The organism is Mobilicoccus massiliensis (genome assembly GCF_000826525.2).
GTDB classification, from domain to species: domain Bacteria; phylum Actinomycetota; class Actinomycetes; order Actinomycetales; family Dermatophilaceae; genus Mobilicoccus; species Mobilicoccus massiliensis.
Map to the genome: position 1 here is coordinate 281,532 of NZ_LN651326.1, position 57,161 is coordinate 338,692.

Consider the following 57,161-nt stretch of genomic DNA (forward strand, 5'->3'; position numbering starts at 1 on the left):
ATCCCACTGAATCCGCAGCCGCGGCGGCGGCTACGGTGGGCGACGACACCCGAGTTCGAGGAGGCCCGATGACCCGCCGGCGCACGTTCTGGGAAGAACGCATCGAGGAGAACCCGGGACACTCCGCCTGGTACATCCAGCGGTGGCGCACCATGCGGGAGAACGGCGACGACATCGTGGGTGAGGGCCGCACGATCGACGCGATGGTGCCGCGAGGCGCGCGCATCCTCGACGCCGGGTGCGGCCAGGGTCGCCTCGGCGGGTACCTCGCCGCGTGCGGGCACACGGTCGTCGGCGTCGACGTCGACCCGGCCCTAGTCGCCGAGGCCGAGCGTCAGTTCCCCGCCGCGACGTGGCGGCAGGGTGACCTGGCCGAGCTCGACCTGCCGGCCGCGGGTATCGACGCCGGGTTCGATGCGATCGTCTGCGCCGGCAACGTCGTGACGTTCGCGGCGCCGGGCACCCAGCGTGACATCCTGCGGCGGTTCGGCGACCACCTCGCCCCCGGAGGCCGCGCGGTCGTCGGGTTCGGCGCCGGCCGCGGCTACGCGTTCGACACGTTCTTCGACGACGTCGAGGGCGCCGGTCTCCTCGCCGACCTGCGGTTGTCGAGCTGGGATCTGCGGCCCTTCACCGACGGGTCGGACTTCCTCGTCGCGGTCCTGCGCCGCACGGCCTGAGCTCACCGTCGCTCCGGCCGGCGGCGGTAGAAGCCGGCGAGCAGCGGCGCCGCCGCGAGTACGAGGACGAGCCGGACGACCTGCACCGCGAGCACGAACGTCACGTCCCCACCCGCCATCGAGGCGGTGAGCAGCACCGCGTACAGCCCGCCCGGGGTCGTCGCCAGGTATCCGTCGAGCGGGGTGAGGCCCATCGCGTCGGCGAGCACCATGCCGATCCCGGCCGAGACGGCGATGAGCAGGAGGATGACGAAGATCGCGAGCGGCAACAGCCGCGCCACCTGCCGCAGGCTCGCTCGGGTGAACCGCAGCCCCACCTGCAGGCCGATGATCGCGAACGCCGCGGCCTCGAGCGGCCCCGGCAGGTGGACGGCGTCGGGCCCGAGCCACGGGGTCGCCCACCCCGTCACCGCGAGGATCGCGGCCACCGCGAGCGGTGCGAGCAGGCTGCCGGCCGGGATCCGCACGACGTGCGCGAGCGGCAGACCCACGACGAGGCAGATCGCGGTGAAGACGAGTTGCGGCCAGGGGAGGTCGGCCGACCCGACGAGCGAGCCGGTCAGGGAGGTCCGCGTGGCGCCGCCGATCTCGGCTCCGAAGACGAGCGCGGCGACGACCGGCATCCCGACGAGGATGACGAGGACGCGCAGGTACTGCACGACGGCGACGACGCGATCGTCGGCGCCGAGCTCACCGGCCACCGACGTCACACCCGACGCGCCGCCGGCGATGAACGAGAACGTGGCGGTGGCCGGGCTCACCCCCCGGAGCCGGAGGATCTGACCCAGCACGATGCTCACGACGATCGTCGAGACGACGCTGACGACGACCGGCCCGGCGTGTGCGGTGAACCCCGCGAGGGTCTGCGGATCGATCGCTGCACCGGTCGAGACTCCGAGCAGCCCCTGACCCAGCCTCGACGCCCACATCGGGAACACCGGCGGCTCGAGCGGGGAGATCGCCACGAGCAACGACCCGAGCAGAGCTCCGAACAGCACCGGCGACGGCGCTCCCACCAGAGCAAGCAGCACCGAGGCGGCGACGGCAGACGCAAGCACGATCACCCACCGGAGCAGCCCGGCCCCACGTGACGGCCCCTGCGGGGCATCGGGGTCGGGCGCGGAATCACTCACCGGCCCAGCGTGCCTCACCCACCGACCACGCGCCGATGTCCCCTGCTTCGCCGCGCACGTCCTCGCCGCCGAGCTCGCACGCGGCCTACGGGGGTCGCTCCTGCTCAGAGCAGATCGATGAGCGCCCGGGTGACCTCCGCCGTCGTCGCCGTTCCGCCCAGGTCGGGGGTCTTGGGCCCGTCGCCGGCGAGCAGCGACGCCATGGCCTGCATGATCTGGTCGGCGGCCTCGTCGTGGTCGAGGTGCTCGAGCATGAGCGCGGCCGTCCAGATCGCGCCGAGCGGGTTCGCGATGCCCTGGCCCGCGATGTCGGGCGCCGACCCGTGCACCGGCTCGAACATCGAGGGGTGCTCGCGCTCGGGGTTGATGTTGCCGCATGGCGCGATGCCGATCGAACCCGCGACGCCCGCGGCGAGGTCGGAGAGGATGTCGCCGAAGAGGTTGCTCGCGACGATGACGTCGTAGCGCCGCGGGTCGAGCACGATCTTGGCGGCGAGGGCGTCGATGTGCTCGGAGTCCCACGTCACCGACGGGCGCTCGGCACACCGCTCCTCGACGATCTGATCCCAGAACGGCATCGTGTGGATGATCCCGTTGCTCTTGGTCGCCGCCGTGAGGTTGCGTCCACGCTCCTCGGCGAGGTCGAGGGCGTAGTCGACGATCCGCGTGACGCCGCGGCGCGTGAACACCGACTCCTGGAGGGCGAACTCGTTCGGCGTACCGCGAAAGAAGCGGCCGCCGGCCTCGCTGTACTCGCCCTCGGAGTTCTCGCGGACGATGACGAGGTCGGTGCCGCTCGCATCACGCAGCGGCCCCCCGACGCCGTCGAACACGCGGATCGGGCGCAGGTTGACGTACTGGTCGAATTCCCGCCGGATCGGGATGAGCAGCCCCCACAGCGAGACGTGATCGGGCACCCCGGGGTAGCCGACCGCTCCGAGGAAGATTGCGTCGTGCGGCCGCAGTTGCTCGATGCCGTCGGCCGGCATCATCGCGCCCTCGCGGGCGTAGCGCTCGCACGACCAGTCGAACTCGGTGTAGGCGAAGTCGAGGCCGTTCGCGGCCCCGACGACGTCGAGCACCTCGCAGGCGGCCGGGATCACCTCCGTGCCGATGCCGTCTCCCGGGATGAGCGCGATGCGAAAGGTCGTCATGGCTCCATGGTGGCGTCTCGTCGCCCGGATCGTCGCCGAGCGGCTCACAGAGCGGTCGTCAGGCCACGGAATCCTGTGGACCGGCGGACGTGGGGAACGTGGGGCCGGTGAGGCGCGCCGCCTGCTCCTCGGTCGGCATGAGCAGCCATCCCACGGGGTAGAGCAGCACCTGGCTGCCGGGGAGGAGCACGAGCGTGAGAACGAGGATCGCGCGCACGGCCCACGCGTCGACGCCGTACTTGCGGGCCAGGCCGGCGCAGACGCCGCCGATGACGCGCCCCTGGGTCGCCCGGACGAAGCCGGCGCGAGCGAGGCTGGTGTGGATCGAGTTCATGGTGTCCTCCGGTTCGAGTGGGTGCGGGTGCATCGGACGGGGGTTCCCGCCGGTACATCTCGAGCATCCCTTCGGAGCACCCTCGCGGGCCATCGGGTGCGGCCCTGAGACACCCCTGAGGCGTCCCTGACCTGCGGTGGCGTACCGACGGCCGACGCGCCCGCCCGCCTCGGTCGCGCATCGCCGTCGGTGGCCTCTGGCAGAGTGGGGCCATGCCCGGAACAACGGTCGACCTGCCCCGTACCGGACGCCCCGTCGTGGTCGCTCCGATGGCGGGCGGGCCCTCGAGCGTGGATCTGGTCGTGGCAGCCGGGGAGGCCGGAGCACTCGGGATGCTCGCCGCCGGGTATCGGTCACCGCAGGACCTGGTCGGTCAGATCGCCGAGGTGCGCAGCCGCTCGGAGGCTCCCTTCGGGGTCAACCTCTTCGTTCCCGCCCCCGCCTCCTGCGCCCCCGAACGGGTCGATTCCGACACGGCCGCGACGGGGGTCTCCGACGCGCAGGGCCGGGATCGTGCCGACCGGGTCGCGGTCGCGGCGTTCCGCGAGATGCTCACGCAGGAGGCCGCAGCGCTCGGAATCGCGCTGCCGGTGCCCGACTGGCACGACACCGACCATTACGAGAGCAAGCTCGACGTGGTCGAGGCGGCGCGGGTTCCCGTCGTGTCGTTCACGTTCGGATGCCCCCAGCCCGACGTCGTCGACCGCCTGCATCTCGCGGGCATCAGCGTCGTCGTCACGGTGACCACCCGTGAGGAGGCCGTCGGCTCGGTCGACGCGGGCGCGGACGCGCTCGTCGTCCAGGGCTGCGAGGCCGGGGGCCATCGCGGCACCCACCGCGTGGCCGACACGCCGAACCAGCTCGACCACCTCGCGCTGCTTCCGCTGCTCACCGACCTGCCCGTGCCGCTCATCGCCGCCGGTGGCATCACCACCGCGGGTGACACGCGCCGCGCCCTGGCCTCCGGAGCCACCGCCGTGCAGGCCGGCACGGCGTTCCTGCTCGCCGACGAGGCCGGCACGAGCGCGGCGCACCGCATGGGGCTCTCCGACCCGCGACTGAGCTCGTGCGTCACCCGCGCCTTCTCCGGCCGGCCGGCGCGTGGGCTGCGCAACGGGTTCGTCGAGCGGTACGACGCGTACGCACCCGCGGTCTACCCTGTCGTCGACCAGCTCACGAAACCCCTGCGAGCCCACTCGGCCCGCGAGGGCGACCTCGACGGGGTCTCCCTGTGGGCCGGGGCCGGCTGGCGCGCCGCCCGTGAGGCGCCCGCGGCCCACATCATCGAGGCCCTCACGCCGTGAGCGACCTTCGCGTCGGCGACGGCCACGTGGACCGTCACCGACGCGATCGACGTCACCAGAGCCTGCGGTACTCCGCGCCGGCCCTCGGGTTCTGCGGTCGCACGTTCCACAGCGAGTTCTTCATGTGCTTGTCGGGCACGTTGAAGTAGTTCTCGAGCACGAGCACATCGCTGTTGGCGCGGAAGAATGCGTGCATCTTGCGCACGTAGAACGGGTTGTCGCCGTTGCCGTCGTAGGCATGCGTGAGGCCCCATTCGGGGAACGACAGGCCCTTGCGGCGTTTGCGCGCGAAGTCGGCCACGTCCTGAATGCCCACGGAATTGCTCGGCCGCAGGGCACGACGCCACTGGGATTCGGTACGCGCCTTGAGCACGTCCCAGTCGTAGGTGTCGCAGCCGATGAGGTCGACGACGTCGTCACCGGGGTAGAGCCGGGTGAGCGAGTCGAGGCGGTTGCGCTGGCCGGGCAGCGCCGTGCCGCAGTTGATGTCGAAATCGATGATCGCCTTGGGGTGTTCCTTCTTGATCACCTTGGCGATGCGGCGGAACGCGGCGCGATACTCCGGCGACTTGGCGTACGTGGTGCGGAACGGCATCCACGAGCCATTGGCCTCCCACCCGATGCGCACGACCACGCGGCCGCTCTTGTACTTCGTGCGCAGCTGACGCGCGACCGTGCGGTAGGTCGAGTCGTAGCGGCCCTTCGCGACGTCCTTGAGCTGGGCGGGCTTGGCGTTCCGGGGCAGCATCGGCAGGCCGTAGACGAGCGTGCCCTTGAACCCGTTGAACGTGCTCACGTGCCAGTCGGAACGCTGCAACTCCTTCCACGTCTTCCATTCGGGAAAGGTGAGCGTCGCATCGGAGGTCCGGCCTCGCCACGTGCCCCACTTCGTGGCGTTGCGGGCGTTCATGTACTCCCCCGTCCAGGCGCCGCTGTGCCACGGCAGGCCGGACCTGGGGGTGCCCAGGTACTTGCGGGCCATCGTTCCGGGCCGGCCCTTGAAGGCCGCGGCCGGGGCCGCGGTGGGCTGTGTGGCCGGCATGGCCGCGGCCTGCGCCGAGACCGATTCGACGGGTGCGAATCCGGCCGGCAGAGCGAGCGCCACCCCCAGCGCTGCGACGAGGATCGATCGATTCTTCACGCGGACGTCCTTTCGTACTTCGAAGCACGGCGCCTCGTCGACGTGATCCGCGTCAACCCGCGATCCCCGGCGACCCCCCACGGCACCTTGAAGGGGACGGTAGCGGGCGGCGGTGCGTGGCGGACACCCGTATTGCCGACCGTTCAGAACGGCCGTTCAGGACGTGTGTTCCGAAAGGGCTCCGGAGCACCGGGACTGGGTTCGGAAGGCACCAGGGGCCCGTTCACGGAATGTCCGTTTCGTGAGCCGTCGGTCGCTCACATGCCGAGATCGGCGGCGGATGGCCGCCCAGGGCTCGTCATCCGTGACCGTGACTTCGCGCGATTTTTAGGGGGCTCCGCTGGGGAACGCCGGAGGAGTCGCGCCGACCACCCGGGGTCGACGAACCCGAGGCGAGGCGTTCGACCACTGAGGTCGATCCCGACCGGGCCGGGCGCCGCTGGAAACCCGCTGGAAACCCCTGGCCGTCACCGGACCGGATCACCTGACGAACCGAAGACGAGGTCGACGGCGAGCCGACGTACGGTCGGACGAACAGGTCCTTCTCACCCGGAGGCGTCGTGACCACCCTGCCCGATCTGCGCACCGATGCGACGACCCGCGCCGCGTACGTCAGCGACGCGTCCATCTACCGGCGGGTGCCGGCAGGAGTGGTCGAGCCGCGTGACGCCGCCGCCGTGCGCGAAGCCGTGCGGTGGGCGCGGCAGGAGGGCATGGCCGTCACCTCGCGCGGCGGAGGAACGTCGGTGGCGGGCAACTCGATCGGCACCGGCCTCGTCATCGACACGAGCCGCCACCTCACCGCGATCGACGTCGACGCCGAGAACCGCACGGCCACCGTTCAGCCCGGGGTCGTGTGCGACTCCCTGCGCGAGGCCGCTCGCGCCCACGGGCTCACGTACGGCCCCGACCCGTCGACGCACTCCAGGTGCACGATCGGCGGAATGGTCGGCAACAACGCGTGCGGATCCCACTCGGTCGCCTGGGGCACGTCGGCGCAGAACCTCCACGCGGTGCGCATGGTGCTGGCCGACGGTTCGGAGTTCGAGGCCCACCGGGGCGGTTGCAGCGACCCTCGCATCGAGGCCGACCTGCGCGCCCTCGTCACCGAGAACGAGGACCTCATCCGCCGTGAGCTCGGCCGGTTCCCGCGACAGGTCTCCGGCTACGGGCTGCACTACCTGCTGCCCGAACACGGCTTCGACGTCGCCAAGGCCCTCGCCGGCAGCGAGGGCACGTGCGGCGTGTTCACCGAGCTCACGGTCGCACTCGTCGAACCGCCCGCGGCGACGGTGCTCGTCGTCCTCGGCTACGACGACGTCTTCGCCGCCGCGACCGACGCGGCCCGGCTGCGGCTACCCGGCGTGACGACGATCGAGGGCATGGGCGCCGACCTCATCGCGGCCCTGCGCACCCGCCCCGGCCGCGAGGACGCCGGCTCGACGCTGCCCTCGGGGCAGGCCTGGCTGTACTGCGAGGTCGGAGGCACCGACGACGCCGACGCCCGACGCGCGGCCGAGGAGCTCGTCGCCACCGCGCGTACGTCCGCCGCACGCGATCGCGGCGACGCGTTCCGCCTCGTCACCGACCCCGCCGAGACGCGCGCGCTCTGGGGCATCCGCGAGGCGGCGGCCGGCATCGCCACCCGCCGCGCCGACGGCGGCGAGGCGTGGCCGGGGTGGGAGGACTCCGCGGTCCCGGCCGAGCACCTCGCCGACTACCTGCGTGACCTCTACGCGCTCATGGATCGCATGGGCCTGTCGGGCATCCCCTTCGGCCACTTCGGCGAGGGCTGCATCCACGTGCGCATCGACTTCGACCTCGGCAGCGAGCAGGGCGTGGCCTCCTACCGGGAGTTCATCGAGAACGCCGCCGACATCGTCGCGGGCCACGGCGGCTCGGTGGCCGGTGAGCACGGTGACGGGCGCGCGCGTTCCGAACTGCTCTCCCGCATGTACTCCCCCGAGATGCTCGCCCTGTTCGCGCGATTCAAGGGCATCTTCGATCCCGACGACGCCCTCAACCCGGGGGTGCTCGTCGAGCCCGAGCCGATCGACGAGGGCATCCGCCCCGGGCCGGGGTTGCGCACCCACGTCACCATCCCGGTCCACGCGCTCGGCCGAGACGGGGGCGACTTCGCCTCCGCGGTCAACCGCTGCGTCGGCGTCGGAGCCTGCCGCTCCGACGCGGGCGCGATGTGCCCGAGCTACCAGGCCACCCGTGACGAGGTGCACACCACGCGCGGCCGTGCCCGGGTGCTCGCCGAGATGCTGCGGGGTGAGTTCCTCACCGACGGTTGGCGCAACGACGACGCCCTCGAGGCGCTCGACCTGTGCCTCTCGTGCAAGGCGTGCGCCACTGAGTGCCCGGTCAACGTCGACATGGCCACGTACAAGGCCGAGTTCCTCCACCACCACTACGCGCGGCGGGTGCGCCCGCTCTCGCACTATTCGATGGGGTGGCTGCCGGTCGCGGCGGCCGCGGTCACCTCCCTGCGGCTCGGTGGGGCCGTCAACCGGCTCATGCGCATCCGCCCGATCGAACGCGCGGTCATGGCCGCCGCGGGCGTCGAGACCCGGCGCCGCATGATCGCGTTCGCCGAGCACCTGCCCTTCCAGGGCTGGTTCCGCGAGCGCGCTCGACGCGGCGACGGCCCGCAGGTCGACGACTCGCCCGCGCGCGAGACCCTCGTCGTCTGGCCCGACACCTTCACCAACCACCTCACGCCGCAGGTCGGGGTGGCCGCGGTCGAGGTGCTCGAAGCGCTGGGCCACGAGGTCGTCATCCCGACGGGGCCCGTGTGCTGCGGACTCACGTGGCACTCGACCGGCCAGCTCGAGGTGACCAAGGCCGCGTTGTGCCGCACCCTCGACGCGCTCGAGCCGCATCTGGACGCAGGTCACCGCATCGTCGGACTCGAGCCGTCCTGCACGGTCATGCTCACCGAGGCACCCGAGCTGCTGCCCGACGATCCACGAGCGGAGCGTCTCGCCGAGCTCGTCACGACCCTCGCCGAGGTCGTCGCCCCGCATGCGAACGACCCGGAGTCGCCCTGGCCCTTCGACGAGGTCGACGCCGCGGCGGTCGCGCAGGTCCACTGCCACCAGAAGGCCAAGGGCACCTACGACCCCGACACCGCGGTGCTGCAGCGCCTCGGGGTCGATCTCGACGTCGTCGGCGGCGGCTGCTGTGGCCTCGCCGGCAACTTCGGCTTCGAGCCCGGGCACTACGAGGTCTCCCAGGCGTGCGCCGAGCGCGAGCTGTTCCCCAAGGTCGAATGCTGTGGCGAGAGTGACCTCGTGCTCGCCGACGGGTTCTCCTGCCGCACCCAGATCGCTCAGGGCACCGACCGCACCGCCACACACCTCGCCGAGGTTCTCCGCCGGGCCCTCCGCGTGAGGTCGTGAGGCGCGGGCGTTACGACCGACGACGCTGCGACGGCGGTGGGACGACGGCGCGGTGAGAGCGATCGGGACGGCGACGTCAGGGTCGACGGTCAGGTCGAACGCTCGGGGCCGAACACGGAAGTGCCGGGGTGACGATCCCCATCGTCACCCCGGCCATCGCTTCCATGCGATGAGGGTCTTCGTGTCGATCCCCCATTCCATCCCCGACCCGCGCCGATCCCACCGGCACGGGGTACTGCCATGACGTATGCCGACCCCCGTCGACAGCCGTCGTCGTCCGTCCCCACGGACGCTGCCATCAGCGAAGAAGGTCCCCACCCTCTTCCGACGGCCTGAACGCCGTCGACAGCCGTCGTCGTCCGTCCCCACGGACGCTGCCATCAGCGAAGAAGGTCCCCACCCTCTTCCGACGGCCTGAACGCCCCCGCGCCCCCGCAGATCGAGCGTTCCCCACGCCCTCCCTGCCGTCCGGATGAACCGGACGCCCGTCCTGATGCCTCATTTCTACCCATCGAGACGATGCCGTTTCCAGCACGTCCCCCGGGATTGGGATACATGACCCGTCACGTCGGACGCGGTGCGCCCCGCCGAATCTCCCCGCGAGCCCCGAGAGGGGTCGGATCCCGCCGGACCAGGTCACGACTCAGTTGTACAACCGTCCAGGACGCCCGATCAACGCGTGCGCCGCCGGCAGGGATGATCCGTCGAGCACCGATGGGGCGGCGGCGGACTCACCCCCGAGTCTTTCACCTTGGTGGAGGGCCGGGTCCTCACTGCGTGGTGGGCGACCAGGTGAGGACACCACCGCTGCCGGTACCCACGACGCTGCCGCGGTACCCGCGGCCGCTGAACGCGAGCACGCCCGCGGTGTCGCTGACGATGCGGTAGCCCGCCCCCGGCAGCGCAGAACGGTAGTAGGAGAAGAGCTGTGCCTCGCCCGGGGCGGACATGACGACCGATCCGCCACCGTTGGCGAACCCGCTCGTCGCCTCGATGCGCGTGCGTTCGGGAAAGGCGACGCCGACCGGCATGTTCTGGATCGTGCGCCCGTCGACCTGCACCACCCCACCCTGGGGCGAGCTCTGACCCGTCGAGGCGCTCGGGGAGCCGGTCGACGTTCCGGATGTGCCCGCACCCGTCGACGGGCCCGTGGTGCCCGGCGCCGGTGACGCCGTGTCGGTGCTGCTCGTCGCGGACGGCCCGGTGGAGGGTGATTCGGAGGAGCCGGGTGACATCGAGTCCGTGTCGGAAGAGGGCGTGGGGCTCTCGGAGCCGACCGGCATCCCGCTCATGCTCGACGACTCGGTGGCGGTCGCGGTGTTCGACGGCGTCTCCGCGCTGCCGCTGCCGCTCACGAACCGGCCGAAGGGGTTGTCGCCGCACCCGGCGAGGGTCCCGAGGAGTCCGGCGGTGAGCGTCAGCGCGGCCAGGCGGCGGGTCGGGGTCATGGCTCCTCCTCGGTGAGTGTGTGTGCACACTCTGCCGCCTGGGGCGGTCGGCGACCACTGGTGCGGCCTGCCCGGGTAGTTTTCGCGACGGAGGTGGGAGGGGCCCGCCGAGGGGGTGCGTCGTGCGAGGTGAGCCCGCGCCGTGGAGCGCCGCCGCGCAGACCCGGCTGCTGGGCGGCCTGCGGGCCGGCGAATCCCCGGCCCGCCTGTGCCGTGACCTGGGTCGAGACCCCGCCGACGTGCGACGCCGCCTCGGCGTCCTCCTCGGTGACGCCGTGGATCCCCGGGCCGGGGACGACGCGACGACCGACCTCGACCTCTTGTGGCTGCGAGTGCGCACGGGCGATGTCCTCCCGGTACCGCTGTCGCCGGAGGCCGTCGCCGACCTGTGGCAGACGGGCACCGGTCTCGAGCTCTCCGACCGCGAGCGCGGCGAGCTCGCCGCCGATCCGCTCGTCCCCCGACTCGCGGAGACCGGTCGCCACGCCCTGCGCACCACCACACCCGAGGTCGTCGAGGCGTCGGGCATGCTCGACCTCGCCGACTGGCTCGAGGCCGCGAACGACCACGACGCCTCGGCTCACCTGGGCGCCCCACGCGCGGCCCTCGCCGCGACCGTCGACGACATCGCGCCGGCCGGGTCTCGAGGAGCGCTCGCCCGACACCTCGGGCTCGACCCGCCGGATGCCGGGCCACGGGCGGAGGTCGATCGACGTGAACGCGCCCTCGGCGTGCTCGATGCCGTTCGCGCCGCGTCGGTTCCCGGGCGTCCGGCGGCCGTGCTGCGGGATCTGCTCGCGAACCCCGAGTCCGTCCGCGACCTCACCCGCGATCTCTCCGGCGGATTCGCCGTCGCGACCACCCTCGCGATCCTCGGCGGGCGCCACGAGAGCGACGCCCTGCGCCTCGCGGGCCGGATCCACACCCGTTGGAGCACCCCGCCCAACCTCGGGCGGGGCGCGATCGTCCGCGTCGGGCTCTGATCACCTCGTCGATCACCCGCGTCGGGCGCACGGTGCCCGCCGAGGGTCGCCCGGACAGGTGTGCGGGCATCCGTGCACCCCGCACACGGGCGGCATCGAGAGCCGAAGGCGTGCACCGTCACGACGCCCATCCCGTCCACGCGGGGGTTTCCGCCGGGCGACTCGCGGCCGAAGTCCGGCCTCGACCGCCGTCGCCCACCGCAGCTTTCCCGTGTCCTGTACTGCTCTTGACCTTTTTCGGACTCAAGTCCGGCGCCGCATGGCCGACGATGGAGCAGAGCGGTGCATCGGGCCCGCGCGTCGGAGGTAGGACATGGCGATCGATCGCCCGCAGCGGGCGGGGGTGCAGCGCGCCGCCCGTCAGGTCGGTCCTGCCGGGTTCGATCTGCGAGAGCAGCAGCTCGCCGACGCCATCCACCACCACGTCATGTTGCGCGACGCGTGCCTGTCACCGTCGGCGCAGATCGCCGACAAGCTCGATCGCCTCCGCGAGCCCTCGCCGATCGGCGCGGACGATGTGGGCGGCCTCGCCGGGCGGGTGAGCATCGTCGCGCAGATGTCCGGCATCCGACGGCACATGGCCGACACCGGCGCGCTGCTCGCGTGCGAACGGCGCCGCCTCGTGCTCCTCGACGTGCTCGCCGCCCTTCCCCACGCGCCCGAGGACGGGATGCCGTGGGCGCGCAATCCCGTCGACCTCGTCGGCGAGGCAGCGGCCGGCATCGGTTACTCGGTGGCCGACGTGCGCCGACTCGCCCGCACGCTCGACGTCTCGCGGGCCGGGTTGCCCCCGGTCGAGATCGGCCCCTCGACCACCCGCACGTTCGCCGAGTCCCTGCGCGGAGTCCTCCAGTTGACGCCGGGCGCGGCCGTGGCCAACGCCATCCTGCTCCTGCTCGACCGGGTGCCGGAGGCGTGGACGCCCTCCGCCTGCGGGGCCGTGCTCCTCGATCCCGGCCCGCGCGTCCTCTGCCGCTTCATGGGCACGCTCGTCGCTCGCCACGACCTCGCGGCGTTCGGCGACGACCTCGCCACGTTGCGGGTCGCGGCCGACCTCAGCCCGACCGTGCGGCGCTACGCCTCCGTCCTGCTGCCGCAGCTCGCCGAGGACCTCAGCACGGTCGCCGCTCCCGCGGCCGAGCACGAGGTACTCACCCTCGCCGCAGACCTCGCCGGTCGCACCGCCGAACTGCTCCCCCGGGGCTTCCGTCGATTCGACCGCGCGCCCCGCACCACCCGGTTCGTCATCGCCGACTGACCACGCGAGCCCCCGCGCCGAACGGATTCACCCCGGCACCTGCGTGCCATGCTCCGCCCACGCGGGCGGCGCACGACGACCGGCCCTGGTGGCGTCTCGACCTCTGATCTGCTCGGCCTCTGGTCACCTCGGCCTCGGATCTGCTCGACGTCGGGTCGCCTCCGCGCCTCGGCGTCTTACGACATTCACGCCGAGTTCATCGCGGGGACTTCGTTCCACGGTCGCACGGTCGATTGGAGCACCTGCACTGCTACGACACCTCGAAAGGATCCGCCTTGCCCATGCCCTCCCTCGTCGCTCCCGACCTCGCCCGTCCGCGAGGCCGCGGCCTGCGACCCACGCCCGAGCGCGCGACGGCGGCCGGCATGCTGCAGCGATTCTCCGAGAGGGTCGGGGTCACGCTGCGCCCCGGCTCCGTCGTGCTCGACAGCGGGGCGCGCATCCTCGTCGACGGCGCCACCGCCGACGAGTCGCTGTACGTCGAGGCCCACGGGCCGCAGAGTCCGGTGCCCGACATCGACCTCGCGCTCATCGTGCAGGACGTCTTCAAGCTCGCGCTGCTGCGCAGCGTGCGGCCGGATGCCCGGGCCGTCGTACTCGTCGCCGATGCCGGTGCGCGCGAGACCGTCGCCGCGTGCATCGCCCGCACCCCGGCCGCCGACCTCGTCGAACTCGTCGTCTGCTCCTGAGGCAGAACAGCGAGATCCCGCGCTCGACCGTCGCTCCCCGGAGTGGACCCGCACGGCGAGCACGCACCTCGCGGGCTCGTTGTCGGTGGGCAACCCGCCGGTCTTCCGGCCGGGAACGGCGTCTCCGGTCGCGTCCCGTCGAACAGGCTTGCCGCGCACCGGGGTCCGGACACGAATCGGCCCGGCGCCCTCCGAGGACGCCGGGCCGCTCGCGCTTCTGCGCGCTCCTCGCAACGACGGCGGCCGGTGTGATCCGACCGCCGGTGCGACTCTCCACCCCGGGTGTGTCATTCATGTCATCGCTCGTCGAGGCGACGGCGTTACGCCTGTCGCTGGAGTTTGCCTGTTCGATGCCGGACGGTTATCCAAGCGGTGACCTGCACCGCACGGCCGGGCGACTTGCCCGCTTTGTCGCCCGCCTCGTGGAGCGGCGGTCCACGAACGTGGCCCCGCGCACCACCGCGCGTCTCCTATCGTTGGCGTCGTGGGAGCCACCCGTCGACGCCGCGTGCCGATGCGCCGCGGCCTGAACCGGCTGCGTCGGACGCCGGGGGCCGCGGTTCGCGCGGTGCGCCGGCGCATCCCCCGGGCTCCCTCGGGACCGCTCGTGCCACCGGCCCCGCCCGAGGTGCCGCAACTGCCGCCGGAGCCGAACACCGAGCCCGTCGTCCGCACGCGCTGGCCGCACTTCCTCACGGTGACCGTCGGGGTCGCCTGCTTCGTCGTCGCGATGGCCGGGCTTCGGGCCTCCGCCGAGATCGTCGCGCCGGTGTTCCTCGCACTCAACCTCGTCATCGCGAGCTACCCGCTGCACGGGTGGCTGCGGGCGCGGGGGCTCCCGAGCATCCTCGCGGCCACGATCACCGGACTGCTCGTCATCGTCGTGCTCGTCGCGTTCTTCGTGCTGCTCGGATGGTCGATCGCCTCGCTCGTGCTCGAGATGCCGCGGTACGTGCCCAAGATGGAGCAGCTCTACCTCGATCTGCTCTCCCAGCTGGAGGCCCAGGGCATCACCGAGCAGCAGATCGTCGAGTCCGTCCAGACCGGCGTCACGGACCAGTGGCAGAACTTCGCCCAGCAGGGCATCGCGCTGTTGCAGGGCGTGCTCGCGAACCTCACGGGGGTGCTGTCACTGCTGCTCGTGCTCGTCACCGTGCTGTTCTTCCTCACGATGGACACCATCGGCATCTCGCGCCGGTTCGACCTCATTCGTGAGAGCAGCCCGCACACCGCGGCCGTGTTCCGCGACTTCGCCCGTGGCGTGCGGCGTTACTGGATCGTCACGACGGTCTTCGGTCTCATCGTGGCGCTGCTCGACGTCTGGGTCCTCGTGACGATGGGCATCCCACTGGCGCTCGTCTGGGGCGTGTTCTCGTTCCTCACCAACTACATCCCCAACATCGGGTTCGTCATCGGCCTCGTCCCTCCCGCGCTGCTCGCGCTGCTCGACAAGGGGCCGACCGACATGCTCCTCGTCGTCGTCGCGTACTCCGTGCTCAACTTCGTCATCCAGTCGCTGATCCAGCCCAAGGTCGCGGGCGACGCGGTCGGGGTGACGCCGACGGTCTCGATCATCTCGCTGCTCTTCTGGACCTGGATCCTCGGTCCGCTCGGCGCCCTGCTCGCGCTCCCGGCGACCCTGCTCGTCAAGGCCGTGCTCATCGACGGGGATCGTCAGGCGGGCTGGGTGTCGTACCTCATCGCGAGCAACCCCTCCGCTCAGCCGCGCCCGGGTACGACCCTGGTCGCGTCGCGGACCTCGCCCACGAGCGCCTCGAGCACGTCCTCCAACGCGACGACGCCGCCACCGGAGGCGCCCTCGACCTGAGCCAGGTGCAGGCCGGCCTCCTTCATCTCGTCCATGACGGTGCGCAGGCGGGCGTCGGCCTCGACGCGGCCGAGACGGTGGATGCGCTCGGGCGGTAGGGGCACGTCCCGCATCGCCGGGTCGGTCGAGAGCACGTCCTTGAGGTGGACGTAGCCGGTGAGCCGGCCCTCCTCCCGGATGGGAAAGCGGGAGAACCCCGTGCGGGCGGCCAGCGCCTCGAGTTCGGCGACGGTGATCCGGGGGTCGGCGGTGACGAGCTCGGCGGCCGGGATCATGACGTCACGCGCCGTCATCGTCTCGAACTGAAGCGCCCCTTGCAGCAGCGAGAGCTCGTCCTCGTCGAGGTGCCCCTCTCGCCCCGACTCGACGACGAAGTGGCGAACCTCCTCGTTGGTGAACGCCGAGGTCACCTCGTCCTTGGGCTCGACTCCCCCGGCACGCAGCACGAGGTTGGCCGTCGCGTTCATGAGCCGGATGACCGGTCGAAGCGGAATGCCGACGAGGAACAGCGGCGGGCCGAGGAGCAGGGCAGCGCGGTCGGGACCGGCCAGGGTGATGTTCTTGGGCACCATCTCACCGAGCACCATGTGCAGGTAGACGACCAGGACGAGCGCGACGACGAGGGCCGTGGGATGGACGAGCGAGGCGGGCAACCCCGCGGCCTCGAACGGCACCTCGAGCAGGTGCGCGACGGCGGGCTCACCCACGGCGCCGATGCCGAGGGAGGCCATGGTGATGCCGAGCTGGCAGCAGGCCAGCGACAGCGAGACGTGCTCCATCGCGCGCAGGGTGGCCCGGGCCGCCCACGATCCCCGCGCCGCCACGGGTTCGATCTGCCCGCGACGGGCCGAGACGAGAGCGAACTCCGCGCCCACGAAGAAGGCGTTGACGAGCAGCAGGACGACGAGGGCGACGAGCGCGCCGGCGGTGCTCATGCCTGCCTCCCCACGGCGGTGGCGACCGAGGCCCGCGGGCGACGCACCCGCACGTGCAACGAGGCGACCCGATGCCCCTCCATCCGCATGACCGTGACGTCGACGTACGCGGGGGTGGGCAGGTCGACCTCGTCGCGGTTGACCTCGTCGACGGCGTCGAGCACGACCCGGTCGCCGGGCTCCGGCATGCGGTCGAGCATCTCGGTGACGAGACCGCCCAGGGTGTCGGACTCGCGGCCCTCCGGCAGCTCGAGCTCGAGGAGGTCGCCGAGCTCGTCGGGCCGAAGCAGGCCCGAGACGACCCAGGCGCGACCGCTGCGGCGGGAGAGGATCGGATCGCGGTCGTGTTCGTCGCCGATCTCACCGACGATCTCCTCGACGAGATCCTCGAGCGAGACGATGCCCGCCGTGCCGCCGTACTCGTCGACGACGATGGCGAGCTGCAGGCCGGGTTCGCGCAGTCGCCGCAGGAGAGGGTCGAGCGTCATCGACTCGGGCACGACCTGGGCGTCGACGACGACCTCGGTCACCGGTGTCGTCGCCCGCTGTTCGAACGGCACCCCGACGGCCTGTTTGACGTGGACGAGCCCGACGATGTCGTCGACGTCGTCCCCGGTGACCGGGAACCGGGAGTGGCCGGTGCGTCGCGCCGCCTCGACGACGTCCTGCACCGACTGCGTCGAGGTGAGGAAGTCGACGCGTGGGCGCGGTTTCATCACCTCGCCGGCGGTCCGACGCCCGAACTCGATCGAGCGCGCGACGAGCTCGGCGGTGCTGTCGTCGAGCGTGCCCTCGCGTCCCGAGCGCCGCACGACCGAGCGCAACTCCTCGGGCGTGCGAGCCTGCGCGAGCTCGTCGGTCGGCTCGAATCCCAGGAGGCGCACGACGGCGTTCGCTCCGGCGTCGAACAGGCGCACGACCCAACCGAAGAGGGTCATGAACACGGTCTGCGGCCACACGACGAGCCACGCCACCCGCGTCGGCTGCGCGATGCCCCAGTTCTTGGGCACGAGCTCACCGAAGACCATCTGGGAGAACGTCGCGATGACGAACGCCGCCGCCAACGCCACCGCCGTCGCCGCCGGGCCCGCGAAGTCGAAGGCGCCGAACGCGCCGACGAGCAGAGTGGCGATCGACGGCTCGGCGATGAAGCCGACGACCAGACTCGTCACGGTGATGCCGAGCTGCGCCCCCGAGAGCTGCGAGGAGAGCGTGCGCAGGTGTCCGTCGAGGCGCCGCGCCCGGTCGTCGCCCTCGGCCGCACGGCGTTCGACCGTGCCTCGATCGACCGTGAGATAGGAGAACTCGACGGCGACGAAGAGGGCGTTGAGCGCGACGAGGAGGACGACGCAGCCGGTGAGGATCCAGGCCGTGGTCATGGTGTTCAGGATAGGGATCGTCGCCGGCCTCGCCGTAGGGCACGGGCGAGCGAGGGGGCGGGACCGAGCGCGACGCGCTGACGAACGCCCCGGGGCGGGCCGCGGGCGGGCCGTCGGCGTGCGCGGGTGGCCATCGGCGCGAGGGAGTGGGGCGTGCTCGTCCCCTACGATGACGTCACGTCACTGTTCCACGGGGGAGGAATCGACATGAGGTTGCGCGTCCGGCGGGGGGCCGTCGCGGCCGTCTCGGCCTGCACGTTGTTACTGGCGGCCTGCGTCGGTCCACAGAACGGGCCTCCCGAGCCGTCACCCACCTCGAGCACGAGCAGCCGCACCCCCCGCCCCAAGCCCGCCGAGCCCAAGCTCGGCGTGCAGAGCGGCATGAAGTGGGACAGCGGCGTCGTGCACAACAAGGCCGAGCTGTCCACGGAGTTCGAGCAGCTGCGCGGCCGACCGCTCGACGTCATCGGCGTCGCTCCCACCCGCGACACCTGGAAGAGTCTGCTCGACGCCTGGTGGCTGAGCGACAACTCGATTCCGCCGGGGTTCGAGGGCACCCTCAACGTGGCGTTGCCGCTCTTCCCGAACAACGGGTCGATGGCCGACGCGGCGAGCGGCCGTGACAACGCCCGCTGGGAGCGGATGGGCCGGCTCATCGCCTCGAAGTACCCCACGGCCTACGTGCGCCCCGGCTGGGAGATGAACATCGTCAACTGGCCGTGGCGCGTGACCGAGAGCAACACGGAGGAGTACAAGGCTGCGTTCCGCAACGCCTCGACGTCGCTCAAGAAGGGCGGCCCCAAGCTCCGGGTCGTGTTCAACCCCAACGAGGGCAAGGGCAACTCCCTCCCCGACGCGACGCTGGCCTACCCCGGTGACGACGTCGTCGACATCATCGCCATCGACGCCTACGACTGGAGCCCGCCGTACATCGACGAGGGCTCGTGGCAGAAGCACCTCACCCAGCCCGGCGGCTGGGACTTCTGGGGCGAGTTCGCACGTTCGCACGGCAAGCTGTTCGCCGTTCCGGAGTGGGGGGTCATCACGGGCTCGCCGAACTCCGGTGGCGACAACGCGCAGTACATCGAGCGGGTCATGAGCTGGATGGATTCGAACTCCGACATCATGGCCTTCGACACCTACTTCGACGAGCGCGAGGAGTACTGCCGCTGCTCGCTCACCCAGAACCCCCAGGCCAGGCGGGCTTACCTCGAGCAGATGAAGAAGTGGATCGTGCAGCCGCCCAAGGGCGCGAAGAGCTGAGGCGCCCGGGGGGCAACCCCGAGGGCCATGGCCTGACCGGGGGCGGCGAGGCCCGGCCGTTCAGCTCGCGGCCCGCGCCTGTACGGCTCGCACCGCGCGGGCCACGGCCTCGGCGCCCGCGGCGCCGAGCACGATCGTGTAGTGGTTGACGCCCTCGACGTCCTCGAACACGACCGTGGGGAACCGAGCCCGCAGCCCTTCGACGGTCTCGGGCGCATAGAGGCCGGGCGGGTCGTCGACGAACCCGCGCGGTGCCCGCAGGAACACGACCGGCACGTCGATCTCGCCGTCGGCGAGCGCGCGCAGCGCCTCGGCGTGCTCGGTCGAGCCCATGACGTCGTGCTGGTCGGCGACGACGGCGTCGACGACGGCGCTCGCGTGGCACTCCGGCGGCGTGCCGGTGACGTCGTACCGCGCGTATCCGGCGGCGACGTCCGACCAGTCGTTCGCGAACGCGGGGTGGGCGCGGAACAACTCGACGTACTCCTCCGGCGAGGCGAACCGAGCCTCGAGACGCGCCCGGATGAGGTCGAGCCCGGCCAGCGTCGTCTCCTTCTCGGCCTCGGCGAAGGGGAAGCCGCCGTCGACGAGGACGAGGCCCGCGACGAGCTCGGGGTGCCGGTGGGCGAAGACGAGAGCGACGAACCCGCCCATCGAGTGACCGACGACGACGACCGGCCGGTCGCGGGCGGCCTCCCGGATCACCGCCGCGACGTCGTCGGCGTGTGCGGCCAGGCCGACGTCCGGAGGCAGATCGCGAGAGCGCCCTCGTCCCCGCAGGTCGGGCGCGAGAATCTCGGTGTCGGCCAACTCGTCCACGACGTGCGGCCAGGACATGTGGTGCGCCGTGATGCCGTGGATCGCCACGACGGGCGCCGGGGCCGAGGCAGCGTGCTCGGTGCTCGCGGCGGCTGAACTCGTCTCGGCCGCGTCCGGGGACCACCTGCCGACGCGCAGGGTTCCGCCCGCCACGGGGACGTCGATCGTCGAGTACGTCATGCCTCGTTCGTACCCCACCACCGGAGCCGGGACAAGGGTTGCGCGTGGCCGCGATCGGCGGCACAACTCGCCCGTCGGCGTCCTGATAAGGGCCGTGGGATGGTCCGATTCGTGGAGAGTGTGTGGGCACCACGCGCCGATGGAGTCGAGATTGGCGTGGTCGCCTTCGGTGAGCATCATCCGGCGGCGGGGCTGCGGGGTCGCTGGCATGTGCAGGTGCGGGGTGGCCTGGGTCGTGAGGCGATTGTGCTGACGGGTCCGATGTCGGAGGAAGAGGCGCGGACGGAGGCTCGGCGGCTGTGGGAGTCATATCGGCCGGGGCAGTGAGCGGGGGTGTCGTCCATGGCCGCCGGGACCAAGGCGCGGCCTCGGGTGCGGGAGTGGCGGTCGAGAGGGGTCACCTCGGCGATGCTGAGCACTATGGGGCGGCCGCGCTGGTTACCGACCCCGCCTGAGGGCTGCGGCGCAGACCCCGAAGAGCAGCGGCACGGCCAGCAGGGGCAGAATCTTGGCGCCCGAGATGGCATCGGCGCAGGCGGTGGCAGCCAGGAGTGCGCCGGCGGGGGCTTTGGCGGAGAGGGGCGAGCGGCGGGTGATTGCCCACGCGCAGGTGAGGGTGAGGGCCAGGGCGCCGAGCAGGGGGGAGATAGCGTGCAGCCCCAGACGGGTGACACGGCTGACGATCAAGCTCTGTGGCCACCGCAACGTCCGGAGCTCATCCCCGTCTCAGCAGCGCGCCCTGATCCTCACAGATCCGAGTCCGGAGTCTTGGAGTGGCGCCTAGGGTTACCAGTGACAAAAACGGCCACGATCTCCGCAGCTATGGCGGGTGTGAAGAATGCGCCTAACGTCAAGGCGGTGACTGCTACATATGCAGTCATGAGTGCGGCCGTTGAGGCCGACATCAAACGTCCCCACCGGGCGGGAAATATCAAGGGCAAGGCCGTCAGGATGACGGGAACAATGGCCGCCAGTACTGCGGGGAGCCCCATGCTCGAGAACGCTGAATTGGCTTCGACGCCGTGCTGTCCGCTGCTCGTCTCGAACGTAGCTATTATCACCGGAACAAACAGGAGGAACAATGCGGCCAAAACGGGACTGCTGCGCGCGATGGGACATCGGTGATGTCAGGCCGCGGCAGCGGTCTGTGAGGTTCTGATCGTCTCGAACTCGATGGGCGTGAGGCGTCCCAGCCGGGCTTGCCGGCGGCATCGATGATAGGTCTTCTCGATCCATGTGACGATCGCGATGCGAAGTTCGTCTCGGGTGGACCAGCGTTGTCGGTCCAGGACGTTCTTCTGCAAAAGAGCGAAGAAGGATTCCATGGCGGCGTTGTCCCCGGCCGCACCGACCCTGCCCATGGACCCGACCAAGCCGTGCCGGTTCAACGCGTGCACGTACTTGCGCGCTCGGAGTTGCGAACCACGGTCCGAATGCACCACGCACCCAGCCGCATTCGAGCGACGCGATACAGCGTTGTCCAACGCGTTGACCGCCAAGCGTGCCTTCATTCGTGAGTCCATCGAATAGCCCACGATCCGCCCCGAACAGACGTCCTTGACCGCGCACAGGTACAGCTTGCCTTCCGCTGTGGCGTGCTCGGTGATGTCGGTTAGCCACACCTCGTCCAGGTCGCCGGCGGTGAAATCACGTCGCACGAGGTCGTCGTGGACAGGCGGTCCGGGCCTCTTGCCGGTTTTCCCGCGCCCCTTGCCGAACGCGCTCCACCAGCGGTTATCCCGGCAGATCCGCCACGCGGTCCGTGCCGCCATCGCGACTCCGACGTTGCCGGCTTCGTCGTGCAGGAAGCGGTATCCGAACTCGGGATCGTCCAGGTGGGCCCGCCACAGCGCGTGGGCCCGGTAGGCCCCCTCGAGCTCGACATCGGTGATCGGCTGCGCGATCCACCGGTAGTAGTGGCCACGACTGAGTTTCAACACCCGGCAGGTCACCGCCACGGGAATCCCTTCGGCAGCAAGGTCACGGACCAGCGGGAACATCATTTTCCCGGCAGATTCGCCTGCGACAGATACGCCGCTGCGCGGCGCAGGATCTCGTTCTCCTGCTCCAGAAGGCGGTTGCGGCGGCGCAAATCACGCAGCTCGGCGGACTCACTGGCAGTCGCACCAGGGCGGGTGCCGTCCTCGATGTCGGCCTTACGCATCCACTTGTTCAACGTCATCTCGTGGATCCCGAAGTCCTTCGCCACTTGCGCCAGGGTCACACCCTGCTCGCGGTTACGGGCCACGCGCACGACGTCGTCACGGAACTCCTGCGGGTACGGCTTGGGCATGCTTCATCCTTCCAGGCCTGCCCACGGCAAGCCAGTTCGGATGTCCCTAACCGTGCAGCAGTCCCCTGCGGCAGTAAGGGCTAGCACCTGGAACGTCCCACGTGGGCTGAGCCGTGAAGGCTTAGCGCTGCGGCCGGTCTCATCCTCGTAGGATTCGAGGGCGCTAGTGGCAACCTGTTCAGGAGTGCCCAATGCCGATAGCACCTCGGATTCGCTGGACCCGCGTGACTCGGAGTGGTGAATGTGGGCCTCTAGCTCGCTAAGTAGGCTCTTGCGGTGGGCAGATGGCAGATCTCTGACTTGCCGTGAAACATCGCGCAGATAGCGCTGGCTCGAGCATAGCTGCAGGTCATGGTTCTTCATGTCGCACTCCCAATTATCTCGTCGACTGACCGGGTTATGGATCTCCAGACACGCTCGAACGAACGCAGACGTTCCCGCCCCACAGGCGTCAAGGCGTAGTAGCGACTCGCGCGACCGTTGGTGGACTCGCGCCAAGTCGCCTCCACCAATTCTGCCTTGCGCAGACGTGACAAGAGTGGATAGAGGGTTCCCTCACTCGCTATGAGCGAATTAGCATGGAGGGTTTCAGAGAGGTCTAGTCCGGATTGGGGCTGCTTGTTGAGCAGGCCCAGAATGCAGAACTCAACAATTCCGCGGCGCAGGTTCGTCTTCATCGCCGTCTCGTCAGTGACCATGCGACATAGAGTAGCCTTGTGTCGCAAGGGTGACAGGTCGCGGGGCGGACTCATAGATGCCTACCTGCATCCAGGATCGGCATCGCGAGGGTTGGGCTTGAACTTCGCGGATGATGGTGCCGCCGTGGTTCCTGTGCAGCGGGTAAGCCGAGGCCTCGGCGGCTTCGCAGGTGGCGTGCGTGGAGGAGGGCAGCCAGTGACGGCTTGGGCCCGTCGCCCGACCTACGAGCAGCTCTGGGCAAGCGGGGTCGACCCGGCCGCGGATACCTTCTTGGGCAAGTACGCCCCGACCGCCTCGGCCACGATCAGTATCGCCACCGGTGTGCAGGCCCGCTTGCTGCTGAACCGGGACGCTCTGGGGTTGGCGCTGGTCGAGCTGCGGCAGAACACCGGTGACCTGGCGGGTGCCGTCGAGCTCGCCGAGTCTTTGGATCCCTCCGCACCGGCGGCGGTATCCCTGGCCGAGCTGTACGGGCTGCAGCAGCGGTGGGAGGACGTCGTGGATCTGACCAACGGGTTGAGCGCTGTGGACGACTTCACCACCTACTTGCTCACCCAGCGGGGGACCGCGCTGCGGGAGCAGGGTTACTACAAGGCCTCCCCTGAGGCGTCAGGCGTGCCGGGAGTCGAAACGGCGGGTGATCGCCGCCGCGATGTCGAGGTAGGCCTCCCGCGTGCTGTTCTGCAGGCTCTCCCAGTCGAGCAGGGCTCCGTCGGCCACGTGCGGGTCGGCCGGCGCGACGATGACGTCGCCCGCGCGGGAGAGAAAGTCGAGCACGGCGTCCTTGTCCACCGACCCGGAGACGATGTCCTTGGCGGTGAGCACGACGATGCACGTGCGCGCGAGGTGATCGAAGCCGTTGTCGGCGAGCCAGTCGATGGTCTCGGCGGCACGCTTGGCCCCGGTCACCGACCACGCGGCGGGGATGACGGCGGTGTCGGCGAACCGCAGCACTCCCTCCATGAGCGGATGGGTGACGCCGGTGCCGCAGTCGACCTGCACGAACGAGTAGTACCGCTGGACCACGCGCATGACCGCATCGAAGTCCTCGGCTCGCAGGGAGTCGCCGAGTGTCGGGTTGGGCTCGCCGGGCAGCACGGTGAGCCGTTCGCGGGTGGCCGTGTACCGCGACAGCGCCTCGAGGCTGTCGATCTCGTCGATGTGGTGCGCGAGGGCCGCGATGCACGAGAGCTTGTCACCGACGAGACGCTCGGCGAGATCACCGGCATCCGGGTTGGCGTCGACGGCGAATACCGGGTCGGGTCGCAGGGCGGCGAGCGCGAGCGAGGTGGCCGCCGTCGTCGACGTCTTGCTGATGCCGCCCTTGAGGCAGAAGAACGCCGTGACGTGCTTGCCTCGCAACTGGGTGGCGATCTGCTGCTCGCGATCGCGCACGCGCTGCTCACGGTCGCTGATGCCGGGGTTCCAGCGTCCGCCGGTGGCGCGGAAGGCGAGTGCCTGCCAGCCCGAACGCGGCCGCGGCGTGGCCGGGCGGACCATCGGGGCGGCGGATTCCGGACGCGAACGCTTCGATGTCGCCGGTTCGAGAGTCGGTCGGGCACGAGACGCCCGCAGGTCACCGCTCGGCGGTGGCCCCTCGGTGCGCGGCCCGGTCCCGACGGACGGCTGGGCCTGCGCCGTCTGTGCGGCCTCAGCGGTCTGCTCGACGTCGGCCGGTGCCTGCGGCCGGGCCGAGGACGACGATGCCTCGCCTGCTGCGTACACGACGGGCTCCTCACGGCGCCAGGGTCGTTCGGGCGCCGGGTACCGCGTGGCGTCGGGTGCGGGCCGCGGGTTGGCGGGCTTGGCGGTGGTGAACGGTCGGGATGGTCCTGCGGGTGTCATCGGCGTCTCCTTGGTGTGACGAGGCGGGCGGTTCACGAGGCGCGGGCGCGCTCACGTCGGCGGGCGGCGGCGTTGTGACCGCGGCACTCGTCGCACCGGCAGCCGCGGCGGTAGCGCGAGAGACTGCCCTCACCGCGCGGGTGGCGTGGGCGTCGTTCGGTCTCGATGCCGATGTCGGCGACCCGGGTGCCGAGGTCGGCGGTGCGGGTGTTGACGAGCTCGGGGAACAGGCTGCGGCGCTGCGCCGTGGTGGTGGAGGCGCGGTATCCGACGTCGTTCATGCGGATGGCCTCGCGCAGGCACGAGGACCATACGGGGCAGGACTCGCAGATGGCCATGAGCGTGCGCGGAACGGTGTCGGCCTCGATCTCGGGGGTCCACGCGGTGGCAGGGATACCGAGGGCTCGGGCGGACGCGCAGGCGGCCTCGCCGTCGGCGCTCGTCGCGTCTGCCGCCTCGATGCGGGCCACGATCTCGGGGCTGACGAAGGGGTGACGCCGGTGTGGTCGTTGGGTCGTGAAGGTCACGACGACTCCTGGTCGGGGGGAGGGGAACGACCGGAGTCTCACCGCGTTGCGCTGCTCATGTCAAGTAAAAAAGGTCATCCACCTGCGCTGATGCTCAACTCTTGAACAACCGTCCTGGACGATCGCAGCACCCGGGCCCCGCGTCGAGCTCGTCAATCCGATTGCCCCGGGCGGCGGCTGGGGCCCCGAGCACGGGCGAGGCCTACTCGAGACCGAGTGCGGCGTTCGCCGAAAATTCATTCCGAGCGGACCCACATGCCTGCGGCCCTGCAGCTGCGCCGGCGGCAGGGTGCGGCCATGTCACGGGGGGTGCGCACGCCCTCCACATGCGGCACCCACAGCCGTCCGCCCCGACCGGCGACCTCGTTAGGCTGAGCCGCAGTGACGGTCCGGGGAAGAGGTGGGGATGACGACCGAGGAGCGACGCGCCGCCCCACTCGCGCGCCTCGCCCGACAGGGGGGTGCCACCCGGCCGGTCGACGGGGCTATGGGCTCGGGCGCCTCGACAGGACCGGTCGATTCACCGCCCGCCCCGACCCCCGCCCCCGACGCGCCGCCGGCGGGGTACATGACCGCCGAGATGATCGCCGAGGAGCTCGCCCGCATCACCGGCAAGTCCTCGGTTCGCGCCTCGACCATCCGCGGCATGGCGAGCCGCGATCAGATGCCCGCCCCGACCGACCTCAAGTGGGGGCGTCGCACCCTCTGGGATGCCGCCCAGATCGCGCTCTGGCTGCAGCGACGCGAGGCCAAGCACGTCTCCGAGCCCACGGTCCGTCAGATCCAGCGTCGCCTCACCGAGCTCGACGACCACGCTCGCCGCACCGGCAACGACGCCTGTCTCAAGGAGGGAGTCCGCGACGCCCACCAGCGCGGCCTGTCCTACCAGCAGATCGCCGACGCCATCCGGGTGAAGAACGGCGACCACCACCCCACCCGCGAGGCCGTCCGCACCCGTTTTCGCCGGTACCTCTAGGGCCGAGGGAGGTCGAGCACCCTCCCGGCCAGGCGGGAGGCGGATCCGGCACAAGCGTCGCCGTCTCGCATATTGAGATCGGTTCTGTCGGAATCACCCTGCCTGCGCCGTGATCACAGGCGACCTCCAACAGCGACCCACAAGCGTCCACGCGCTCCCTACGGTCTCGACGTCCGCACCTTCTGCGTACGTTCTGCCGACCTTCTGCCTGTACGGAGGACCTTCGTGGCCCATCGCACGACCACCGGACGCCGACTCGGCGTCGTCGCTGCTCGCACCGTGGGCACGTCGATCGCCCTCCTCGCCGCGACCGCGGCCACGGCACACGCGGTGGAGGGCGACGAGGTGCCACGGGACACCCCGGACGGAGTCGCCGCCGAGGCCGCGGCCGACGTCCCCGGCACCGACGGGCAGGCCGAGGGCACACCGGCGGAATCCTCGACCGAGCAGCCCACCGACCACCCCGGATCCGACGGAGCGAACCACGTCGACGAGGCCCCCGGCACCGACTCCCAACCCCCGCATGAGGAACCCGGGCACGACGACGCACCCGAGTCGCGACACGACGAACCGGACGCGACCGAGGTGGCTCACGAGGAGACGAGCGGCGGGGCGGGCGACCACCGAGAGGTGGCTCACGAGGACGCCCGCCAGGAGGCTGCTCGCGAGGAGGCCCACCGGCAGGAGTCGAGCGGCGGCGAGTCCGGGCGCGAGGACGAGACTGAGACGCCGGAGACGACACCACCAATCGAGGCTCCGAACCGCGAGACGGACGAGTCGCCGGGCGACACGCCGGTGGAGAACGATTCGCAGCCGAGTGAGGCGCAGGCGAGAACACCGCAATCGAACGAGGCGCCGGGGAACGAGCCGCGGTCCAACCAGTCGCCTGACGCGGTCGGCCAGGACCGCCCCTCCCACGAGGATTCAGCGGGCGCAGAACCTCGGCAGGAGCGTTCCGCACAAGGCTCTTCGAGTGAGGGGCCTGGTGCCGGCGACGGTGAGCGCGCCCCGGAGCACCCGCAGGCCACCGAGCACCTCGACGAACGACCTGGGGAGCCTTCCGGCCTGGCGACAGCCCCCGCCGCAGCGGTGAGCGACCCGTCGAGCACGGGCAAGACGACCGCAGGCGTTTCGTCGGTCGAAACGCCCACGGTGGCCCCGCAGCTCCCTGCCGACGCGGGCACCTCACCTGGGCCCAGCGCGATGGTCGAGGTTGCGGAGGCCTCGGGCGACGTGGCCGTCGAAGCTCGGCAGCCCGGCGAACTACCGCTGTCGACGCCTTCATCGTCCGCGTCACCCGTGACCTCGCCCGAACCGACGGCCGACTCGAGCCTCTCGGCCGTCGCGACGGATCAACCGAGCGGCCCCGTCGCGCTTCCCGCCTCACCGACGGCCGACACAGGTCCGGGTATCGGCCGATCGAATCTCGCCGCAGTGGGCCAGGGCTTCGTCGAGCCCACGAGGCCGCGATCCCTCTCTGCGCCCGCCGGAATCGACGGTCGTCTGCCGATCGAGGCGACGACCGAGGCGACGAGGGAGGCCGGTACGGGGACTCTGCCCTCGAACCCGGAGCCGACGTCGACGACCGGCCCGCGCCAGGGCGGGACTGACGTCGCTGAACAGCCGTCGCGAACCCGCGACGCCTCCGGGCCACACGCCCTACCCGAGACGCCGCCGTGGTGGACCGCGTTGTTCCGCCCGGACTCCGAGGCCGCGATGCCCGAGCATCGCACCCACCGCGCGGAGGCGGATCGACCGCGGACACCGAAGCCGCCTCTCGCGTCGCGCCCTGAGGGTCGGCAAGACCCGGGGCCGTCACAGGACCGCGCGGGCGAGCGCCCGATCGTCCGCACGGGCGGGAAGAACTCCGCAGGTGCGGCGGTCCCCCGTCGCGCTCCGCGCGCCACCCCGGAATCAACCGTGGCCGCTCTGGCAGAGCTCGTCAGGCGGTCGACGGTCCCCGATGTCGATCGCGACGAGGACGACGACCGCACTCCGGGCGGGCGTGCACGACCTGCACCCGTGCGACCGAAGGTCGACCGAGGGGCCACTCGCGAGACGGTGACGCGCGTGACGATCGACCGGAGGTTCCTCGCACGCACGATGACGAGGCCGGTGACGCCCGCACGGCCGACCTCGGACCGTGCGGGGACCCCGTCTCCATCACGCGCTCAACCGCCACCAGGCCGGCTGCCGCTGCCTACGGCTCGCAGGATTCTCACATCGGCCCCGCCGGAACTCGTGCGCGATCGACCCACCCTGCGTCCCGGTCGAGAAGCGGGCTCGCCCGCCAGGGCAACGTCGGACGCGACCATTCGGGAGCGCGCGCCGCAGGTGCCGGAACGATTCGAGACCTCACTCCCTGCCGACCCGCGCACCACGGCACCGCGACGCGACGCCCAGACACCGTCGACATCCGGCACGCCGACCGCACCGGCGGCAACGCCCGCTCCCCCCTCGCCGGCCGTCCCGAGCCGACGCGCGCACCCGGGCGGTCCGTCGCAGGGCGCGCCCGAGCCGCCGTCACCCGGCGTCACGCCGGCACGACGAATCCCCGGGCTCACGCGACCAGCGGCACCACGTTCGTCGCCCTCGTCGTCCTCGCCGAGCCGCGACGACGAGGTGGCCGGGCTCGTCCCGGCGCCGCTGCCGCCGCGCACGTACACCCCGGTGCCGTCGATCGGGGCCACCGAGGACGCGCACCGGGGCCCGCGCACGAGCCGGCCCTCGCACGCAGCTGCACCCAAGAGCCGCGACTGGCCGAGCGGCGTCGTGCGCGACGGCAGCGACGCCGAACGGGAGCGCGGGCGCCCCGCCGACGTGCTCGTCGTTGCCGTCGATGGGCGTTCGTGGACGACGATCACCGCTGCATCGGGCCTGGAGGACGTGCGGGGCACGTCGGCCAAGGTCGTCCTCGACACCCCGCTGCTGCCGGCGAGCGGTGCGACGCTCCAGGCGTGCGCGAGCGGTGACTACCGGGCTCACTGGCTCGCCTTCGCCGCGCGTCTGGACGGGTTGAAGACTGCACCGATCGTCGACCTCGGCGCCGCGATGAACCGCGAAGGCGCGCCGTGGAGCGGTGACCCCGGGGCGTATGCCCGGTGCTGGTCGGAGGTCGCTCGCACGGTCAAGAAGGCCGCACCGAACGTCGCGTTCCAATGGACGCCGACGCTGGGCTCTCAGCCCGGCATGCCCGGCGTCACGGTGCTCGCGGCGTGGCCCGAGCGGAGCCTCGTCGACGTCGTCGGCGTGGACGCGATCGCCGACGGGCGCCCGTGGTCGGAGCAGGTCAACGGCGCCTACGGCCTCAACTACTGGGCCGCCTTCGCCGATCGGCGCGGTCGCCGCATCGCCGTGGCACGTTGGGGTGTTCGTGCCGGGGTCTCCGACGCTCGCACGGTCAACCCGGCCTACATCCACAACATGCACGACTGGGTCGCGCGGGTCGCGGCCAAGCAGGCTCTCGCCTACGAGGCGTACAGCGAGCCCGCCGACGCGCCGAAGAGGGTCACCGACGCCTACCGCGATCTCTTCTGACATGACCGTCGTCGTCCGCATCGAGGAGAGCGACGGGGACGAGGCGGCCTTCGTCGACGGCCGCCCGGTGCATTCCCGGCCCGGGGAGACGGCACGCGAGGCGGCGCTGCGCACCGTGTTCGACGACACCTGCGAGCCTCGTGACGTCGACATCCACACTCCGGCCGGTGTCGTCCTCCACGTACGCGCCCACCCGGGCGGGCGGCTCGACATCCTCGGACAGAGCACGGCGCCGACCGGAACGGACGCCGTTGCGACGCACGACGATCGCTTCGTGCCGCCGCCCGAGACGACCGCGCCCGCCCTCGAGAAATCCCCGGTGTCGTCCGCGGGCCCACGGCGAGCTTCTCGACACGCCGTCGACGCGACGGTGACGTCATCGGCGGCGACGGCAGTGACGACGACGCTGCCGACGATCGGCGAGGCCATGGTCGCCGCCCAGACCGCGACACTCGACCTCGACGACTGGCCGGAGCGGGACCAGGCGTGGCCCGTGCCGGTCGAACCGGTCGACACGGCAACCGCCGGTGCGCCCGGCGAAGCGCGCGGGCACCCGCCGGCGGTGGCGCCTGCGACGCCTGGAGGATCGGCGGTCGCAGGCCGTCGGCGGCCCCTCGCCGACAGGCTCCCCTCGAACAGGCGCCTCCACCCCGCCGGATCCGGCCGTCGCGACGGACCCGACCGAGCAGAGCCCTCCCGACGTCGAGTCGCCGGCCACGCGCCGCCGTGCCCAGCGCGGCACCGGATCCACCCGATCCGCCCGCACCATCCACTCCCGACGGGCCCACCGCATCGCCGTGGCAGCCCTCGCCGTCGCCACGGTCGTCGTGCTCGCACTCGGAGGTGTCGCCGTGTTCCGGGGTGCGAACGACACCGAACCCGTGCGGGTCACGGCCGGGGCGACCTTCCCGCACGAGCCACCCGACGGCTGGGCGCGCGAGGCACGGTGGGCCGGGCCCGCTCTGGAACCCGAGTCGCGCGTCGCGGTCGTCCCCGCGGCCGGGGGATCCGCGCCGAGCCCGGAGGCGGTCGTGTTCGTCACCGCCGAGCACACGCTGGTGGCGCTCGATCCCGCGACGGGTGCGACCCGATGGCAGGCCGCGCTACCCGAGGACAGCATCGGCGTCGGCCCCGCGATCACGCACCTCGCCGGGGAGAGGGCCGTCGCGCTGCAGGCAGGCCGGCGCGTCGTGGTGCGAGCGGCCTCCGACGGCCGCGCGCTCGTCGAGACAGAGGTGCCCGACGGCGCCGAACTCGTCGTCGCCGGAACGGCCCCCATGGTGCGACTCTCACCGACCTCGGCGGCGGTGCTCGACGCCTCCGGCCTCCGCACGGTCGAGATCCCTGACGGCGCGACCGCGCTCGCCGGTCGAGCCGATGGGAGCATCCTCGCCGGTGGTCCGCGCGGCTGGTGGCATCTGCGACCCTCGACCGCACCCGCACCGCCGACGCCGTGGGAACAGGCGGGGGCCTCGTCCGAGCGGACCGCGACGCCGCCCGTGGTCGTGGGGGCACTCGGGTCGGCGGTGATCCTCGCCCACCCCGACCGCGAACGCCCGCACCTCGTCGTCCACCACGACGGCGCGGCCGTGCGCGCGAGTTTCCAGGGCGGCTACGAGCCGTCGCGGCACCCCGTCTGGGCACCCTCACCCTCGGGCACGTGGGGGATCCTCGGGCGGAGCCTCGTCGACGTGCGCGCCGGCCAGGTGAGCGATCTCGGAGACTGGCGCACCGTCCTCGTCGCCGAGGACCGGGCGTACGGTGTGGTGGACGGCGCACTGCTCCTCGTCGGCCCCGGCCGACCGCCCACCAGGGTGAGCGTGCGCACCGCCCTCGTGGAGGCCGTCTCCTCCGCCGGGGCGCTGGTTCGCGCCGAGACCGACGAAGGCCGGCGAATCTGGCTCTTGCACGCAACGCCCGGACGATGAGCTGTCCCACCGTGGCGGGCAGGTGCCACTCTCATGATCAGCCATGTCAGGATGTCTCCGCTGTACGCGAGGAGACCTCCGGAACGAGGAGATGAAGTCGGTGTCCGAATCGCAGTCGATCCCCGTCGACGACGAGGCTGCGGAGTACGTCGCCCAGTGGTCCCAACTGCCGCATCCGCTCGAGGCAGCGGTGCTGCACGAGGTCAGCGACCCCGACGCCGCGGTACACCGGGCCGCCGAGGTCATCCACCGGCGTCCGCCGGGCATCGACGGGCCGACCCGTTCGGTCTGGGTGCTCGCCCACTGCACGCCCAGCGGCGAGGGCGAACGCAAACAGGTGTCGAGCTGGTGCTGGTACGCCACGCGCGCAGCGGCCGAGGCGGCGGAGGCCGCCGGGACCGGCCGCCCCACCGACACCATCGTCATGCACGAGACGTCGGTCCCCCGCGCCGTGCGCTGTGACGGTGTCGAGTCCTACCTCGCGAGGAACTACCGCGCCCGCTCGGTCGAACCACGCTGCTGAGCTGCGGGTACGCGCCCGCCCCAGGAGTCAGGCGCCGGTGTAGGCCTCGCGATCCCGGTAGCGGCTCGGCGGCAGGCCGAACTTCTTGGAGAAGGCGGCGCTGAACTCGAACGGGTCGGCGAACCCGCTGCGTCGTGCGACGGTGGCGACGCTCGCCTCCTCCTGGGCGAGCAGGGTGGCCGCACGCGTGAGGCGCCACTGTCGCAGATACGTCATCGGCGGTTCGCCGACGAGCAGTTGGAAGCGGCGCGAGAGCGAGGTGCGGCTGGTGCCGACGCGGTCGGCGACCTCCTGCAACGTCCACTGATGTCCCGGTTCGTCGTGGAACAGGTGGAGGGCCGCGCCGACGACGGGATCGAGCACCGCACGGGCCCACCCGTGGGCCTCGCTGTCGGCGACCCACCGGCGCACGGCGTCGATGAACAGCAGGTCGACCAGACGAACGAGGACGCTCGAGGTGGCGACGGAGAGGTGCGCGGCCTCCTCCTGCATGAGCTTCCACAGCGGGGCCCCGGGGTCGGTGCTGAAGACCCTCTCCGGTCCGAGCGTCGAGAGGAAGTCGATGGCCGCGTCGTCGGCCCGACCGAACGAGCGCAGGAACAGGTGGGTGTCGCCGGCAGGAGAGGCGCCGGTGACGACCGGGGTGCGCGCGCCCCGGCGCGGCAGGCTCGGCCGTTCGCAGGAGTTCGTGAGAACTCGGGGGCCGTCGGGACGCAGGAACGCGAGGTCTCCGGTGCGAAGATGCAGCGGGTTGCCCTCGTCACCGTGGCACCATGCCTCGCCACCTGCCAGCGCGACGATCGTCACGGTCGGCGGCTCGGTCAGCGCGACCGACCACGGCGCGCCCACCCTGAGGTCGAGCGTGCGTTCACCACCGTCGAGGAGGGCGCTGAGGGGGTCCACTCGGCACAGGCTAGCCTCGCGATCCCCGCGCGCATCTGTATGACACGACCCCCATCTCGGAACCCTTCGGGGTCCTTCGTGTTCAGCGTCCCGTCTGTGTCCACGATGTGGACACGCGACTGTGAAGTTGCTCGATGAAGCGACGGACCCCCGGACGCGCCGCGGAGGACTCCCGATAGACGAGGTGCAGGCGCCGAAAGGGGGTCACTCCCGTCAGTGGCAGTGCGCGAATGGTCGGCGGCAACTCGCCGTACGCGATCCGCGGAAGCAGCGCGTTGCACAGTCCGGCCGACACCAGCGCGAGTTGCCCGGCGATCTCGTCGACGAGGTGGTGGATCCGGGGGCGGCGGCCGGCCGCGCTCATCCGCCGGATGAGCCAGTTGCGGCAGAACCCCTCGAGATCGTCGGTGACCCAGACGTCGTCGACGAGTTCGTCGAGCGAGACCTCCGGCCGGCCGGCGAGGGGGTGAGCGGCCGGCACGAGCACCTCGATGGGGTCGTCACCCACCGCCGTCGAGGTGAATCCCCTGGTCGCAGTGGGCATCGCGTCACCCCAGAGATGGATGACCGCCACGTCGACGTGGCCGCCGAGGACCGCGTCGTGGGCCCGGTCGGGGAACATCTCGTGCAGCCGGACCTCCAGGCCGGGAGCCTCGTCCCGGAGCTCGGCGAGCGCGGGAGCCACGAACGGGCCGATGACGCTGGGAAAGCTCGCGACCCGCAGGGTGCCGCTGAGGTCGTGCCGCAGATCCTCGAGCCGGGCCACCGCACGGTCGTTGACCGCGCTGATCTCGTCGGCCGCCTCGACGAGGATGCGGGCGGCGTCGGTGAGCACGACCCCCCGTCCGGCCCGTTCGAGCAGGCGGGCGTCGACCTCGCGTTCGAGCTTGCTGATCTGCTGACTCACGGCCGAGGAGGTGAGGCCCAGCTCCAGCGCGGCGTCGAGCACGGATCCGTGCACGTGAACCGCCTGAAGACACTGCAATCGACGCATATCGAGCATGTAGCGATGCTACATAGTAGACCGCACTTTACGTCACTTGTGGTTACCAGTTGATGTACCACATAATTGACTCGTCGCTGCGATACACCCGGCAACGGGCCACCACGAATCTGGTCGACAACGCCGTCCCACTCGTGATGCCGCACCCTCCGCGACCACCACACATCATCACCGAGGGGGTTTCATCATGTTCGCTTTCTTCTTCATCGTTCTCGCTCTCGTCGCCATGACCACGGTCGGTTCGCACTCGCGTAGCCACGAGTCGGTCTCCGGCAACCTGCGCCGCGCTGGCCAGGGCCTGTCCACCGTCGAGATGACTCGCCAGGCCAACATCGCGCTGCCGCTGCGCTGACGTCACCTCCCCCTCCACGGCCTGCGCCCCTTCGGCGCATGCGCCATGCTGACGTCGTGACGGACGTCTTCTCCGCGCCGCCCCTCGTGCTCGCACACCGGGGCGGCGCCCTCATGTCCGTGAACATCGGCCGCGAGAACACGCTCGCGGCCTTTCGCGCCGCCTGGGAGGCCGGCGCCCGGCACATGGAGACCGACGTCCACGCCGCCGCCGACGGGGTGCTGGTCGCCGCGCACGACGAGGTCCTCGACCGCGTCAGTGACCGCATCGGCGCGATCGCCGAACTGCCGTCGAGCGAGGTGCGCGCCGCCTCGGTGGGAGGCGAGCAGATCCCGCTGCTCACCGAACTCATGGACGCGCTTCCTGCCGCGACGTTCACGATCGACCTCAAGGCGCCAGGTGCGGTGGTGCCCCTGGCGGCCGTCCTCGCCGACCCGAGTCGCGGACGACGCGCCTGCGTCGGCTCCTTCTCCGATCGCCGGCTGTGGCGCTTTCGCGCGCTGACTCGCGGCCGGGTCGCGACGTCGTCGGGGCGGATCGGCATCGCGCTCCTGCGACTGTTGCCGATCGCGTGGCGGTGGCTGCGCACCCCGGGCGTCGTCTACCAAGTACCGATGTATCAGTACATCGGGCCGGTCCGGGTACGCGTCGTCACGCCGGGTTTCGTGCGCCGCGCCCACGCCCTCGGCAAGCAGGTGCACGTGTGGACGATCGACGATCCCGCGACCATGCGCGAGCTCCTCGACCTCGGGGTCGACGGCATCGTCACCGACCGCCCCGACCTCGCACTCGAGGTTCTCGCCACGCGCCCGGGCGCCTGAGCCGGAGGTTTCTCACCACGCGCCCCGGCGCCGGAGTCGCCCGGCCTGCGACTCCAATGGCCTTGCCCGGCAGGCCACCACGACCGTCTCACCTGATGAACCGGCCGGACGTCTCCCCCGGTCTCGGCGCTTACCGTGGAGAGACATCCATCCAGACCGGCTGAGGGACAGGCCCGACGACGCCGGGGCAACCGGCCCGCATCTCGCGGGTGCACGGTGCCAATTCCTGCGGAGGGCGCGGTTGCCCGCCGGAAGATGGGTCGAGCCGGGGCATGCCCGGCGCGCTCCTTCCCCGCATGGACGGCATCTCGGCTGTCACGCCTGAGCGAAGGAGCAGACATGAGCGACATCTCCCGCATCACCCGTGGCCTGCGTGCCGGCATCGGCACCGACGAGAGCCAGGGCGCCGTGGTGCCGCCCATGTACCTGAGCAGCACGTACTCGTTCACCGGGCTCGGCGAGCCGCGCCCGTACGACTACACGCGGTGCGGCAACCCGACCCGCGACGTGCTCGCGGAGGCCATCTCGACGCTCGAGGGCGGCGCCGGCACGACGATCACCGCGAGCGGCATGGCCGCGATCACCAACATCCTCTACGTGCTCGTCGAGCGCGGCGGCACCGTCGTCGTCCCGCACGACTGTTACGGCGGGAGCTGGCGCCTGTTCGACTCCCTGCACGCACGCGGAGACATCCGCATGGTGACCGTCGACTTCTCCGACCCCGCTCAGCTCGACGCGGCGCTCGCGCAGTCGCCGGCGTTGGTGTGGATCGAGACGCCGAGCAACCCGCTGCTGCGCATCACCGACATCGAGGCGGTGACGAAGGCCGCACACGCCGCAGGCGCCAAGGTCGTCGCGGACAACACGTTCTGTTCGCCGCTCGTCCAGCGGCCGTTCGAGTTCGGTGTCGACGCGGTCGTGCACTCGACGACCAAGTACGTCAACGGGCACAGCGACGTCGTCGGCGGGGCGGTCGTCGCCGCCGACGAGGAGCTCGCCGAGCAGGTGGCCTGGTGGGCGAACGTCCTCGGCCTGCCCGCGAGCCCGTACGACTCGGCTCAGACCCTGCGCGGTCTGCGTACCCTCGCCGTGCGTCTCGAGGCGCACCAGCGCAACGCGGCCGCGGTCGCCGAGCTCTTCGCCTCCCACGATGCGGTGTCGCATACGTACTACCCGGGTCTGCCCGAGCACCCCGGTCACGAGATCGCCGCGCGCCAGCAGCACGGCTTCGGTGGCATGGTGAGCGCCGAGCTCGCGGGCGGCTACGACGCCGTGGCCGCCTTCGTCGACGGGCTGCAGGTGTTCAACCTCGCCGAATCCCTCGGCGGCATCGAGTCACTCGTCGCCCACCCGCCCACGATGACCCACTCCTCGATGACCGAGGAGGCCCGCGAGGTCGCCGGCATCCGCGAGGGCCTGCTGCGGTTCTCCGTCGGCATCGACGCCACCGAGGACATCCTCATCGACCTGCGCGCCGCCCTGGACCGCGCGGCAAAGGTGGGATGAGCACCTGCTGCTTCATCCAGAGAAGCGTTGACGTTCGAAAGGGTGAGATACCCCTTCTTGAGGGCGCGCGGTGCGCTGCTCTTAGGGGTAGAGAAGAAGTCCGACTCGGATTTCGACAGGCCGGTCGATGACAGCTTGGCCTGAAGCAGGGCCAGGGTGCAGCACAGGTCGGCTGCCTGGAAGAGGCTGTAGTCGGCGGGGATCACCTTGCGTACCTCTACGTTGGTCAGGAGAGCATTGAACACACTGTTGACCAGATCCGTGATCTCACGCTGCCCGTTGTCGTAGTAGATGACCAGCTTCTCCCATGCCTCCAGGTATTCACGATGCTCTTGAACGAGCGCCCCCAGACCCCGAGACATGGCTCCCACGAGTTGATCCCTACCGCTGAGTTCACGTTTGTCGAAGACGAGGCAAGCCACCCGTACGTCGCAGTGACGAACGAAGTCGTGAAGGATGCGAAAGAGTGACCGACGCTGCTTCATGTCCATCCAGCGGTAGTCGTTCTCTCGGCGAATGAGAGGTGCGGTGTGAATGGCGTGCCGACTCGCGAGACCGTGGGCGACGAGGGCGTGGTGAATGTGCTCCAACTGGCTGAGGATGTCGGTCCGTTGGTCATGGAAGACCAACGCCAGCACATAGAACGGCGAGTGCCGCTGCAACGGCCCGAAGTCACCGGACTCATCGATGAAGACACTCAGTTCACGCGACACGGTCCTGCCCAAAAAAAATAGGCGGGGGAAATCCCCGCCTATAGGGTGGGCCAGGGCCTTGCGGGCCAGCCCAGGAACCGCATCCTACCACGGGCCCGCGGTTCGGGGTGGTCCGCGAGCCCCGCCGCTCAGGCGAACCCCGGCGCCGTCTTCTTCAGCCAGGCGAAGGCGTGGGGGATGAGCGGCTTCCAGGCCCCGACGCGGTGGCCGGTGTCGGGGGTCTCCCATGCGGTGACCGAGAACGGGGCACGGGCCGCGGCGACGAGGTCGGCCGAGGAGGGCGCGGCATAGGTATCCCTGTGGGAGTACTGCGTGAGCAGGGCCACCGGTGGTGGGTCGGTGCGCGCGAGCCGCGGCAGGTCGTAGGGCGTGCCTTCGGGCGGGAACGGCGTGTAGTGCGCGGAGAACACCGGCCGGGTATAGCCGCCAAGGGAGATCCCCGCGGCGTAGGTCTGCGGATGCCGCATCGCCGCCATCGACGCGCAGTAGCCGCCGGCGCTGTAACCCAGCGTCGCCCACGATCCCCGGTCGGGCGCCGCGCCGAGGGTGCGCACCGCCCACGCGGGGACGTCCGTGGTCAGCCAGGTCTCCATCTTCCCGGCCGGTCCGTCGACGCACTCGGTGTCGAACTCCACCGGTGACCAGTCGGGGATGACGATCACCGTGTCACGCAGCCCCTGGGCGGCCCAGTCGCCGAGCCGGAGATTGGCGAACGCGCTCTGCGCCGACACCGGGTAGCCGTGGAAGACCTCGAGTACCCGGCGAGGCGCCGCCGTCCCGGCCGGCGGCGTCCAGACGTGCACCTTGCCGGTGTGCCCACTGGCCGGGCCGGAGACCGTGTACGTCGTGAGTCCGGTGTGCGGGTCGGTCGTCGGTGCCGCGGACGGCGCGACGTTCGCGTTCGCGGGCCCCCAGGGCCCGACGTCGGTCGCTGCCGCCGAGCCGGGAGCCGCACCGTGCTCGGTCATCGCCGCGTCGCCGGGTCCGAGCAGGACGGAGCCCAGGTCACGCCACGAGACGAACCACAATCCGCCACGATTGACCGCCACCCCGACCGCGGCCACGAGCACCACCGTGACGAGGAGCTGCGCCACGACCCGGCCGACCACGGACTTCGCTCCGGGGGTGGCGAGGCGGGGCCAGAGGCGGGTCACGCCGACGAGCGCGCCGAGCGCGAGCAGACACGCCACGAGCAGTGTTCCCGCGCCGGTGATCTCGAACGCCTCGGTCATCTCCCCAGGCTACGGGCCCTTCGTCCGCCTCTAGCCCAGGTATCGACACAACGCGCGCCGCATCTGTGCACGCCTTATGCCCACGAGACGCGCCTCGGATCGCGTGTCGCCCGTACCCAAGGCGTGCACCGATCCGCGCCGTATGTCTCGTCGTCGCTCAGGCCGGGTTCGGCCGCCTGTTCTCGTTGAATCGGGCGGAGGCCTTGGTGCCGAGGGTGGTGAGCGTCTCGACGATGCCGGACGACAGTCTCGCGCGCGTCGTGACCGAGCACCGTCCCGGGTCGGTCGCGACCGTCCGACGCCGGCAGCAGCCGGGCCATGAGGCCGAGGACGGCACCGGTCGTCGCCGGTGCGACACCGTTGACGCGCACCGCGATCTTGGTCAGCGGCGAGATCAGGGCGAGGCTGCGCCCGGCGAGCACGGCCTCGACCATCTTGCGAGCGGCACGCTCGGCGTCCATCGCGACGAGCGGCAGCGAGGCGCCCGGCGCGAACCAGGCGTACTCGGCCTCGGCGTCACCGACGAACTCGGCCTGTACGTGCGAGCCGGTCCGCATGAGACCGGGGACGATCGTCGTCGCGGTCACCCCGGTACCGGCGAGCTCGGCAGACAGACCGCGCGTGTAGCCCACCGCGCCGAACTTCGCCGTCGAGTACGGCAGCAGGTGCGGCACGCTGATCATCCCGCCGATCGACGTCACGACCCCCAGCCGCCCCCGGCCGCGGCGGCGCATCGCGGGGAGCACGGCCTGGGTCACGTTGATCGGCCCCCACAGCATCGTGTCGACGGCGTCGGCGTACTGGGCGCGGTCGAAGTCCTCCTCGGGTCCGACCTGAATGACGCCCGCGACGTGGATCGCGACCTCGATGCGGCCGGCGTCGCGCTCGATCTCGTCCACGACCTCGGCGAGGCGATCCGGGTCGCGCACGTCGGCGACGTAGGTGTCGAGGTCGAGACCCCATTCCCGCATCCGCTCACGCGCTCCGGCGAGTGCGTCCGGGTCGCGGCTCAGGCCGGCGACCCGAAATCCCCGGGAGGCGAGCTCGCGGGCGACGATGAGTCCGAGACCCCGTGAGGCCCCGGCGACGAGGGCGACGGGTCGAGTGCGTTGGGAGGCGTCCATGTGAGTCCCTTACCCGCTCGTCGCGACACGATGTGCGGCAGCGAACGGCCGGGCCGGGCGGATGGGGATTCGACAGCCGGGTATGGGGGGTGACGAGCGAGTGACACACCTCGCCGTCCCACCTCGGCATTAGGCGGATTCATGAAGGCACTCACTTGGCAGGGCACCGAGAAGGTCACGGTCGAGGACGTCCCGGACCCGGTGATCCAGGAGCCCACCGACGCGATCATCCGTGTCACGTCCACGGCCATCTGCGGCTCCGACCTGCACCTCTACCGCGTCCTCGGCCCCTACCTCGCTCCCGGTGACATCCTCGGCCACGAGGCGATGGGCGTCGTCGAGGAGGTCGGCCCCGAGGCGTCGCGGCTGTCGGTCGGCGATCGAGTGGTGGTGCCCTTCAACATCTCCTGCGGCCACTGTTGGATGTGCACCCGCGACCTGCAGAGTCAGTGCGAGACGACGGCCGACCACGAGCAGGACCGAGGCGGAGCCCTGTTCGGCTACACGAGCATGTACGGATCGGTGCCGGGTGGGCAGGCCGAATACCTGCGGGTGCCGCAGGCGCAGTACGGCCCCGTCGTCGTGCCGGCCGACGGCCCCGACGAGCGCTACCTCTACCTCTCCGACATCCTCCCGACCGCGTGGCAGGCGGTGAAGTACGCGGAGGTCGGCCCGGGGTCGACCGTGGCGGTCGTCGGGCTCGGGCCGGTGGGGCAGCTCTGCACCCGCATCGCGCAGTACCTCGGCGCCGAACGGGTCATCGGGGTCGACCTCGTCACCGACCGGCTCGCGACGGCGCGGGCGCGCGGCGTCGAGGCCATCGACCTTCGCGACGTCGACGGTGACGTGCACACCGCGATCCGCGACCTCACCGACGGGCGCGGCGTCGACTCCGCCGTCGACGCCGTCGGCATGGAGGCCCACGGCAACCCGATCGCCGAGCAGGTCATCAACCTCGTGGGCCGCCTGCCCGGCCCCATCGCGCGCACTGCGATCGAGAAGACCGGGATCGATCGCCTCGACGCGTTGTACACGGCCCTGGGCGCGGCCCGCCGGGGTGGCGTGGTGTCGATCTCGGGTGTCTACGGCGGCATGGCCGACCCGCTGCCGATGATCTCGCTGTTCGACCGCCAGCTCACCCTGCGCATGGGGCAGGCCAACGTCCGCCGCTGGACCGACGAGTTGCTCTCGATCATCGAGACCGAGGGTGACGTCTTCGGACTCGAGACACTGGCCACCCACCGCGTTCCGCTCGAGGACGCCCCCAGCGCCTACGCGATGTTCCAGAAGAAGCTCGACGGGTGCATGAAGGTCGTTCTCCAGCCCTGAACGGCGGCTCACGCTCGCGATCACGTCGCACGCCGAACAAGAAAGACCGGTCACCGCCTCGACCCCTGCGGGCCTCCACCCCGCTGACCTGCAACGACGCCGTGCGGGCCGCTCCGGACGAACTCGGTGACCGGTCTTTGTTGCGCGGGATCCGCGATGACCGGCCGCGTCGCCGCCTGTCGCCCGGCCGGCTCGCCTGCGTCGTGTCGCCGGAGCACGACGAAGGCCGCCACCCCGAGTGGGGGTGGCGGCCTTCGATCTGCGGCGCGAGGTCAGCCGATGAGCTGAACGGCGTTGCGGGCGTTGTCGAAACGCTGCTGGGCGTCCGCCCAGTTGACGACGTTCCACCAGGCCTTGACGTAGTCGGGCTTGACGTTCTGGTAGTCGAGGTAGAACGCGTGCTCCCACATGTCGAGCATGACGACGGGGATGATGCCGGCGGTGATGTCGCCGTGCTGGTCCTCCATCTGCTCGATGACGAGGCGCTGACCGATCTGGTCGTAGCCGAGCACGGCCCAGCCGGAGCCCTGGATCGTCGTCGCGACGGCGGTGAAGTGCGACTGGAACTTGTCGAACCCGCCGAAGAACTCGTCGATCGCGGAGGCGAGCTCACCGGTCGGCTTGTCGCCACCGTCCGGGGACATGTTCTTCCAGAAGATCGAGTGGTTCGTGTGACCACCGAGGTTGAAGGCCAGGTTGCGCGAGAGCAGGAGGGCCTTGTCGGCGATCGTGCCGTCCTGGCGCGCCTCCTCCATCTTCTCGAGTGCCGTGTTGGCCGCCTTCACGTAGGTCGCATGGTGCTTGTCGTGGTGCAGCTCCATGATCTTCGCGCTGATGTGCGGCTCGAGAGCGGCGTAGTCGTACGGAAGGTCGGGAAGGGTGTAGACATCCATGAGCATTCCTCTCGTCGATGCGATCGGCCGCGCGTGGCGTGCGCTGCCACGCGCCTCACTTAGACCTTAACCAACATCGGTGTTTCGTAAACCCGGCCGACCCTGTCGACGGGTGCTCACGCCTGCCGCGGGCGCGGCACTCCCGTTCTCACCAGCAGCGATGCCGGTTTCGTCGCCGGTGAGCGCCCGGCGGACGCTCGATGACCGAGACGTGGGACGGTTCGATCGGGCCCGCCTCCGACGCGCGAGACACTCGACACCGCACCCCACTGCGACCGATGCTGCCTTCATGACGACGACACAGGCCCCCAGCGGCACTCCCGGCACCACTGACACCACTGACGCGGGCTCCTCGCCCTACCGGTTCGTGCGTGTCGAGCGCGACGGCGCGACGATCACGATCACCCTCGCCCGGCCCGAGAAGCGCAACGCGCTCTCGATGGAGGTGATGACGGAGTTGCGCGACGCGATCCGCGAGGCCGGCCGCACCGACGCGCTCGCCGTCGTCCTCGCCGCGGAGGGCAAGGTCTTCTCGGCCGGTCACAACTTCGGTGACATGGCAGGAGCCGACCTCGCGACGACTCGCGCGCTGTTCGTGCTGTGCACCGAGATGATGGACGCGATCCAGCAGATCCCGCAGCCCGTCGTCGCCAAGGTCCACGCCCTTGCCACGGCCGCGGGATGCCAGCTCATCGCGTCCTGCGACCTCGCGATCGCCGCGCGGTCGGCCGGGTTCGCGCTGCCCGGCGGCAAGGGTGGGTTGTTCTGCACGACCCCGCTCGTCGCGGTCTCACGCAACATCAGCCGTAAGCGGGCCCTCGAACTCGCGCTCACCGGAGACCCGATCGACGCCGAGACCGCCGCCGACTGGGGACTCATCAACGCTGCCGTTCCCGACGACGAACTCGACTCGGCCGTGGACGATCTCGTCGCTCGCGTCACCCGTGGCTCCGCCTACGGCCGCAGCATGGGCAAGCAGGCGTTCTACGCCCAGATCGGGCTCGACCAGCGGCAGGCCTACGACATCGCGATCGAGTCGATGGCCGCGGGCGCGCTCACCGCCGACGCTCAGGAGGGCTTCGCCGCGTTCCTCGAGAAACGCCACCCGGAGTTCACGAGCAAGCCCTGAGCCGACCGCGTCCCGACCCGGCCCGCAGGTCACCTCACCTCGTGGCCGGCGTGGGCTTCGGGCCGGGGGCGAGTTGGGTGCCGGCGGCGAGGGCGCCGAGCGCGAGGCCGAGCGTCGTGCGTGGCGCTCGGGCTCCCCGCGCCCGCAGGCGGGCGGCGGCCGCGTCGAACGCCTTCTCCTCTCCGGCCGAGATCGCGGAGAGGCCGACGAGGGCGATGAGCCAGATCGCCGCCCTCTGTGCGGGATCCTCGAGGGCGCGACTCAGCGCGGCGAACTTCTCGTCACGCTCGGGGTGGGGCGTCGGTTCGTCGTCGTCGGCGAGGATCACGCCGATGGACGAGGCGGTGAGGAGGGCGCCGCGTGCCGCGAGGCGCTTCCAGCGTCCGTCGATGTACTCGGGCATGGCCGTCCAGGCGGCGACGGTCGCGCCGGCGAGGGTAGCCATGGTCACGTGGGTGCGCAGCGAGTCGTCGGTCACGCGCCCACCGTAGTGGCCGCGCGTCCCACGATCGAGCGGACCGCGTCGGGCTGGGACGCGGAGGGCCGCGTGCGCGCGGTCGGCGCCTGATGGCTGCCCGCTCGGCGCGCCACAGGTCGTCGAACGCGGGCGACCCGGGTGCCGACGGACCCACTCCCCCGGAGGTCGAGCCGTCACGGGCACCCGGTGAACGGCGGCCGATCCGGCAGGTCTGTGGCGGTCCGAACTGGCGTACTGTCGGGGCGAAGGTCAGGCGTGGCAGTGAAACGCGAGAAGGGGCCGACATGTCCGAGTCACCCGAGGGTGCCGTCAGCCGCCTGGGCTCGCGGATCCGCGCCGAGCGGGTCGACCAGGGCCTCTCGGTCACCGAGCTCTCCGAACGCAGCGGGGTCGGCCGCGCCACGGTGGCCGATCTCGAGCGCACGGCCCGCACCCCGAGCCTCGACACCCTCGCCAAGATCGCCGACGGGCTCGGCGTGGCCATGCCCGACCTGCTCACCGAACGTCGCGAGGCGCCGCTCATCACCCCGGTGACGGGCATGGACGTGAAACTTCTCGGCGCGTGGATCGACGACGACATCCAGGTCGAGGTCCATCGTCTGCGCATCCGGGAGTCGATCCGCCGCGGACCACTGCGCAGCGGCGCCCGTGGCTATCTCACCGTGCTCGGTGGCACGCTCATGGCGGGCGCGCCCGCGACTCCGCGCAGATTGACGACCGGCGGGCAGCTCGCCTACTCCGCCGATCAGCCGCACGTCCTCACCCCGGCCGGCGGGCCGGTCGAGGCCGTTCTCGTCATGCGGTATCCGGTCATCAGGGGTGGGTCGTCCGTCCCGTGACGGACGCGGTGGGGGCAGGCGGTGTCCCGGTCAGCCCCGCAGCAAGGACGCATCCCGAGGCACGACACCGCGCACCCGGTAGCCGTCCTCCATCTGCTCGACCTCGAGGTGACCGTCGAGGCTCTCGAGCCGTTCACGCACGACACGCAGTCCGCGGCCCTCGACGTAGTCGACGTCGGTGTCGCCGCCGGTGAAGACGGCCTCGTCGAGGTCGCCCGCCACGACATTCCGAGGGGGGACGATGTCCTCGACGAGCACGGCGACGTTCTCGCCCTCCCAGTCGATCTCGACGTGGGCGACGGCCCCCGGGCCGGCGTGCCGGATCGTGTTGGTGAGGGCCTCCTGCACCGTGCGGTAGAGCGCGAGTTGGGCGGCGACCGAGAGCTCCCCCCGCTGGCCGATGAGTTCGAGGGTGACGGTCAGACCCTCGCCGCGGGCGGCGTCGATGAGCTTGGGGAGGTCCTCGAGCTGCGGCTGCGGCGACAGGGCGTGTTCGGGTGCGAGGACGGCGGTGACGGGCTCGTGCGCGACGACCTCCTCGGGGTCCGGCGCGTCGAGCAGCGCGAGCAGGGAGTGGACGCGCCCGAGGGCCTCCTCGCCCTGCTGGCTGATGTCGGCGAGCGCGTCGTCGGCGAGGGCGGGGGCGCGACGGGCGGCGCGGCGACCTTCGCGGGCCTTGTCGAGGATCTCGTCGAGGTGTTCGGCGACGGCCCGCTGCACCTCTCGTGCCATGCGGGCCTGCTGCTGCGCCACGGCATGGTCGAGGTCGGTGGTGGCGCGTTCGTCGGCGACGGTCGACCAGCGTTCGCCGAGGTCGTCGGTGCTGCGCCGAAGCGCACGCCACCGACCGCAGGCGTAGGCGAGGGCGACGAGTCCGGCGCCGACGAGACCGACCGTGATCCGCCACGCCTCCGGCATCGCCGGCACGAGGTACCAGGGCAGGCCCGACCACAGTGAGGCCGTGACCTCGGCGACCCCGGCGAGGCCCACGACGACGGCGACGGGCCGGTAGGCGTGGGCGTGCGCGGCCACGGAGTAGATCGCGAGGCCGAACAGCCAGGCGCTGGGAAGCAGGATGGGCGGCAGCGGGCCGGGGAGTGTCGTCGCCGAACCCGGCAGCGCGGGTGAGGCGAGCAGCACGAGGGCACCGAGTCCACTGGCGGCGAACGTCGCCCACGGCAACCGTCCGCGCACGAGAAGGGCGAGGTGGAGGGTGGCGAGCGCGACGAGGCACGGAATCCGCCAGACGGATTCACCCGCCCGCCACACCGGGCTCGCGCTCAGCGCGAGCAGCGGCAGCGACGCCGCGAACACCATCGCGTCCTGCCCTCTGATGGCGCCCAGCCGGCGCACGTTCACCCCACGCACCCGACCAGGCTACGGGCGTGGAACCGCCACGCCCAAGCCTTCTGGCCTGCATAGATGCAACCTCGAACCTGAACGGGCGTGCTGGACGACCGCTGTGCCACGGCCTTTTTCGACGGCGGTCAGTCGATCTCGAAGGGCGAGGGATCGCCCGCTCCGTAGCGCAGGATCTCGGCGGTGCCGCTCGACAGGTCGACCACGGTCGTCGGTTCGAGGCCGCACTCTCCGGTGTCGAGGACGATGTCGACGAGGTGGTCGAGGTCGTCCTTGACGAGCCATCCCTCGGTCATCGGCGACTCCTGTCCCGGCATGATGAGCGTCGTCGTGAGCATCGGTTCCCCCAGCCCGGCCAGCAGCGCTTGGGCGAGCGGGTCGTCGGTGATGCGTACTCCGACCGTGCGCTTCTTGGGGTGCGCGAGGCGGCGCGGCACCTCCGGAGTCGCGGGGAGGATGAACGTGTACGGCCCCGGCGTCGCCGCCTTGACCGCCCGGAACACCGCGTTCGACACGTCGACGACCTGCCCGAGCTGCGCGAAGTCATGGCACAGCAGCGTGAAGTGGTGGTCGTCGCGCAGGTGCCTGATGTGCAGCATCCGGTCGCGTCCCTCGAGGTTGCCCATCGCGCACCCGAGGGCGTACCCCGAGCTCGTGGGGTAGGCGATGAGCGCGTTCTCCGCACGCATCTTCTCGACGGTGCGCTCGACGATGCGTGGCTGCGGATCGACCGGATGCACGTCCTCGTACCGCGCCATGTCACCCTCCCGGGATCGGTTCCCCGAGACAGCGCCGGGGATGGTCGCCCCACTGTACGACCGGTTCGGGCGCCGCGCCCCTGACGATGACAGGTGGACCCGCGCCGTCACTTCGAGGGAGACGGCGACGATCCTCCAGGGAATGGGGCCGCCGGAATCCGGCCGGACGGGGGCGGAACGATCGACATGTCACTGCCGTACGTGATCTCGGTGCTGTCGTTCCACCCGTCCGTCTGCTGGCGATGGCGAAGCCGGGTCAGGCGCCCGTTCGCCGTGTCGTACCACACATCCGTGACTGTGCGAGCGCCCTCGATGGGGGCGTCGAGTGGCGGCACCTCACCGCTCTTCAGTAAGGGATCGGTGATGAGGACGACGTGCTCGATCGTCCTTCCCCCCTCACGGGTCCGACCCAGCGACCACGCTGCCCGCGGACCATGCCCGTCCCACGACTCCCGAGCGAGGCTGGACGACGCGAAGTCCGGCCAGTCGCGACGATCCCACGAATCCATGTCGAGTTCCGGGCCGCCGGCGGGGCCCCGAGACCAGAAGTCACGTCCGATGGCAAATCATCTGGGGCTCCACCCGCTCGCCGTCGACCATGGACGATCGGAACTTCGGTGTCGAGGGGTCGCGCCAGTCGTATTCGAGGAGGATCGACCACGGCATCGGTCGGATCGGGTTGGTCGGCTCCGGGCTCGTCCTCGACTGATCCTCCGCGAACGAGAGCGTCATCCTCATCGTTCCCGCTTCGCGGGTCGCGGCATCCAACCGATCGAGAAGTTCCTTCACCTCGCCGTCGGTCAGTTGGTGAGGGGTCTGCGCCGGGGTCGCGGGCGTGGTGGGAGGCCGGATGAGCCGGTCACGAGCCCGCCGACCACGACCGCGACGAGCAACAGGCACGCCGCCGCCATCCCCAGCAGCATCGGTCCCACACGCCGGCCACGACGGCGCCGGCCCGAGCCGGGATCTGCCTGGGCGGCTCGCATCAACTCCACGGGACGACCCGAGGCGACCTGCGACCCCCGCGAGGCGAACGTCCGGCGCAGGAGATCCTCGGCCCGAGCCTCGTCCATTCCTTCGTTCGGAGGCAGGTGTCGTTTCATGAGAGTGCCCTTCCTGCCGGGACGCGCTCACGCAGCGCCGCCAGACCACGCGACGCGTGCGTGCGCACGGCCCCCGCGGAGATGTTCAACAACGAGGCGATCTCGGCGTCGTCGAGCCCCTCGTAATAGCGCAACGCCAGGACGCATCGCTGCCTGCGAGGCAGGGTGGCGAGCAGCGCCCACGCCTCATCGGTGTCGGAGCCGGCGGCCGACGACGCCTCCGGAGCCGACCCCTCGGGGACCAGAGGCACGACGACCTCCCGCGCGGCCCGACGCCGCCGCGTCAGGTGGGTGTTGACGAGAGCCCGCCGCGCGTACGCACGAGGCGACTCCGCCCTCTCGATCGCGGACCAGTCCCGCAACAACCGCGCAAACGTCTCCTGAACCAGGTCCTCGGCCTCCCCCACCTGGCCCGTGAGCATCAACGCCAACCGCAACAACGGCGTGCCGTGTTCGTGAGCGAAATCCCCGGCGTCCATCCCCCACCTCCTGCCCCTACGACTCCCTGCTCTCGGTTTCTGCATCGCCCTGGGGCCGTGACCTACCTCACTACCCGACGTCGTCGCTCACACAGGCGCTTTCGTCGAGATCCCGGGACGGCTCCCGTTTGAGAACGGCAGTCAGGCGTGGACCAGGCCGTCCGGGCCCACGCTCATCACCGCGCCAACCGGCTGGGGAGAGTCGAGCAGCGCCCAGGTGGCCGGGTCGTCGGCCGCCGCGGCGAGGAACCGCTCGCCGGTGGCGGTCAGCCGGCCGACGACGATGCCGCGCCGACTCCCGTCGCGTTCGCGGATCACGGTGTAGGTCTCGATCGTCGCGGCGCCGCGCGGGTCGTCGGTGAGGGGCGGCGCCTCCCATCCGGCGACCTCGGCCGCAAGCTCGGCGTCACGGCCGGGGCGCCACGGCGCGGGGTCCGTCGACCACACGCCCATCGACTGACTCGAGAGGATGCCGCCGTTGGCCGTGACGAGTCCGGACGAGCCCGGTCGCTCACGGAGCCGCGTCACCATCTCCGCGAGGGAGTGCAGGGCGTAGTCGTTGCCGGGACCGCCGAAGAACGGGAGTCCGCCCGTGACCGTGAAGCCGCGTGGGTCGGCCGGGTCGAGCCCGAGCGCCTCGACGACGACGCTCACCGCCACCGGAAAGCACGAGTAGACGTCCATGAGGTCGAGTTCCGCGGCCGTGAGACGCGCCTCGGCGAGTACGGCGCGAACGGCAAGCGCGGCCGCTCGCGAGGTCGAGAGGTCCGCGCGTTCGAGGAGTGGTCTCTCCTTGACCGCGGCGTGGCCGTGGCAGAACACGAGCCGACCCTCCGGGACGCCGAGCTCGCGGGCCGTCGCGAGCGAGGTGAGCAGCACCGCCGCGCCCTGGTTGACCTGGTCGCGGGCCACGACGAACCGTGGGTACGGCTCGGCGATGATCCGGTTGCGGTCGGTCACGGTGACGAGCTCGTCCGGGCTGCGCCGGGTCGGGGCGGCGGCGTGCGGGTTCTCGGCGGCCACCTCGGTGAAGGGCGCGAACAGCTCCCCCATCGATCGGGCGTACTCCGCGCGGGTGCGGCCGAGCCGCGCGCGCCGGGCGTTCTCGAACAGGGCGTAGGCCGCGGGCGCGTGGTCGAGTCCGAGGGCCGACTGCCGCGGTGAGGTCATGTCGGCGAGCCCGGGGCCGCGATCCTCGAGGTCGCCGCCGACGCGCTCATTCCAATCCGGGCGTTCGGCCTCGTCACGGCCCGCCCAGTACCGGGCCGAGGACAGCGCTTCGGCGCCCGCGACGAGAACGACGTCGGCACGCCCGGCGGCGACCTCGGCGCAGAACTCGACGACGAGGTCGTGCGGCGATTGCCCGCCGCCGGTGCCGAGCACCGCGCGCCGCGGCTCCGCCCCGATCCTGCGCGCCACCGCCCGCGGCACGTTGTCGGCCCGCCCGAGCGGCGTCGGCTCCTCGAGCCCGGAGTCCTCGAACTGCCGCACCACCGCGACGACGTCGAGGCGCTCTCGCAGCAGCGCCGCGCTCTCGACGGATCCAGCTGACGAGTCGGCCAGGGCAGCCGCCGCGGCGTCACCGGCCAACCCGACCGGCCCGCGGGCCTCGTAGCCAGGCTCCCCCAGCCGCTCCGACACCTGTCCGACCCCGATGACGACCGGGGTCCGAGGGTCCAGTTCGGTGAGCGTCGCCATACCCGCAGCGTAGGCATCCGGCTGCGCCCGACGGGATCGAGCGATCCCACGGCCGCCATCCCCCGCCACGGCAGGGCGTCCGCGAACGAGAGGGGCGTGGGCCGGGGTTCGCGGCGACTGGCTGGGTCTGGCGGGAGCAGCCCCGAAGCGCTAGCGGAGGGGCTGCGGATGGTAGGCGCCGCGAACCCCGGCCCACGCCCCGCACAACCCCACGCCACGAGTCCTGCACATGGGGGTCGCCCAGCGAACACCCGGACCTCCGACAGACAGACGAAGCCCGCCGGATCGGCACCCCACCATCCCCGCCCCCCACGGGCCGTCCCCGAACGAGAGGGGCGTGGGCCGGGGTTCGCGGCGACTGGCTGGGCCTGGCGGGAGCAGCCCCGAAGCGCTAGCGAAGGGGCTGCGGATGGTAGGCGCCGCGAACCCCGGCCCACGCCCCGGGCTCCCGACGCCGCACGGATGAGGAGTCACGAGACCAGAGACCGTGGCAGCTAGGCTCCGTCGTCATGACCGGCCACCCACTCCCTGCCGAGCACGCCACCCACGAGCGCCCGTCGGCGTCGGGCGATGTTCCCGACGAGGTCGTCCTCCTCGGTGAGGACGGCCGTCCCGTCGGCGCGGCCGACCGCATCCGGGTGCATACGAGTGACACCCCCTTGCATCTGGCGTTCTCGTTCCACGCCGTCCACGGTGATCGCACGCTGCTCACGCGTCGCGATGTCGGCAAGGTGACGTGGCCGGGTGTGTGGTCGAACACGGCGTGCGGACATCCCCGTCCCGGGGAGGCGGTGGAGGATGCGGTGCGTCGCCGCGTCGCCGAAGAGCTCGGTGCCGCCGTGGGCGAACTCCGGCTCGTCCTGCCGCAGTTCCGGTACCGGGCCGTGGACGCGAGCGGCGTCGTCGAGAACGAGATCTGTCCGGTGTTCGTCGGGACGCTCGAGGGCGATCCCGACCCCGATCCCACCGAGGTCATGGATCACGCCTGGGTCGATCGGGCCGCCGTGCTCGACGCCGCCCGGCATGCTCCGATGCTGCTCAGCCCGTGGTCGGTGCTGCAGTTCACCGGGTTCGGCGGTGACTGACCGCCGCCGTCCACCGGTCGCGGGCGTCACGCCCGGCAGCGTGACCACATCGTCGCCCCGCGCTTCTAGGGTCGGGCCGACGAGAGGATTCTCATGGCCGAAACCGCGTACCTCACGGTGTCCGACGATCTGGACACCATCCGACGATCCCTCGTGCCCGTCGGCGATCTCACGCCTCATCTCGCGCGGTTCCTCGCGGCGTGTTCGGGCACGCTGCGCACGGCCGCCGTGACCGCCACCGATCACGTCACGACCGTCGCCCCCGGTCAGGTGATGGCGTTCCCCGGTGAGTCCTCGTGAGCGCTTCCGGAACCACCGTTGATCTCGGCCGCCTGGCCCACTCCCTGACCACGTGCGCGGCGGTCCTCGACCCGCGTGCGGAGTCCGGTGAGGCGGGTGAGCCGGGGCCCGAGGTCGTGCGCGTCCGACGTCTGCTCACGCAGGTCGCGGCCGACCTCGCGCGGCACGCAGCGGTGGCCCGCCGCCTCGACGACGAGATCGAACTGCTCACCCGTCGGCGCGATCACGCCGACGCCGCTCACCTCGCGGAGCTCTGCCGTCGCCGTGACCGCTCCGAGGCGCGGCTGAGAGCCGAGCTCGACAGCGCGACGCGCGCCCTCGTTCCCGGCGGCGACCTGCTCGAGCCGGCGACGATCTTGAAGCGGCTCACCGGATCTCACACCGCGGTCCGGCCCCGCAGCTACTTCGGCCGTCCGACCGTCGATCGCGACGCGCGGGTTCTCCGGCTGGCCACGCTCCTGCGTCGGCGAGCCGTTCACCCTCGCGCCGCCGGCCGCGAACACCGCCCCGCGGTGGTCACCGTCGCCTCGCGAAGCACGCGGCTCGCGCGTGTGCGTCGTCGCCTCCTGCGGTCCTTCGACGCGAACCTGCACACGACCGGAGCCTCCTCATGACCCACACGATCATCCCGATCATCCCCGCGACCGACCTCCTACCGGCGACCGCCACCGAGCACGTCGCCGACCTCACGGACGAGGAGATCCTCGGCATCGACGGCCCCGGCTCCGAGCAGGTCGCCCCCTTGCCCTGGCTCGGCCGGCGGTCGGAGGCCGACGTCGAGCTCGCAGCGGAGGTCGGCCTGCGCGGCCTCGTCGCACACGGCCGTATCGCCGCCCACGAGGACGGTCTCGAGTTGCCCGACCAACTCGACGCGGCGCTCGCGTTGCGGCACAACGCCCAGGCCATCGTCTACGCCGATCACTCCACGCGGCTCACCCAGGAGACCCGGGTCGTCTACGTCCACGCCGACGCCGTGCTCGTGGAGGAGGTCAACGGTGCCGGCGTGCACCGGTTCTCCCGCGGTGACCTCGATACCGCACTTGCCGAACTCGCCGCGTGGAGCATCCCCCAGCACGAGACGGCCGATGACGGGCGCATCGAGGGCGACGGCCTGCCGCCCGAGCTCGACGGGCTGCAGTCGGTCGTCTTCCTCGACGTCGTCACACTCACCGGCAGCGGCGATGTCGGCACCGCGGCGTTGACGTTCTACAGGCTGCGCGACGGTCAGGTGGTCGAGGGCGTCGAGACGCCCGACCGTCTCGACCTGCCGCCGCGTAGCGACATCGACGTGCGCCGTCGGGTCGAGCAGACCGTCCGTGGAGCCCTCGCGCACGTCTGATCCTCTCGAGAGGTACGGCCCCGTTCACCGACACCCGTCGTCCGGTCCCCGCCTGCTGGATGCCCCCGTCTCGCCCGTGGGTGAGGACGACCGTGCCGACGTCCGTCCCGGCGTCGCGAGTTGGATCCGGCACGGTCGGGTGCGGATGACTACCCTTGCCCGGGATGGCCGCCCGAGATGGCACGGCCGCGACCACCCGCCCGACCTCGTGCCGATGCCTCCCATCGACACGGCCCGCACCCGGTCGGGCCTGCCCCGGAGGAAGGAGGGCCGAGCCATGCCGGCCTCGACCCGATCGGCGCATCTGGACGTGCGCCTGCTCGCCGTCGTCTTCCTCGGCGGAGCCTGTGGCACGGCTGCCCGGGCGTCACTCGAGACCGCCTTCGCCGCACCCGTGGGTGCGTGGCCGTGGCCGACGTTCGTCATCAACGTCACCGGCGCCCTGGCCCTCGGGTTCCTGCTCGAGCTTCTCGCCCGTCGCGGCCCCGACGGCGGACTGCGACGAGTGCTGCGCCTCGGCCTGGGCACCGGCCTCCTCGGCGGGTTCACGACGTTCAGCACGCTCGCCGTCGAGACGCTTCACCTTTCCGCGCCCCTCGCACTCTGCTACGCCGCCGGTTCGATCGTCCTCGGGGCGCTTGCCGCGGGCGTCGGATACCTCCTCGCCCGCCGCGTGCCGGCCGGGATGCGACCCCGGCGTGAACCTCCGGCGCCGGCCACGGAGGTGGCGGGGTGACCCTGCTGTTGCTCTCCCTCGCCGGTGGCCTCGGTGCCACGCTGCGGTTCGTCACCGACGCCACGGTCGTCGGGCGCGTTCGCACGGCGATGCCGGTCGGCACCCTCACGGTCAACATCCTCGGTTCGTTCCTCCTCGGCCTCGTCACCGGAGCGGTGACACGCGCCGCCCTTCCCGAACCGGCGGCGGCGATCGTCGGCACGGGGTTCTGCGGCGGCTTCACGACGTTCAGCACCGCCTCCGTCGAGACCGCGCGGCTCTGGCGCGCCGACCGGACCGGGCTCGCCGTCGGCTACGCCGCCGTCGATCTCGCGGGCAGTCTGCTCGCGGCCCTTCTCGGAATGACGCTCGCGCACCTCTGATTCGGGTAGCCCTCGATCAGCTCCGACCCGCGCTGACCGTTCCCGACCGCTTCGACCCACGCGCGAAGGGCCGCTGACCGGCACTGGGACCAGCACACGCGAGACCCGTCCCTCGCGCGACACCCCGCCACCCCGCGTCTGCGACCTGATCACCGAAGAACCCGCCCATCCGCATCGTCGCAGGTCACACCCCCTGCCGGGAGACCTCACCTCGACATCGCACGCATAGCCACCCGCGCTTTTGCATCCTCATGCCGTAACCTTGTGTTCACTTACTGTTAACCAAGGAGTACTGCCCCATGAGCATGAACCTCGAATCCACGGGCGCCACCCTCACCGGCGAGCTGGCCTACCAGTTCGAATCCACGTTCTCCCGCGAGGAGGTCGCCGGCATCGTCGCCCGGGCCCGGGCCGATCTCGAGCCGACTTCGCGTCACCCGGAGTTCCTCCCGCTCCTCATCGAGCGGGCCGCTCGCGACGAGCTCGTCTCGCTGGCGCGTCGTCGCGGTGCGCCGGCTGCCCGGATGCCGGAGATCCTGTTCGTGTGCCGCCACAACGAGGGCCGTTCGCAGATGGCCGCCGCCCTCACGCACCACCTCTCCGAGGGCGCCGTGCACGTGCGCTCCGCCGGAGTGGCGCCGACCGGGCTGCTCAACCCCGTCGTGGTCGACGTGCTGGCCGAGCGCGGTATCACCCTCGACCACGCCTACCCCACCCCGGTCCGCGACGACGTGCTCGCGACTCCCGATGTCGTCGTGACGATGAGCCCCGACCTGCCGTCCATGGCCGGGCGGCGCGAACTCGTGTGGGACATCGCCGACCCGCACCACCGCAGCACCGAGGAGGTCCGGGCCATCCGTGAGCACATCGAGCAGCACGTCATCGACCTGCTCGCCGAGCTCGAGGTGCGCCTCAGCCCCGACGCGGTGCGGCCGGCCCCGGCAGGACGCACCCCACGACGACCCCGGCGAACCGCCGCCCAGCCCCAACCGCTTCGACGCCCGACGGCGGTCTGAGCCACAGAGATATCGGCCCACCGACGGCGCGTCGACGCCAGAACCCTCACCTCGACGCGGGCCCACCCACCCGCGCATGAACAGTGATCGGTGCACCCGAGATGAGGAGTGGTCGACATGGCCGAGAACACCGACAGCCGCACCGAGGAAGGCCGCGAGAAGGTCGCCTCGATCATCAAGAAGACCAGGGTCGCGATGCTGACCCACGCCGACGGGCGCGGACGCCTGGTCTCGCACCCGATGGCCACGCAGGACGTGGAGTTCGACGGCACGGTGCTGTTCATCACCGAGCGTGACACCGACAAGGTCGCGGCCATCACCGCGAACCCGCAGGTCAACGTCGCCTACAGCGGCAGCGCGGAGTGGGTCTCCCTGTCGGGCACGGCGAGGGTCGTCAACGACGTCGAGAAGATGCGGGAGCTCTGGGGCACCTTCACCGAGGCCGAGATGGAGGGTGGCCCCGAGGACGGCAACAACGTGCTCATCGTCGTCGACGCCGACACCGCGGAGTACTGGGAATCCCGCGGCGGGCGCATCGGCCAGCTCTTCAACCTGGCTCGCAGCGTCACCACCAAGGAGCCCGTGAAGGGCGAGAACGAGGTCGTCGACCTCTGAGGCGCGTTCTACGAAGCGCCCCCCCGAACAACACCGTGCCCCCGGCGGATCGTGATCCGCCGGGGGCACGGCCCGTCGTCAGCGCTTCGTCGGCGTCAACCGCATCGCAACGGTCTCGTTCGTGGCGCCCACCGTGGCGGTGACCGCGATCTGTCCCTTGCCGTTGATGCCGGCCACGCTCGTGAGGACCCAGTTGCGGGGCAGCTTGGAGACGCTCGTGAGATCGGTCTTGCGGCCCCTCTCCCACGTGACGACTCGGCCGTTCTCCTCACCGACGACCATGCCCGTGTCGGTGACGGCCTTCGGAGTCATCGCCTCCGCGCCGCGCATCGGCGAGAACTTGCGGCCGTTCGTCCACAGAACGGCTCCGGTCGGCTGCCCGTCGGTGTAGCTGCGGCCCACGATGTACGTGCCGGTCGGCGAGATGCCGTCCGCGCTCGTCCCGACTCCCTTCGGAGCCGGGAGGTAGCGGACGCCCGACGTCGTCATCGTCGCCGCCCGCGGGAAGAGGTTGTCGTCGCGGTAGGAGGGGTGCTCCTGGGTGATGGCGGCCACCCCGCGCTCGGAGATGCCGGCGGCGCGGCAGTTGCCCCACCCCGTGGGCCAGTTCATCAGCTTCATGTTCTGTCGGCCGTAGCGACCGATGAACGGCTGGCCCGTCTTGACGCTCACGTCACAGCCCGCGACGTCGCCGCGGCTGTTGACGCCGCCGAGGGAGGGCCCGTAGTAGGAGCCGTCGGCCGTGATGGTGCGGTCGATGTCGACCTTGGCCGGGCTGGGCCAGCGGAGAACCCCTTCGCGGCTTCCGGAGTACGCCTGGCCGACCGGGTTGAGGACGAGGCTCCAGGTGCCGTGGGCACCCAGCGCGTCGGCGGACGCGAGCTCTCGCGTGCGTGCCGGCTGACCCAGGTAGGCGTTGCCGCCGATCCGGGTCGCGAGGACCGCGCCGGAGGACGCGATGCCCACCGACGTCGTTCCGTACGCGGAATCGGGAGTCGGAGCACTGCGGGTGCCGACGACATCGGACTTGTAGGCCGGGCCGCTCTGGCCGCGGCGGGCCGCCTCGGCCGAGGTGGACGTGAGTGGCGCGAGCAGGGCGACGGCGGCCAGCGCAGTCGTGGTGACGATGAGCGCACGCGGGCGCGACGAGATGGACATGACGAATCTCCCCTGAACAGATACTTCCCCCTGTCGGACGGACGCCCGACACAGGGCATCGTAGACCGGAACATCGGGAGAATTCCGCTCTCGATGCATGGGATTCACGATTCGGTCGGGCTGTGTCCGTCTGGTGGCACGCCCTCGTCAATCCCCGGGAGGTCAGGGGGCGGCCCGCACCTCCTCGTAGCGGCGGAGGGCCTCGCGACGCTCCTCGGCGTGGTCGACGATCGGGGCGGGGTAGCCGGGGACCGTGGAGACGGCACGCAGATCGTGCACGTCGGCCTCGGCGAGACCGGCGAGTTCGGGCACCCACCGGCGCACGTAGTCGCCCCGCGGGTCGAACTTCGCACCCTGCGACCACGGGTTGAAGACGCGGAAGTACGGCGCCGCGTCCGTCCCCGTGCCCGCGACCCACTGCCAGCCGTGGTTGTTGTTGGCGAGGTCGGCGTCGAGCAGGTGGTCGAGAAAGTGGCGCGCGCCGTGCGGCCACCAGACGTGGAGGTCCTTGCACAGAAAGCTCGCGGTGATCATCCGCAGACGGTTGTGCATCCACCCCGTCGCGAGC

General features: G+C 71.2%; 53 protein-coding genes, 1 pseudogene and 1 riboswitch (2 of these 55 cut by a window edge). Of the genes and pseudogenes, 28 read left to right on the plus strand and 26 right to left on the minus strand.

What is annotated here, in order from left to right; genetic code table 11:
* Position 1, plus strand: partial view of a SanA/YdcF family protein gene (locus BN1197_RS03885; RefSeq protein WP_082043625.1) — a 1-nt sliver only. The gene continues 689 nt to the left of window position 1, outside the view; a 1-nt sliver of its 690-nt coding sequence is all that appears in the window; its start codon lies off the left edge, out of view; the stop codon is cut by the window's left edge — 1 of its three bases falls inside, at position 1.
* A gap of 67 nt (positions 2–68) precedes the next feature.
* Positions 69–680, plus strand: a complete 612-nt coding sequence (locus BN1197_RS03890) for a class I SAM-dependent methyltransferase (RefSeq protein WP_040156280.1) — start codon at positions 69–71, stop codon at positions 678–680.
* A gap of 2 nt (positions 681–682) precedes the next feature.
* Here the strand turns inward: BN1197_RS03890 and BN1197_RS03895 are convergent, their stop codons facing one another.
* The 3 genes from BN1197_RS03895 to BN1197_RS03905 form a co-directional block, all read right to left on the minus strand.
* Entirely contained in the window at positions 683–1,813 is a 1,131-nt protein-coding gene (locus BN1197_RS03895; protein ID WP_052465958.1) for an AbrB family transcriptional regulator, read from the minus strand.
* A 104-nt stretch (positions 1,814–1,917) separates the two neighbouring features.
* Positions 1,918–2,967 carry a tartrate dehydrogenase gene (locus tag BN1197_RS03900; RefSeq protein WP_040156283.1) on the minus strand — a complete coding sequence of 350 codons (1,050 nt, stop codon included), beginning with the start codon at positions 2,965–2,967 and terminating at the stop codon, positions 1,918–1,920.
* A 58-nt stretch (positions 2,968–3,025) separates the two neighbouring features.
* Entirely contained in the window at positions 3,026–3,301 is a 276-nt protein-coding gene (locus tag BN1197_RS03905) for a PspC domain-containing protein (protein WP_040156669.1), read from the minus strand.
* A 212-nt stretch (positions 3,302–3,513) separates the two neighbouring features.
* Between BN1197_RS03905 and BN1197_RS03910 the strand changes: the two genes are divergently transcribed.
* The gene (locus tag BN1197_RS03910; protein ID WP_052465959.1) at positions 3,514–4,605 is read left to right on the plus strand and encodes a nitronate monooxygenase; all 1,092 of its coding nucleotides are present in this window, start codon (positions 3,514–3,516) and stop codon (positions 4,603–4,605) included.
* Positions 4,606–4,657: 52 nt separating this feature from the next.
* Here BN1197_RS03910 and BN1197_RS03915 read toward each other — a convergent pair whose 3' ends face one another.
* On the minus strand, positions 4,658–5,746 hold the full coding sequence (locus BN1197_RS03915) for a glycoside hydrolase family 26 protein (RefSeq protein ID WP_040156284.1): 1,089 nt from the start codon (positions 5,744–5,746) through the stop codon (positions 4,658–4,660).
* Between the two features lie 569 nt (positions 5,747–6,315).
* On the opposite strand from BN1197_RS03915, the gene BN1197_RS03920 reads away from it, so the two are divergent.
* A complete protein-coding gene (locus tag BN1197_RS03920; RefSeq protein ID WP_040156673.1) occupies positions 6,316–9,153 on the plus strand; it encodes an FAD-binding and (Fe-S)-binding domain-containing protein in 2,838 nt (945 codons plus the stop codon).
* Positions 9,154–9,923: 770 nt separating this feature from the next.
* Here the strand turns inward: BN1197_RS03920 and BN1197_RS17030 are convergent.
* Entirely contained in the window at positions 9,924–10,601 is a 678-nt protein-coding gene (locus tag BN1197_RS17030) for a hypothetical protein (RefSeq protein WP_141397201.1), read from the minus strand.
* Between the two features lie 122 nt (positions 10,602–10,723).
* Here BN1197_RS17030 and BN1197_RS03935 point away from each other — a divergent pair, with 122 nt between their 5' ends.
* The 4 genes from BN1197_RS03935 to BN1197_RS03950 all read left to right on the plus strand — a co-directional run bounded on the left by BN1197_RS03935 (position 10,724) and on the right by BN1197_RS03950 (position 15,359).
* Positions 10,724–11,584, plus strand: a complete 861-nt coding sequence (locus BN1197_RS03935) for a hypothetical protein (RefSeq protein WP_040156288.1) — start codon at positions 10,724–10,726, stop codon at positions 11,582–11,584.
* Between the two features lie 313 nt (positions 11,585–11,897).
* The gene (locus BN1197_RS03940; protein WP_040156291.1) at positions 11,898–12,842 is read left to right on the plus strand and encodes a hypothetical protein; all 945 of its coding nucleotides are present in this window, start codon (positions 11,898–11,900) and stop codon (positions 12,840–12,842) included.
* 275 nt (positions 12,843–13,117) lie between these two features.
* Positions 13,118–13,531: a hypothetical protein gene (locus BN1197_RS03945; RefSeq protein ID WP_141397202.1), complete on the plus strand. Its 414-nt coding sequence runs from the start codon at positions 13,118–13,120 to the stop codon at positions 13,529–13,531.
* Positions 13,532–14,015: 484 nt separating this feature from the next.
* A complete protein-coding gene (locus tag BN1197_RS03950) occupies positions 14,016–15,359 on the plus strand; it encodes an AI-2E family transporter (protein WP_141397203.1) in 1,344 nt (447 codons plus the stop codon).
* Here the strand turns inward: BN1197_RS03950 and BN1197_RS03955 are convergent.
* Complete coding sequence (locus BN1197_RS03955; protein WP_040156295.1) at positions 15,251–16,294, minus strand: hemolysin family protein; 1,044 nt, start codon at positions 16,292–16,294, stop codon at positions 15,251–15,253. The two genes, BN1197_RS03950 and BN1197_RS03955, sit on opposite strands and share 109 nt — an antisense overlap.
* Positions 16,291–17,673: a hemolysin family protein gene (locus BN1197_RS03960; RefSeq protein ID WP_040156296.1), complete on the minus strand. Its 1,383-nt coding sequence runs from the start codon at positions 17,671–17,673 to the stop codon at positions 16,291–16,293. The genes BN1197_RS03955 and BN1197_RS03960 overlap by 4 nt, the downstream gene beginning before the upstream one ends.
* A gap of 207 nt (positions 17,674–17,880) precedes the next feature.
* Between BN1197_RS03960 and BN1197_RS03965 the strand changes: the two genes are divergently transcribed.
* Complete coding sequence (locus tag BN1197_RS03965) at positions 17,881–18,936, plus strand: glycoside hydrolase family 26 protein (protein WP_052465998.1); 1,056 nt, start codon at positions 17,881–17,883, stop codon at positions 18,934–18,936.
* A 60-nt stretch (positions 18,937–18,996) separates the two neighbouring features.
* Here the strand turns inward: BN1197_RS03965 and BN1197_RS03970 are convergent, their stop codons facing one another.
* The gene (locus BN1197_RS03970; RefSeq protein WP_040156297.1) at positions 18,997–19,935 is read right to left on the minus strand and encodes an alpha/beta fold hydrolase; all 939 of its coding nucleotides are present in this window, start codon (positions 19,933–19,935) and stop codon (positions 18,997–18,999) included.
* A gap of 879 nt (positions 19,936–20,814) precedes the next feature.
* Here BN1197_RS03970 and BN1197_RS17035 point away from each other — a divergent pair.
* On the plus strand, positions 20,815–21,060 hold the full coding sequence (locus BN1197_RS17035) for a hypothetical protein (RefSeq protein WP_141397204.1): 246 nt from the start codon (positions 20,815–20,817) through the stop codon (positions 21,058–21,060).
* Positions 21,061–21,062: 2 nt separating this feature from the next.
* Here BN1197_RS17035 and BN1197_RS03980 read toward each other — a convergent pair.
* The 5 genes from BN1197_RS03980 to BN1197_RS04000 all read right to left on the minus strand — a co-directional run bounded on the left by BN1197_RS03980 (position 21,063) and on the right by BN1197_RS04000 (position 25,299).
* A protein-coding gene (locus tag BN1197_RS03980) for an IS3 family transposase (protein WP_095999840.1) occupies positions 21,063–22,228 on the minus strand; the annotation gives its coding sequence in 2 pieces (ribosomal slippage) (positions 21,063–21,941 and positions 21,944–22,228; 1,164 coding nt in all).
* Between the two features lie 3 nt (positions 22,229–22,231).
* A complete protein-coding gene (locus BN1197_RS18075) occupies positions 22,232–22,591 on the minus strand; it encodes an HAAS signaling domain-containing protein (RefSeq protein ID WP_082043601.1) in 360 nt (119 codons plus the stop codon).
* A complete protein-coding gene (locus BN1197_RS03990; protein WP_082043602.1) occupies positions 22,588–22,926 on the minus strand; it encodes a PadR family transcriptional regulator in 339 nt (112 codons plus the stop codon). Before BN1197_RS03990 ends, BN1197_RS18075 begins: the two co-directional genes overlap by 4 nt.
* A gap of 610 nt (positions 22,927–23,536) precedes the next feature.
* Positions 23,537–24,772 (minus strand): hypothetical protein, encoded by a 1,236-nt coding sequence (locus BN1197_RS03995; protein ID WP_040156307.1) that lies wholly within the window; start codon positions 24,770–24,772, stop codon positions 23,537–23,539.
* Between the two features lie 32 nt (positions 24,773–24,804).
* Entirely contained in the window at positions 24,805–25,299 is a 495-nt protein-coding gene (locus BN1197_RS04000) for a hypothetical protein (RefSeq protein WP_040156309.1), read from the minus strand.
* A 406-nt stretch (positions 25,300–25,705) separates the two neighbouring features.
* On the opposite strand from BN1197_RS04000, the gene BN1197_RS04005 reads away from it, so the two are divergent.
* The 4 genes from BN1197_RS04005 to BN1197_RS04020 all read left to right on the plus strand — a co-directional run bounded on the left by BN1197_RS04005 (position 25,706) and on the right by BN1197_RS04020 (position 32,263).
* Positions 25,706–26,275 (plus strand): hypothetical protein, encoded by a 570-nt coding sequence (locus tag BN1197_RS04005; protein ID WP_141397205.1) that lies wholly within the window; start codon positions 25,706–25,708, stop codon positions 26,273–26,275.
* A gap of 2,622 nt (positions 26,276–28,897) precedes the next feature.
* Positions 28,898–29,812 (plus strand): hypothetical protein, encoded by a 915-nt coding sequence (locus BN1197_RS17040; protein ID WP_141397206.1) that lies wholly within the window; start codon positions 28,898–28,900, stop codon positions 29,810–29,812.
* Between the two features lie 797 nt (positions 29,813–30,609).
* Complete coding sequence (locus BN1197_RS04015) at positions 30,610–31,740, plus strand: outer membrane protein assembly factor BamB family protein (protein ID WP_176489705.1); 1,131 nt, start codon at positions 30,610–30,612, stop codon at positions 31,738–31,740.
* Positions 31,741–31,840: 100 nt separating this feature from the next.
* Complete coding sequence (locus BN1197_RS04020; RefSeq protein WP_141397207.1) at positions 31,841–32,263, plus strand: hypothetical protein; 423 nt, start codon at positions 31,841–31,843, stop codon at positions 32,261–32,263.
* A 27-nt stretch (positions 32,264–32,290) separates the two neighbouring features.
* Here the strand turns inward: BN1197_RS04020 and BN1197_RS04025 are convergent, their stop codons facing one another.
* Together BN1197_RS04025 and BN1197_RS04030 are read right to left on the minus strand one after the other, a co-directional pair.
* On the minus strand, positions 32,291–33,166 hold the full coding sequence (locus BN1197_RS04025) for an AraC family transcriptional regulator (RefSeq protein WP_040156322.1): 876 nt from the start codon (positions 33,164–33,166) through the stop codon (positions 32,291–32,293).
* Positions 33,167–33,248: 82 nt separating this feature from the next.
* Positions 33,249–34,169 (minus strand): LysR family transcriptional regulator, encoded by a 921-nt coding sequence (locus BN1197_RS04030; RefSeq protein ID WP_040156324.1) that lies wholly within the window; start codon positions 34,167–34,169, stop codon positions 33,249–33,251.
* 187 nt (positions 34,170–34,356) lie between these two features.
* Here BN1197_RS04030 and BN1197_RS17265 point away from each other — a divergent pair, with 187 nt between their 5' ends.
* The 3 genes from BN1197_RS17265 to metB all read left to right on the plus strand — a co-directional run bounded on the left by BN1197_RS17265 (position 34,357) and on the right by metB (position 36,848).
* Complete coding sequence (locus BN1197_RS17265; RefSeq protein ID WP_176489706.1) at positions 34,357–34,521, plus strand: hypothetical protein; 165 nt, start codon at positions 34,357–34,359, stop codon at positions 34,519–34,521.
* Between the two features lie 56 nt (positions 34,522–34,577).
* Complete coding sequence (locus tag BN1197_RS04035) at positions 34,578–35,342, plus strand: glycerophosphodiester phosphodiesterase family protein (protein WP_040156680.1); 765 nt, start codon at positions 34,578–34,580, stop codon at positions 35,340–35,342.
* Positions 35,343–35,486: 144 nt separating this feature from the next.
* A riboswitch (SAM riboswitch) is annotated at positions 35,487–35,604 on the plus strand.
* 77 nt (positions 35,605–35,681) lie between these two features.
* Complete coding sequence (gene metB, locus BN1197_RS04040; protein WP_040156325.1) at positions 35,682–36,848, plus strand: cystathionine gamma-synthase; 1,167 nt, start codon at positions 35,682–35,684, stop codon at positions 36,846–36,848.
* Between the two features lie 164 nt (positions 36,849–37,012).
* On the opposite strand, the pseudogene BN1197_RS18080 reads toward metB, so the two are convergent.
* From BN1197_RS18080 to BN1197_RS04050, 3 genes and pseudogenes are all read right to left on the minus strand, one after another.
* Positions 37,013–37,561 (minus strand): annotated as a pseudogene (locus BN1197_RS18080) (DUF3800 domain-containing protein); the annotation flags it as partial.
* Positions 37,562–37,689: 128 nt separating this feature from the next.
* The gene (locus tag BN1197_RS04045; RefSeq protein ID WP_040156326.1) at positions 37,690–38,793 is read right to left on the minus strand and encodes an alpha/beta hydrolase; all 1,104 of its coding nucleotides are present in this window, start codon (positions 38,791–38,793) and stop codon (positions 37,690–37,692) included.
* Positions 38,794–38,867: 74 nt separating this feature from the next.
* Positions 38,868–39,917, minus strand: a complete 1,050-nt coding sequence (locus BN1197_RS04050) for an SDR family NAD(P)-dependent oxidoreductase (RefSeq protein WP_245851816.1) — start codon at positions 39,915–39,917, stop codon at positions 38,868–38,870.
* 141 nt (positions 39,918–40,058) lie between these two features.
* Here BN1197_RS04050 and BN1197_RS04055 point away from each other — a divergent pair, with 141 nt between their 5' ends.
* Entirely contained in the window at positions 40,059–41,246 is a 1,188-nt protein-coding gene (locus tag BN1197_RS04055; RefSeq protein ID WP_040156327.1) for a zinc-dependent alcohol dehydrogenase, read from the plus strand.
* Between the two features lie 272 nt (positions 41,247–41,518).
* Here BN1197_RS04055 and BN1197_RS04060 read toward each other — a convergent pair whose 3' ends face one another.
* The gene (locus BN1197_RS04060; RefSeq protein WP_217991145.1) at positions 41,519–42,145 is read right to left on the minus strand and encodes a superoxide dismutase; all 627 of its coding nucleotides are present in this window, start codon (positions 42,143–42,145) and stop codon (positions 41,519–41,521) included.
* A 283-nt stretch (positions 42,146–42,428) separates the two neighbouring features.
* Here BN1197_RS04060 and BN1197_RS04065 point away from each other — a divergent pair, with 283 nt between their 5' ends.
* Positions 42,429–43,268, plus strand: coding sequence for an enoyl-CoA hydratase-related protein (locus BN1197_RS04065; protein ID WP_082043603.1), 840 nt, complete (start codon positions 42,429–42,431; stop codon positions 43,266–43,268).
* A 34-nt stretch (positions 43,269–43,302) separates the two neighbouring features.
* Here the strand turns inward: BN1197_RS04065 and BN1197_RS04070 are convergent, their stop codons facing one another.
* A complete protein-coding gene (locus BN1197_RS04070; protein ID WP_040156328.1) occupies positions 43,303–43,746 on the minus strand; it encodes a hypothetical protein in 444 nt (147 codons plus the stop codon).
* Between the two features lie 284 nt (positions 43,747–44,030).
* Here BN1197_RS04070 and BN1197_RS04075 point away from each other — a divergent pair, with 284 nt between their 5' ends.
* On the plus strand, positions 44,031–44,585 hold the full coding sequence (locus BN1197_RS04075) for a helix-turn-helix domain-containing protein (protein WP_052465962.1): 555 nt from the start codon (positions 44,031–44,033) through the stop codon (positions 44,583–44,585).
* Positions 44,586–44,615: 30 nt separating this feature from the next.
* Here BN1197_RS04075 and BN1197_RS04080 read toward each other — a convergent pair whose 3' ends face one another.
* The 4 genes from BN1197_RS04080 to BN1197_RS04110 all read right to left on the minus strand — a co-directional run bounded on the left by BN1197_RS04080 (position 44,616) and on the right by BN1197_RS04110 (position 49,982).
* A complete protein-coding gene (locus BN1197_RS04080; RefSeq protein WP_141397208.1) occupies positions 44,616–45,953 on the minus strand; it encodes a sensor histidine kinase in 1,338 nt (445 codons plus the stop codon).
* 119 nt (positions 45,954–46,072) lie between these two features.
* Entirely contained in the window at positions 46,073–46,702 is a 630-nt protein-coding gene (locus BN1197_RS04085) for an L-threonylcarbamoyladenylate synthase (RefSeq protein WP_040156330.1), read from the minus strand.
* A gap of 1,099 nt (positions 46,703–47,801) precedes the next feature.
* Positions 47,802–48,284: a SigE family RNA polymerase sigma factor gene (locus BN1197_RS04105; RefSeq protein WP_040156334.1), complete on the minus strand. Its 483-nt coding sequence runs from the start codon at positions 48,282–48,284 to the stop codon at positions 47,802–47,804.
* Between the two features lie 141 nt (positions 48,285–48,425).
* Positions 48,426–49,982 carry an acetyl-CoA acetyltransferase gene (locus BN1197_RS04110; protein WP_040156335.1) on the minus strand — a complete coding sequence of 519 codons (1,557 nt, stop codon included), beginning with the start codon at positions 49,980–49,982 and terminating at the stop codon, positions 48,426–48,428.
* 509 nt (positions 49,983–50,491) lie between these two features.
* Here BN1197_RS04110 and idi point away from each other — a divergent pair.
* The 8 genes from idi (at position 50,492) to BN1197_RS04150 (ending at position 55,435) form a co-directional block, all read left to right on the plus strand.
* Positions 50,492–51,067: an isopentenyl-diphosphate Delta-isomerase gene (gene idi, locus BN1197_RS04115; protein WP_040156337.1), complete on the plus strand. Its 576-nt coding sequence runs from the start codon at positions 50,492–50,494 to the stop codon at positions 51,065–51,067.
* A 93-nt stretch (positions 51,068–51,160) separates the two neighbouring features.
* Positions 51,161–51,367: a hypothetical protein gene (locus BN1197_RS04120; RefSeq protein WP_040156339.1), complete on the plus strand. Its 207-nt coding sequence runs from the start codon at positions 51,161–51,163 to the stop codon at positions 51,365–51,367.
* Entirely contained in the window at positions 51,364–51,981 is a 618-nt protein-coding gene (locus tag BN1197_RS04125; protein WP_040156340.1) for a hypothetical protein, read from the plus strand. The genes BN1197_RS04120 and BN1197_RS04125 overlap by 4 nt, the downstream gene beginning before the upstream one ends.
* A complete protein-coding gene (locus BN1197_RS04130) occupies positions 51,978–52,706 on the plus strand; it encodes a hypothetical protein (protein ID WP_040156342.1) in 729 nt (242 codons plus the stop codon). Before BN1197_RS04125 ends, BN1197_RS04130 begins: the two co-directional genes overlap by 4 nt.
* Positions 52,707–52,983: 277 nt before the next feature.
* The gene (locus BN1197_RS04135) at positions 52,984–53,442 is read left to right on the plus strand and encodes a CrcB family protein (protein ID WP_052465999.1); all 459 of its coding nucleotides are present in this window, start codon (positions 52,984–52,986) and stop codon (positions 53,440–53,442) included.
* Positions 53,439–53,804, plus strand: a complete 366-nt coding sequence (gene crcB / locus BN1197_RS04140) for a fluoride efflux transporter CrcB (RefSeq protein ID WP_040156343.1) — start codon at positions 53,439–53,441, stop codon at positions 53,802–53,804. The genes BN1197_RS04135 and crcB overlap by 4 nt, the downstream gene beginning before the upstream one ends.
* Positions 53,805–54,103: 299 nt before the next feature.
* On the plus strand, positions 54,104–54,820 hold the full coding sequence (locus BN1197_RS04145) for an arsenate-mycothiol transferase ArsC (protein WP_052465963.1): 717 nt from the start codon (positions 54,104–54,106) through the stop codon (positions 54,818–54,820).
* A gap of 117 nt (positions 54,821–54,937) precedes the next feature.
* On the plus strand, positions 54,938–55,435 hold the full coding sequence (locus tag BN1197_RS04150; RefSeq protein WP_040156693.1) for a pyridoxamine 5'-phosphate oxidase family protein: 498 nt from the start codon (positions 54,938–54,940) through the stop codon (positions 55,433–55,435).
* Between the two features lie 78 nt (positions 55,436–55,513).
* Here the strand turns inward: BN1197_RS04150 and BN1197_RS04155 are convergent, their stop codons facing one another.
* Positions 55,514–56,593 carry a hypothetical protein gene (locus BN1197_RS04155; RefSeq protein WP_040156344.1) on the minus strand — a complete coding sequence of 360 codons (1,080 nt, stop codon included), beginning with the start codon at positions 56,591–56,593 and terminating at the stop codon, positions 55,514–55,516.
* A 162-nt stretch (positions 56,594–56,755) separates the two neighbouring features.
* On the minus strand, positions 56,756–57,161 hold the 3' end of the coding sequence (locus tag BN1197_RS04160) for a cryptochrome/photolyase family protein (RefSeq protein WP_040156346.1). It continues 965 nt past the right edge of the window; the window shows 406 of its 1,371 coding nt (coding positions 966–1,371); the start codon falls outside the window, past its right edge; the stop codon is at positions 56,756–56,758.

Coding starts and splice junctions, on each gene's coding strand:
- BN1197_RS03890 (WP_040156280.1), top strand. CDS start 69: ATGACCCGCCGGCGCACGTTCTGGGAAGAACGCATCGAGGAGAACCCG.
- BN1197_RS03900 (WP_040156283.1), bottom strand. CDS start 2,967: ATGACGACCTTTCGCATCGCGCTCATCCCGGGAGACGGCATCGGCACG.
- BN1197_RS03905 (WP_040156669.1), bottom strand. CDS start 3,301: ATGAACTCGATCCACACCAGCCTCGCTCGCGCCGGCTTCGTCCGGGCG.
- BN1197_RS03910 (WP_052465959.1), top strand. CDS start 3,514: ATGCCCGGAACAACGGTCGACCTGCCCCGTACCGGACGCCCCGTCGTG.
- BN1197_RS17030 (WP_141397201.1), bottom strand. CDS start 10,601: ATGACCCCGACCCGCCGCCTGGCCGCGCTGACGCTCACCGCCGGACTC.
- BN1197_RS03940 (WP_040156291.1), top strand. CDS start 11,898: ATGGCGATCGATCGCCCGCAGCGGGCGGGGGTGCAGCGCGCCGCCCGT.
- BN1197_RS03955 (WP_040156295.1), bottom strand. CDS start 16,294: ATGAGCACCGCCGGCGCGCTCGTCGCCCTCGTCGTCCTGCTGCTCGTC.
- BN1197_RS03960 (WP_040156296.1), bottom strand. CDS start 17,673: ATGACCACGGCCTGGATCCTCACCGGCTGCGTCGTCCTCCTCGTCGCG.
- BN1197_RS03965 (WP_052465998.1), top strand. CDS start 17,881: ATGAGGTTGCGCGTCCGGCGGGGGGCCGTCGCGGCCGTCTCGGCCTGC.
- BN1197_RS03970 (WP_040156297.1), bottom strand. CDS start 19,935: ATGACGTACTCGACGATCGACGTCCCCGTGGCGGGCGGAACCCTGCGC.
- BN1197_RS17035 (WP_141397204.1), top strand. CDS start 20,815: ATGAGTGCGGCCGTTGAGGCCGACATCAAACGTCCCCACCGGGCGGGA.
- BN1197_RS18075 (WP_082043601.1), bottom strand. CDS start 22,591: ATGAAGAACCATGACCTGCAGCTATGCTCGAGCCAGCGCTATCTGCGC.
- BN1197_RS03990 (WP_082043602.1), bottom strand. CDS start 22,926: ATGGTCACTGACGAGACGGCGATGAAGACGAACCTGCGCCGCGGAATT.
- BN1197_RS03995 (WP_040156307.1), bottom strand. CDS start 24,772: ATGACACCCGCAGGACCATCCCGACCGTTCACCACCGCCAAGCCCGCC.
- BN1197_RS04005 (WP_141397205.1), top strand. CDS start 25,706: ATGACGACCGAGGAGCGACGCGCCGCCCCACTCGCGCGCCTCGCCCGA.
- BN1197_RS04030 (WP_040156324.1), bottom strand. CDS start 34,169: ATGCTCGATATGCGTCGATTGCAGTGTCTTCAGGCGGTTCACGTGCAC.
- BN1197_RS17265 (WP_176489706.1), top strand. CDS start 34,357: ATGTTCGCTTTCTTCTTCATCGTTCTCGCTCTCGTCGCCATGACCACG.
- metB (WP_040156325.1), top strand. CDS start 35,682: ATGAGCGACATCTCCCGCATCACCCGTGGCCTGCGTGCCGGCATCGGC.
- BN1197_RS04045 (WP_040156326.1), bottom strand. CDS start 38,793: ATGACCGAGGCGTTCGAGATCACCGGCGCGGGAACACTGCTCGTGGCG.
- BN1197_RS04050 (WP_245851816.1), bottom strand. CDS start 39,917: ATGGACGCCTCCCAACGCACTCGACCCGTCGCCCTCGTCGCCGGGGCC.
- BN1197_RS04055 (WP_040156327.1), top strand. CDS start 40,059: ATGAAGGCACTCACTTGGCAGGGCACCGAGAAGGTCACGGTCGAGGAC.
- BN1197_RS04060 (WP_217991145.1), bottom strand. CDS start 42,145: ATGCTCATGGATGTCTACACCCTTCCCGACCTTCCGTACGACTACGCC.
- BN1197_RS04065 (WP_082043603.1), top strand. CDS start 42,429: ATGACGACGACACAGGCCCCCAGCGGCACTCCCGGCACCACTGACACC.
- BN1197_RS04075 (WP_052465962.1), top strand. CDS start 44,031: ATGTCCGAGTCACCCGAGGGTGCCGTCAGCCGCCTGGGCTCGCGGATC.
- BN1197_RS04085 (WP_040156330.1), bottom strand. CDS start 46,702: ATGGCGCGGTACGAGGACGTGCATCCGGTCGATCCGCAGCCACGCATC.
- BN1197_RS04105 (WP_040156334.1), bottom strand. CDS start 48,284: ATGGACGCCGGGGATTTCGCTCACGAACACGGCACGCCGTTGTTGCGG.
- BN1197_RS04110 (WP_040156335.1), bottom strand. CDS start 49,982: ATGGCGACGCTCACCGAACTGGACCCTCGGACCCCGGTCGTCATCGGG.
- idi (WP_040156337.1), top strand. CDS start 50,492: ATGACCGGCCACCCACTCCCTGCCGAGCACGCCACCCACGAGCGCCCG.
- BN1197_RS04120 (WP_040156339.1), top strand. CDS start 51,161: ATGGCCGAAACCGCGTACCTCACGGTGTCCGACGATCTGGACACCATC.
- BN1197_RS04130 (WP_040156342.1), top strand. CDS start 51,978: ATGACCCACACGATCATCCCGATCATCCCCGCGACCGACCTCCTACCG.
- BN1197_RS04135 (WP_052465999.1), top strand. CDS start 52,984: ATGCCGGCCTCGACCCGATCGGCGCATCTGGACGTGCGCCTGCTCGCC.
- BN1197_RS04145 (WP_052465963.1), top strand. CDS start 54,104: ATGAGCATGAACCTCGAATCCACGGGCGCCACCCTCACCGGCGAGCTG.
- BN1197_RS04150 (WP_040156693.1), top strand. CDS start 54,938: ATGGCCGAGAACACCGACAGCCGCACCGAGGAAGGCCGCGAGAAGGTC.
- BN1197_RS04155 (WP_040156344.1), bottom strand. CDS start 56,593: ATGTCCATCTCGTCGCGCCCGCGTGCGCTCATCGTCACCACGACTGCG.